Genomic DNA, 57,671 nt, shown 5'->3' on the forward strand with positions numbered 1-57,671 from the left:
GCCGTGTGCCGGGAAACTGGCAAGCACGGTTCCGAATGGGAGGGAGAAGGTGGTAACATCTTCTCTCGACCCTACCTCCAAAGTGATCGTCACTCTGTGAAACGTTCCTGAGAAGCGATATTTTATGAAAGCAATCGCCCGATTTATGAGAGTTTTACAGTCTGTGAGATCCCAAAGTTTAGGTGCACCTACTTACTGACAGTACACAACGTGTTAAATTTAAATTTAATCACGGTAGTTAATGTTTAGTTGCATAAAGATAATTTTTCCTGCCTACCTACTTAAGCGCGTGGATCGGCGATCGGCTGTGGAGTCAATTGTTTAATCTTTAATCGACTCACCAAAGTTCAAGCTGCCAAATGGCGGCTGGGGAGTCAACTCTAAAATCTAAAATCTAAAATCTAAAATCTAAAATGGACTGACATTCCTTGCTTGAATCTATCAAAAGAGGGAACTTTTTTAACCGCTCGTCGGTGGATAACCTCTATCTAGAGAACGGTTCGTCCGAGCGCTCCGATCGAGTAAAAATAGAATGTCATATCTTGCTTTGTATTCTATGAAACTGAATTATTTTACGAAACGGCTTTCGACTTTAGGGCGCTTGATGGCTGCAACTGTGCTTTGCGTGTCAGCGATGGCTTTCGTGTGGTGTGGTGCGTTCTTCTCTAACACCGCAGCAATGGCCTCTCCTGCTGCAAACTCGATCGCAGCAGCAGATGCGGGCGATGCGGTTCAAGAAAAAGCCAGTAAAGATGCTGGACGAGCCAAGAACTTCATCCGAGATACAGAAGATAAAGTTAAGGAAACTGCCAAGACAAATGCTGCTAAAGTCGATCGAGCATCGGATGATGGTAGTGTAGTAGAGCGCAAAGCTAAGAAAGACGCCGCCACAATTGAGAAAAGAGCATCGGAAGATTCAGCTCGGACTCAGGAAGCAGTAGATAATACCAAGAATGCTGTAGAGCGCGCTGTTGACAGCATCAAGGATGTTTTTAGCAATTAGAAAATAAATAAGTAGGTAAGTGCAAAGCCCTTGTCTACTTAAGTAAGCGGGCATGAATAAACTGATGTGAGGGGGCGGGTTTTGACCTGAAAAAAGTCTGATAGCAAGAGCTACTTGCACTCACCCGCCCACCATATCTTATGGTTTTGTCGCTCTTGTCTGCTTACTTGAAACTGAAAAATTGATGTATAGCCTTTCTCAGTAACATAAGGTGCTCTCGAATCTAGGGAATAGGGCATACCTCACTTTATTGAGAACTGCTATAGCTTAAGCAAAATCTCTAGAGGGTTTGTAGAACCGACCCCAAACCATGCTTTAAAATTGCCGCAAAAAGCGCAAGTCGCTAGCATAAACCCGGCGAATATCGTCGATTTCATAAAGTACCATTGCGAACCGCTCGACTCCAAAACCGGCCGCAAACCCAGTATATTTTTCTGGGTCTAAACCGACTCCTTTAAGAACATTGGGATCGACCGTTCCGCAGCCCAAAACTTCCAACCATTTGCCGTTCCACTGCAAATCAACTTCAGCAGAAGGTTCGGTAAACGGAAAGTAACTCGTTCGGAAACGAATCGGCAAATCTTGCCCGAACATTTGCCGCAAAAACTCTTTAATTGTGCCTTTCAAGTCAGTAAATGTCAGACCTTCATCAATGGCTAAAAGTTCAATTTGGTGGAAAACTGCTGCGTGAGTAGCATCAACAGTATCGCGGCGGTAAACGCGGCCGGGAGAGACAATCCGAATCGGCGGTTTGTGCTGTTCCATGTAGCGAATTTGCACCGATGATGTCTGAGTCCGCAGCAACTCGCCGCCTGGTAGGTAAAATGTATCTTGCATATCCCGCGCTGGGTGGTCTGGCGGTGTGTTGAGCGCCTCGAAGTTGTAATAATCTGTTTCCATTTCCGGACCGTTGGCGACGGTGTATCCGAGGCCAACAAAGATATCGAGAGCGCGGTCTATGACGGCGTTTAAGGGGTGAACGCGGCCTTGGGGGCGAAAAATCCCCGGCATGGTGACATCGATGGTTTCTGAGGCTAATTTGGCTTGGATTTGGGCGGTTTGGAGGGCGGCGCGCTTGTCTTCTAAATCGGCTTGCAGGGCTTCTTTGACTGTATTGGCGATCGCACCTACTTTGGGCCGCTGGTCTGGCGACAGTTTGCCCATCATGCCTAAAATTTGAGATAGTTGCCCTTTTTTGCCGAGGTAGCCGACGCGCAACTGTTCGAGTTGTTCGAGGGTATTGGCAGTGGCGATCGCACTTTTGGACTCTTGACCGAGAATTTCTAGTTGAGTTTCAATGTCGCTTAGCTGGACAGTCATTTTGATTTTAGATTTTAGATTTTAGATTTTAGATTGATGGCAGTTTTGGGCCAAGTTGAGTTTAGCGCAATTTTGGCTCTACAGTCTTGTTGATTTTAGATTTTAGATTTTAGATTTTAGATTTTCGGCAGTTACGGATAATTTGTAATAGGTAATTCGATGTTAGAGCGATCGCCCTAGTTGAATCTAGTTTAGTATTGTTATAAGGCCTCTAAAAATTTCAATGAAACTTTTAATTAGCAACGACGACGGCATCTTTGCACAAGGCATCCGCAGCCTCGCCAACGCTCTCGCCGCCGCTGGCCACGACGTGAGCGTAGTTTGTCCCGACAGAGAGCGCTCCGCTACCGGCCACGGCCTTACCTTGCACCAACCCATCCGCGCCGAAATTGTCGAATCTATTTTTGAGCCTGCTGTCCAAGCTTGGGCTTGTTCGGGTACTCCCGCCGACTGCGTGAAACTTGCTTTGTGGGCTTTACTTGACAAACAGCCGGATTTTGTTCTTTCCGGTATCAACCACGGGCCCAATTTAGGCACCGATATCATCTGTTCGGGTACGGTTTCGGCAGCAATGGAAGGAATTATGGAAGGAATTCCCAGCATTGCTTTCAGCCTCGCCAGCTTTACTTCGCAGGAATTTGGGCCGGCGGTGGATTTCGCTGTCACCTTGCTGGCACAGTTGGAAAAACAGCCAATGGCGAAACCGATGCTGTTGAATGTCAACATACCAGCAGTCACACAAGCAGAAATTACCGGAGTTGCGATCGCCCGTCAAGGCATTCGCCGCTATTTCGACATATTTCAAAAGCGCACAGATCCGCGCGGCAAAACTTATTATTGGCTAGCTGGGGAATTGTTAGAAGATGTAGAAGAAATCGCTGATTCGGCGGTGCCGCATGATATTCCTACAGACGTACAAGCTATTCGCGACAACAGAATAACCGTAACTCCCTTGCAATATAATCTCACCTGTGCTCCAGACTTGCACTCGTTGGGGGGTTGGCATTTTGAAAGTTTTCCCAAGCAGTGAGTTCCGATCGACCCGATCGGAGCGGTAAACTAGGAATTAAGGAAAAGTGCCTCTCAAGGTCTATACCTTAAGCGTTAACACAGGCTCCCAATTACTTGTTAGTTTTTTTTAATCAAGAAAAACAGTTATGAACGCTCCCACCTATAACACTCATTCTGTCACTTGCCCGATCTGCAACCGTTCTAGCGTCGTAGGCCCCGTCGGGATGGTCAGTGGACTATTCACTTGTCCCCACTGCCATTCTCATATGGTAATTAGCTGGAGCGGTCATTTTGTGCGCGATCCTTTTAGTCTTAAACAACTGACGGTGGGAAAGATGCTCAGGCGCGAGAGCAGACCGTTAGCTCGCCTTCAGCGGGATTTTGGGCTGGGTAAGCCTTTTCCGCTGATTGCAATTTTGGGGAGTGTGGTCTTTTTCGGGTGTGCGCTAGCCGCTACGGAACAATCGCTACCCCGACAGAATTCACTTCAAGGATTTTTAGAGTGGGTGAGCGGAACTGGTAATTCCCAAGATGTCTCACGTTAACATTTCTTAAAAAAGATTGTGACAGATACTGCGTGCAAATATCTATTCCTTTAGGTAGAAATCACACTATTTTAGCAATTGCATCCATCTTGAGCTACGGGTAAGCACTTAGACGCCGTGTCCTTCATCCTATGTCCAAAAATGTCAAAACCCCCAGTGCGGCAGGGGTTTTAACCCCTGCCTCAAAGCTCAAGTCGGGTGGGCTTAAGTATCACTAGGGTGTTTGAGGTTAAGTTGACACAGATTGCATCGCTCAATTTAGAAACTCAGCAATTTTTCTAACTGCTGTTTCCAAAATTGCTGGCGACTCAACTAAGGCAAATCGCACGTAGCCTTCTCCTGATTTCCCGAAACCGGCACCGGGGGAAGCTGCGACTCCTGTACTCTGTACTAACTGAGTGCAAAATTTTACGGAATCTTGGGCCCAAGGTTCCGGTAGTTTCGCCCAGACGTACATGGTGGCGGGGGGTACGGGTACTTGCCAGCCGATGCCCTGTAGCGCGTTTACAAAGGCATCCCGCCGTTTTCTGAAGGTTTCTACGCTGCTTCTGACGGTATCTTGGGGGCCTGTTAATGCGGAGATCGCTCCGTTCAAAATCCCTCGGTATTGGTTGAAGTCCACTGCGGCTTTTACCTGGCGCAGCGCTGCAATTAGTTCGGAATTGCCGATCGCATATCCGACCCGAAAACCTCCCATACTGTAGGATTTGGATAGTGTAAAAAACTCGATCGCCACACTCTTATCTCGATCGGCCTGAAATATTGACGGCGCCATCAATTTTCGATATTCTTCCTCATTACCAGACTCTGCCTGTATGAGAGAATTGCGATCGTCAAACACCAAATCCACATAAGGGAAATCGTGAACTAAAACAAGTTGATGTTCCCGACAAAAAGCCACAGCTTTCTCAAAAAAAGCTACCGGGGCGATCGCAGTTGTAGGATTGTGAGGATAGCTCAAAACCATCATCTTCGACTGAGCCAGCACTGCTGTCGGAATATCTTCAAATATCGGCAAAAACGAATTTTCTGCTAATATCGGCATCGGATAAATTTGACCGCCGGCCAAATGCACACCGCCCGCGTGGGAAGGATATCCCGGATCGAGCAACAAAGCAAAATCTCCAGGGTTGAGTACAGCTAAAGGCATATGCGCCGTGCCTTCTTGGGAACCAATTAACGGCAGCACTTCTGTTTCTGGATTGACTGCAATCCCAAATTTTTGTTCGTACCAAATAGCTGCTGCTTCCCGAAAATCTCTTGTGCCGTTAAATAGCAAATAGCCGTGAGTGCTGGTGTCGGAAAGAGAATGTGCGATCGCATCTGTAATGTGAGCAGCCGTCGGCAAATCCGAAGAACCCAGAGACAAGTCAATCACATTTTGCCCCGCTGCTCTAGCTTGAGCTTTTGCCCGATCCATATCGGCAAATACATTAAATTGCAGTGGCTCTAAACGTTTAGCAAATTGCATATTTTCTCTAATTTTGGGAGATTTTAATGAATCTTTGTATATTGGGTAAATAATTATTTATTTTTATCTTGCATTTTTATTGGCTTTGTAAAAGTTTTTTTACTAACCGCAGAGAGCGCAGAGAGCGCAGAGTCAGAAAGGAACATTGAGGAGCAAAGAGAGATGTTAAAAAAAATATTTGCGATTGCTATAATTGTAAGTTGGGAGTTTGAAACTCCCGGATCGTATCCAAACTTTATAAGTGAGCGTCGAGCAAACCGACCAAAGTTTGTTTAGTAATAGCTCCCTCGTGAGAAAGCACTACTTCGGCATTTTTAAACAGCCTGAGAGCTGGGACTCCTTCTACTTTATACTGCTTGACAGTATTAGGATTGGGGTCAATTTCCATTTTAACGACTTTCAGGCGATCGCTGTAGTTGGCCGCCACCCAGTCTACCGAAGGCGCGATCAGTTTACAAGGCCCGCACCAACTAGCCCAAAAATAGGCAAGCACTGGTTGCTCAGCTTTCAGGACTTCTGTTTCAAATTTTTCGTCGTTAATGACAATTACACTGTTGCTCATGGTTCTGCGATTATTTTTTCTATTTATTTCTAAAGCACCGACGGGCGTGAAACTTGCATCAACTGAGAAGACAGGCCCAAAAAACTGTTACTAATTTTAAAACATTCTGCGAATTATTGAGTGCAAACTCAGGACTGGGGACTGATGGCTAATTCTGTATGGCGTTTAATTCCACTGTTGTCGGCGTCTGGTAGCGTGCAGATGGCGATCGACGAATGGCTGCTGGAACAGCATCTAGCGGGCAAAAATCCGCCAACTCTGCGATTTTACACTTGGCAACCGCCGGTGATTTCCTTGGGCTACCACCAGCGCAGGTGGCCGGAGTTTTGGCAGCAGTTGTCTTGGCAGGGAATGCCTGTAGAGTTGGTGAGGAGGCCCAGCGGCGGGCGCGCCGTGCTGCACCAAGGGGATTTAACTTATGCAGTTGTGGCGTCGGGATTTGGAAGCAGCCGTATGAAAGCTTATCAGACTATTTGCGAGTTTTTGATTGAGGGTTGGAGGGCGATGGGTTTGGATTTGCAGTACGGGGAAGCAGGAAGGGGTTATATTCACAATCCGAATTGTTTTGGTACTGCGACGGGTGCAGATTTAGTTACACTTGATGGCTGCAAGTTAATTGGTAGCGCGCAATTGCGACGGGGTGATGGTATTTTGCAGCACGGTTCGATGCGTTTGCAGCCGGATGTTAAATTATTTTCTCAAGTTTTTGGGGAGGAATTAATTCGTGTGCAATTACCTCTATCTGAAGGGGGAGATAATTTGATTGCCACTGTAATTGATGTTTTGAGTGCGGCGGCTTGTCGGTGTTTTTCAATTGATTTGAAAGTTCAGGCACTTTCGGATCGGGAATGGCAGGATATAGCAGATGTTGAAGCAAAAAGGAAGAAGGAAAATATATTAGATACTAGATACCTAACTTCTTGAAAAAGTCGGGTATCTCGCTAAAATCGCCAATCTAAAATCGGAAAACTCATCTATGGCTGCTGCTCAATTTCAACGATCGGCTCTTTGGCAATGTGGCCCAATTTCACTGAATCCAGCAAGCTTTCCCAATCAGCCGTTAATTCTGCATCATTAGGATTAGCGCGACGAGCGGCTGCTAGATTGCTGAGGGCATCTAGCCAAATTCCATTCTTAGCATAAATAACGGTTTTCTGCCGCGGATCGGCCTTCTCTAATTGACTGCGGATATCTGGACTGAGTTCAACTCGACGCACAATACCTGTTTCCAACAAATCTACGGATGGGTCTAGACTGTCGCAAATCAATGCAACAGACCAACGGTAATTTTTGCCTACTTGCAAGGGCGACACATTTTTATTTGCGGGGATAGTAACACTGATTACCCCTGATAAATTGGTAATTGTGACATCCTGTTCATAAATAATCTCGCCGCTGCTTTCATCTTCTATGATAAATTCGGCTAACTTCGCATCTGTTTGAGGCAAGTAGAAAAAGAAGGTTGGATAGTCCGAAACAGTTCGTCCCATCTTATTTGTAGGCACTAAGACTGTGAAACTTAGCTGACTACTGCTCCCACAGCCATTCCCCACTAATCCTCTGTGTGTACCTCCCTGTCTAGTAGACGGCGCGATATCTTCGGGCTCAACGAAGCGCGGCCCTGCCGGTTGAGCGTTGGGTGGACTGCTCGGTGGGTTTATTTGCGGGGGTTGATCACCGAAGCGCGGCCCTGCCGGTTGAGTATCCTCTGGCTTGTCAGGTGTGTTTATTTGTGGCCGTCCCAAAACGGCAAGTTGGGAAATGTTGAGTGTGGCGATCCATACTACCGCTGCCATTGATGTCAGGTGGATGATAAACTTAGTAGTTTTTTTTATTGGCTTCATGAATGTTTAGGGATAGATGCTGTTTATTTACCTTTTTTTCATTCCCAAAATGCCGTAAACATTAACTTTTTGTTACCTGCCTTTTAAAAGTAAAGCTCCCCCAGATTCTACTTCAACTTTCCCTGCCAGATGCAGTAAAGTTTCTTCTGCAATTAATATCTGGCAAGTTTCCTCTTGTCGCTCCTGTTGGCAACTTTCCAGGCGAGAGGCAATATTTACGCTGTCGCCCCTCGCTTTATATTCTAAGTTTTGAAATTGATTTGAAAGTGTAGCCTCTTTCAGAAGAGGAAAGGCTGGCCATACAGGACTTGCGAACTCCGACCCCTAGAAACCGGGTTTTTGAGCGAATCTGCGGGCGACAAGGAAATTTTTTCGTCCATCAAAGCTGGTGTCTGGCCACCCCCTGCTATGCAATAAACTATGGCTGCGAGGGGGGATCAATTTGAACGATCGGCTCTTTGGAAATTTGGCCCAATTTCACTGAATCCAGCAAGCTTTCCCAATCAGCCGTTAATTCTGCATCATTAGGATTAGCGCCACGAGCGGCAGCTAGATTGCTGAGAGCCTCTTGCCAAATCCCATTCTTAGCATAAATAAAGGTTTTCTGGCGCGCATCCGCCTTCTCTAATTGACTGCGGATATCTGCACTGAGTTCAACTCGGCGCACAATACTTTCTTCCAACATATCTGCGGATCTGTCTTGAGCGTCACAAATCAATGCAACAGACCAACGGTAATTTTTGCCTACTTGCAAGGGGGACACATTTTTATCGGCGGGGAGACTAAAACCGATTACCCCTGATGAATTGTTAGTTTTTAGGGTTGTTTGATAAATCTGCTTCCCGTTTTCATCTTTCAGAACAAATTCGGCTAATTCTGCCTCTGTTTGAGGCAAGTAGAAAAAGAATACAGGATATTCCGAAACAGTCCGTCCGATTTTATTTTCTGGTATCAAGGCTGTAAACTCTATCTCACCCTTCACGCATTTACTTGCTGTGCGCGTCACTCCCCCTAGATCGCCCGGTAACATATCTTCAATAGGCTGAACCAAGCGCGGCCCTCCCGATTGAGTATTGTCTGGCTTGTCAGGTGTGTTTATTTGTGGCCGTCCCAAAACGGCAAGTTGGGAAATGTTAAGTATGGCGATCGATACTACTGCTGCAATTGATGTCAGGTGGATGATAAACTTAATATTTTTTTTCATTTTTTTCAGGACTTTTCAGGAAGAGATTCTGTCTTTTTATTACTTTTTAATTCCCAAAATGCGGTAGACATTAACTTTTTGTTCCCTGCCTTTTAACGGTAAAGCTCCCCAAGATTCTACTTCAAATTTCCCTGCCAGATGCAGCAAGGTTTCTTCTGCAATCAATATGCGGCAAGTGTCCTCTTGCCGATCCTTTTCGCAGCTTTCGAGCCGAGAGGCAATATTTACGCTGTCGCCGATCACTCCATATTCTAAACGGGTTGCGCCTCCCAGACTACCCACCATCACAGGCCCTGTAAAGATTCCTACTCGCATTTTTGCGGACGGCAAACCGCGTGTGAGCCAATTTTGATTCATTTCTGGCAAGCGGGAACTGATGGCTAGAGCGCAAGATACAGCGAGGCGAGCATCTTCGGCAATTTCTTCTGGAGTGGTGCGGGGAATAGGTACGCCAAATACTGCCAGCATTCCATCGCCGGTAAATTTATTAATCACGCCTTGATGTGCTTGAACTTCTTGGGCCATTGCTGATAAATACTCATTTAACCAACTCATTACTACTTCTGGCGGTAGTTTTTCGGAGATTGTACTAAAACCTTGCAAGTCGGTCAGTATGATGGTAGCAGTAAGTTTTTGCCCTGGCAATAAGCCAGATTCGAGCAGATGGACGCGCTCTTTCCACAGGGCATTTGCGATCGCGGGTGAAGTTTGTTGTCCTAATAATTTCATCACAATCCCTTGCTGTTGCCTCGACTGCTCGTATTTATAGGTGATTGTGACTCCTGCGGTGATTAAAAGTGCCAGGGTTGGGGCAATTAAAGGTATCCATCCCTGTTGAGTGAATAGGAAAAAGGTGAATCCGAATAATGAGCCGAAACCTGCGATCGTACTTGCCATCAAACTCAGCGATTTTTCTAGCCGCCAAGCTAAACAGCCGCCCACTGCACTCCAAACAGCTATCCACAGTATTTCTTGCCATTCGTCCCAATACCAAAAGATCCCTTTGCCGTCTAAAATTGCGCTGAGAAATTGGCTCGTAGCCGTTGCATGAATTAATACCCCAGGGGTCAGGATATTACCGTTTTTACTAGCGCTGTAAGGCGTAGAAAAAATATCTTTTACAGTTGGGGCTGTAACCCCGATTAAGACTATTTTACCTGTGACCAATTTGGGGTCAACTTTGCCCTCCAAAACTTCAGTTAGTGTCACGATCTCTGCTATATTTTCCCCTGAGCGGTAATCGAGCAATATTTGATAACCTTTGGCATCAATGTTCTGATAACCTCCTGAGTGAGAGCGCAGTTTTGAAAATACTGTTTTATCTACCACGAAAACATCGTTTTCTATGGTTTTATATGGAACTTTTTTGCTGTCAAAATATGCAAAAGCTAGCGTACTGGACAATGAAAAAAACGTTTGTTTACCATCGCCAACAGAAATCAAATTGCGCCGCACTATACCGTCGGGATCGACTACTAAGTCGTTAAATGCTATCCGCTCATCTGGTATGTTAGGAGGAGGTGCGACTCGATCGTACTTTGACTTGCCGATGAAGGTAATAGGAAATACTTTGGGGTTTTTCAATTGAGCTACTAATTCTGCATTCCCCGGTTCGTAGGGAATGTCGCGAATTATATCTATGCCAATAGCTGTGGGTTCAAGACGCGCTATTTCGGCGATAGCTTTTGCTAAAACGCCATCGGAAATTGGCCATTTCTTAAAAGCATTAATGTCCTGTTCTGTGATTTTCACTATCAGCAACCTGGGGTCAGGACCCGGATCTGGTCGCAACTGCACCATCACGTCGAAAGCATTTAATTCCAGTGGCTGCAACCAGCCTAAATGCCGCACTCCTAGTAGAGTTCCTGTCACGGCAATGCAGATAATAGCAAGAGGTTGCAAGTCATGGAAGGGGAAGGAAGGAGTTAAGTTTTTCCAACTCCAGCCTCTATCATTCAACTTAGGATGAAATTGATGCAAAAATTTGGGCATATTGATAATTATTTTTTCAACTCTCCTTGAAAAAATGCACCCCATCTTAAGTTGCCAAATTTTTAATTTTCCTGTGCGGTTTTGGCGATCGCACTTAACTGCAATCCCTGCGGATAGCTGTTTTCTTCTTTGCTGCGCTTGATGTCGGCGATTGAAATCTGGGGCTTGAGGTATTTTGCCAAAACTTTAACCACGTCACCCCGATCGATCGTCCCCGCTACTGAACCAATCGGCGAGAGGACCATGATTCGGGAAAGTTGACGGGCTTCCATCTTGTTAATTACTTCTGCAATGGATGCTTTTTCGGAGACTGTGGGGGTTTTTCCCAGCGGTTTCAAAATGTTGTGCAAAGTCTGAACTTGCCATTGACTGCGTTCTGTGAAGCGGATATCGTCGATCGACACTAACCCCAAATCCCGGCCGTTGGTCGCAGCAATGTAAAAGGGAAACGGATTGACTTCTAACAAATAGCGATCGGCAAATTCTCGCAGAGTCAAATCTGCATCTACAACTCGAAACTCGCGACTCATCGCATCGCTGGCTTTAATTTTGAGCAGGGCTTCTTGCAGAGAAGTAACTTGGCTATAAGCAGTGGCATTGCGAATGCCAAACCAGCCGATCAGCGCAATCCACAAGCCGCCGTACTCGCGAGCTAACAAGCATAAACTCAGACCCAAAGCAACAGCCAGCCAACCTAAAACTTGTCCTGTTTTTGCCGCCCAGCGAACGCCGGTAAATCGAGAGCCGGTGATTTTCCAAATTGCTGCTTTTAAAACTTGTCCTCCATCCAAAGGCAGACCGGGAATTAAGTTAAATAATCCCAAAACGAGGTTGATTAGTGCTACCCTTTCAGTGACAATTGCTAGCAAACTTTTTGGGGGAAGAACTTGAGAACCCAAACCGAGGATTAAAAACAGCGCAAAGCTGACTAGAGGGCCGGCAATGGCTACTTGAAAAGCTTGACCGGGAGTTTTTGATTCCGAATCGATTGAAGCTACCCCGCCAAATAAGAATAAGGTAATAGAATTAACTTTAATGCCTTGCGATATCGCCGCCAAGCTGTGTCCGAGTTCGTGCAAGAGTACGGAAGCAAACAGCAGTAGAGCTATTGCCAACCCCGCACTCCAGGAGAGCGCAGGCCCCCACAGGCGGTAACTGCTGGCGTATTCGCGGGTTGCTAAGGCTAAAATTATAAACCACGAATAATCTATAAGTAGGGGGATGCCAAATAAAGAGCCGATTCGCCAACCTGTCTGCATGAAGTTTCCTGGGAAAGGAGAGCAAGAAAGAGTTTCTATTATATCTTTTCTACCCCTTGCCTTTGCCTTTCCCCTGATTTTTACAGAACTCCGGCGTTACCCAAGCCCAAGATTACTCCGGCTCCGAGCAAGTGGCCGAAGCTGGCTGTTGCCAGCAATTCTGGTACGCCGAAGCCTTTAAACATTCCAGGGAGTGCAACGGGTAAAGCTGGGCCCTTGCCTCGGTTTTGCTTGGAGATGCCGTAGTAGCCGATCGTGATCGCCAGCAAATTACATAAAATCATTGTCAGTCCTACCAGTGGCGACCACTCGGGTGTTGAGGGAGCGGTAGATTGTACGGCTAACAGCAAAGATGAGTTGATCACGTTCTTATCTCCTGATTTCACAGATAAATTGATTTCCAAGATTATAAAAAGCGGTTTGCATTAAACTAAGATTTGTTTTAATAGTTAACAATTCGTTGATATTTTGATACAACTGCGGAACCTAGGAGGAAGAGTGCGGGTTAAAATTTGCGGAATCACTAAATTAGACCAAGGAATTGCGATCGCCCGCTTGGGAGCCCAAGCTTTGGGGTTTATCTGTGTGCCGGCTTCCCCGCGCTATGTCAGCCCAGAAACAATTCGCCTGATTGTCGAGCAGTTGCCGGAAAATGTCGATCGCATCGGCGTTTTTGCCAACACCACAATAGAAAATATCTGTCAAGTAGCGGCAGAGTCAAATTTAAGCGGGGTGCAGTTACACGGAGATGAAACAGCGGAATATTGCGATCGACTGCGGGAGTTTTTGCCGGGAATTGAAATTATCAAAGCCCTGAGAGTTAAGACTCCTGAAACTTTAGAGACGGCGGCTATTTACGCTATTCGTGTCGATACTTTACTGCTGGATGCTTACCATCCACAGCAATTGGGCGGTACTGGTAAAACGATCGACTGGATGATGTTATCAGAGTTTAGACCGCAGTGTCCTTGGCTGCTGGCGGGCGGTTTAACACCCGATAATATTTTAAATGCAATTGATAGGGCGATCGGCAATAACTTCAGCGGTGTTGACCTTTCTAGCGGCGTAGAAATAGCGCCGGGAGATAAAGATTTGACCAAAGTTTCTCAGTTGTTTGCTAATTTAAGTCAACTGGCTCATCATTGATAAATTGGCAATACCAAATTCGCGCTTTTTATCGGATTTATTCTTTAGTCTGCTTGGGCGAAGCCTGCCGTAGACTAGGCAGACTTCGTTTGTATAGTAGCGGTTTCAACCCCAGTTTATGCCGTTTATTGTTTTATCGGCGGATCTCAAAAGTGCGCTCGCCCTCCGGGTCTTCGTATTCCAAAACCAACTCACTAACCGTAGCACCGGTGGGGCCGCGGCGGCACCAACTAATCATTTCTTCTACAGCTTTTTTAGATCCTTCAAAGACAGCCTCGACGCGCCCATCGGGGAGATTTCTTACCCAGCCACCCAGGCCAAAATACTTTGCTTGATTCCTCGTTGAATATCGGTATCCTACTCCTTGAACTAATCCGGAAACAAAAACGCGGACTCTGACAGGCGGCAATGATTGGTTTTGCATAATAAACGGCTCAACTTACTGCTAACATCTGTTTGAAAATTTTAAGGATCAGTTTGATTATGTTAAATTTTAGTGCGATGGCGCTGCCGGGATTCCTGATACGCCGCATCACCCTAGCTTTTTCAACTATTCCCGATTTCACTGATTGGCTGGTTGCAGCTATGCTGGCGCTTGTTTACACTTCGATCGCTCTTTCCGTCGGTTTTTGGTCGGGATTTCTAAAAGTAGACGTGCAAACCTCTCGGCGTACAATTGTGGGAGTGCTCATTGGCTGTTTGTTAAGTCCGGGCATCACCGAGGAATTATTGTTCCGCGTGTTAATGCTGCCGCACCCGTTCGAGAAGGCTTCTGGGTTAATGCTGTGGTTTTGGGGATGCGCGAGTTTGGCGACTTTTGTAGTTTACCACCCGCTGAACGCGCTTACTTTTTACCCGGTTGGTCGATCGACCTTTATGAATCCAGTGTTTTTGCTGCTGGCGGCTATTTTGGGAGTTGCGTGCTCTATCGCATACCTGCAAAGCGGTTCTATCTGGCCTGCGGTGGCAGTTCACTGGCTGGCAGTGACAGCCTGGCTGTTGCTACTGGGCGGTTACAGGAGGCTCTATGGTTAAATGTAAAAAGTCCAGCATCACTATTTTGTCGGGAGGATCTCAGTTGTGGGTATCATAGGAGCGATCGTAGGTTTTTTGGCAGGGGTAGCAGTTGCTTACTGGTTAGTGGAAAAGCGCTTAAAGAAGCAAAAGCAAGAATACTTGCAGCAAACTCGCAGAATTAGTGAGGAAATAGAATTAGCTCAGATGTCTCGGGTGCAACAAGCTGTCGAATCTCAGCAAGGAGAACGGGGAAATCAGCTTAGAAAAGCTACTATCGAACACGAAAATTTACTCAGACAAGTTACTACCCAATACGAAAATCAGCTCCAACAAGTTGCGGCTCAATACGAAAATCAGCTCCAACAAGTTCGGGCAGAACGCGACAGTCAGCTCCAACAAGTTTTGGCAGAACGCGACAGTCAGCTCCAACCACTTACCAGCATAGACGAGCATGAGCTGCGGCGACAAATCAGCGAGGAATTAGAAGCCGCTAACAATGCTAGGATGCAGCAAAATATCCAATCTTTGCAAGCAGAACACGAACATCATTTACTCAGAGTTGCTGACGAATTGCATCTAAATTATCAAGCGCAGATGGAGCAACATTTGCAAAACTTGCAAAATGAACACGAAATTCGCTTGAGGCAAATTGCCGAGGAATATGAGAACCGCGAGGTTGAGATGCAGTTAAATATGGAGGCTTTGCAAGAGCAATACGAGAGTCAGTTGCAAGCGGCTCACGAGCAGTTGAGAGAGCACGAAGCTCAGATGCAAGCTACTATCAGGTCTTTGCAAGAGCAGTACGAAAGTAATGTACAACAACAAGAAGTCCCGGAGCAGCAGTTCAGTCAGTTAAATTCAACAGAATTTGCCGAAGGTTTATCACAAGAAGAAGTTTGGCAGGAACTGTCAAGTGAGTTAAATCAAACAGAAGTTGAAGAAGAGTTAAATTACACAGATTTTTCGGAACCACAACCAATTGATTTACATCAACCAGAAGTCGAACAACAGCTTCCAATTAGCAGACAAGCACCAAGCTATTCCCTACCGCAGTTGATGGGATGTGTTCAAAGTCAGGACAAAGAAACCCGCAAGTTTGCAGCGTCTGCTTTAGGTAAAATGGCTGCTGCTAATGCTCTGAGAGCCGAAGGTCAGCGAGCAATAGAAACCTTGGGAAAGTTAGCTCAAGATCTTCACCCGGAGGTGCGTGAAGCTGCTGTGGAAGCACTAGCAATGATTAAGTCTGAAAAAGTGATTCCGCTGCTACAAAAAGCTTTGCGAGATATAGATAGCGGTGTGGCTAAATCGGCAAGTGCTGCGCTCAATAAGTTTAAGTTTTATCCGCGCACTCCAGCGGCTAAGCCGAAAACTGTTGATGTGAAGAAACCAAAGCGTTAAGCATTTACGAGCCTAAATAAATATAGCAATTGCCTACAACACAGTAGGGATACAACATTGTTGTGTCCTTACCGATGTGCTGTATTTCACTCAATTTCGATCGACCACTCGCCCAATCCTTAGCAGCAATTACCGACACCCCGCCAGCCGAGGCCGGTAGGTTTGATGATACCCTGCCAACGGCTTTGGCGACAATTGAGTCGCGCAAAATCTGTTTAAGATTGTGGTTTAACCGATCTGTTGTACTACTTTTAAAATCGTTGTTTTGTACCGAGTATAAATTTGAGGTCGCCAGAGTCGCTAACACCCACATCTAAGCGAATTAATCCAAAGCGCGATCGCACCCTCACACCCAACCCAACACCCGCCCCCGTCCCCGGTTTGTCCCTGACTACCGCCGGTTTCCCGAGTACGCTATCTCCCGTTCCCAAATCCGACGCAAAATCAACAAATATTACGCCGCCCACATCCTGACCCACAGGAAACCGATATTCACCGGAAGCCAAAAAATAACTCCGGCCGCTGCCAATATCCCCGCCGTCGTAACCCCGCACAGAATTGCGGCCGCCGAGGCGAAAAGCTTCCGTTGGTGGCAAATCCCCGATTACCGTACCCGCTTGCAAGTTAAAAGCCAGCATTTCGGGCAAGGCTTCGGACTCGCTGATGCCCAACAAAGTTACTGGCACATACTGTATATAATTCGCTAACAGCCTGTTACTCACAATGTTTCCTCGCCCCAGAGGTATTGACTGCTCGGTGCTGAGGCTGAGAATCGATCCTCTGGTGGGGTTAAAGGGATTGTCCCGCCGATCGAGTACCGCACCAAAAGAAACAGTGTATAACTCGTCAACGCCGCTGCCGCTGAATGTGAGAGGATTTCCGAGTTCGTCGCGGCGGGCGATATTTAAGTTGCGATCGCGCGTACTGATATTTGTATAATTGAGCCCCAAAGTCGATTGCCAATCGCCCAAAGGTCTGGTAAACCGGAGATTTCCCCCCACCCGAATTTCCCGAACTCGGTTCCCGTTGGGCAAATCAATATCTTTGTTGAAAATTTCCGATATTCTGCGATCGCCAAAAGCTCTCACACTGTATCCCAAACGGTCTTCGGCGGCAACGTAAGGGCTGACAAACTCGACATCGTACTGGATACCTCGGAGGCTGGGTTCAAGTTCCACCGCCAGCCGCTGCGGGTTGGTGCCGAAAGTTCGATCGGTATAGGAAAGAGGAACCGCAACGCCAACATCATCACTAAGACTGGCACTTACGCTAAAAGATCGAGCCGAGCGCTCTTGAACGTTGTAGATTACATTAACATCCGTGCCAACTTCTTCAATCGAAACCGTAACCTTGTCAAACAATCCCAATTGCTGCAACTGCTGCAAATCCGATCGTACAACTTCCCGGCTGTAGTTATCCCCCGCCTTGAGTTTGAGCTCACCTCGGATAAAATCTTCCGAAATTCTGCCCTCAACCGGATTCCCTTTTTTATCAACAGCTTCGCCTCTGGAATTGACAAAGCGAATTTTTACCTCTGCAACGTAAACGCCTTCAGCATTGCCCGCTTGACTGATTTGTAGAGTACCGCCTAGCTGTCGGGCGTTGCTGTTTACTGCTTCGGGGATTTCGGCGTTGGCCGCGATCGTCGCCGGAGTTTTTAACAGAGATGTAAAATCTTTATTGTGGCTGGACTTGAGAGAGAGAGATTCCCTAGGGGATAGCTGCGCCGCGCGTACTTCTGGAGAAGCTGCGAGCTCATCCGATGCCGGCAAATCCCGCACAGTTGGGTTCACCTCATCCGACGATTGATGAGAACTTAAGACTGAAACCGATAATAAATGTCGCTTGTAGTCGAGTCTAGATCCCTCTAAATCCCCCTTAAGAAGGGGGACTTTGAGACTATTTCTTCTCTCCCCCTTATTAAGGGGGGTTAGGGGGGATCTAGACTTCGCTACCAACAACAGAGACGGTGGGTTTGACGTTAAGTTGTCAGCAATGACCTCATCCTCCTCCCTCTGCGCCCTCTGCGCCTCTGCGGTTCCCTCTCTAAACTCCGCCTCAGTCGGTGCGGCACTCGGATCGATCGCCCGCGCCCCCAATTCGCCGCCAGCCAGCGCAGCCAAAGTCAAAAATGCAATAATCGGAATTCGCATAGACATTAAATTTAAAGCACACCCAACGCATATTACCCAAAACCGGGCCCCCTGCATAATTAGCCGAAAAGAAACCCGGTATTTTTGAGGCTACCGGGTTTCTGGGATGCTGAAATGTGGGAAAGTTCGATCGACCGCGGGCGATCGTAAAATTTGTTTAAAGAGTTTGTCGAGAAACTCGTTTCTCAAAATGAGCCTGAGTCTGCTGCAACAGTTGTTCGCGACTGTCCTTAGCGGTGGTAATGGTAGGGAGCAAGTTGCGAGCTTGTAACGTCATGTGAAGCTGTAGGTGTGCTACGTACTCACTGACATCTTCGCGAAGAGAGCAAGCCGGGTACTGTTTTAAAGTAGAGTTCAAAGTGTTCTCCTGCTTTGAGTTTGCAGTATTTTCTAATAATCATAGAGAGTATCACGGTCTATTTCTAATTGTGTACTCCGTAATGAAGTTTAACCTTTGGACTGCTGTTTTGTTACAATGGTTTACAAATATTTCTTACATCTCAGGAGTCGATCCCCATGCAGTCTCAAGCAGTTCTAAGACAAAATCACATTTAAGTACATTTGTCAATAGCACCACCCAAACAGCAGCCTACCTCGACATCGGGTGCAGCCGACCCTTATTGATGCTGCACGGTTTCTTTGGAGAAAAGACTTGCTGGCTGCCATTAATTGAGTTATTGCAATCTCAGTTTCGGTGCATCAGTTTAGATATGTTAAGTTTTGCAGAATCCAGCAAACCAGAAATCGGCTATGACGTAGCTGTAGAAGTTGATTTTGTCCGGCAAGTTGTAGAACAACTACATATCGAACCATGCTGCATCATCGGACATTCTTTTGGCGGTTGGGTAGCATCTGCATATTCCCTCAAATATCCTAATTCTGTTAGCAGTTTAGTGTTAGCAGCGCCAGCGGGAATTCGGGACGATAGTTTTTGCGGTCAATACGATGCTTTGGGGCCGCTGTTGTGGGAAACCCCAGCCGTGGATTGGGTCTTGCAGTTGGCAAAACCTTTTGCTAGTTTAGCGGGAAAAAGTGAGAAATTGCAGCCAATTTCAGGGTGGCGCAAGGAGTTAATGTTTCAACCTGTAGCAAGGTCATTTTAAATGAGCTGGATGCCGTCGGAAGATGCAGTTGATACAGTAGAAAAAGAAATTTAAAAATTGCAAATTCGTACCTTAGTAATCGCAGCATATAGCGACGAAACAATTCCTCTATGGCACTGTGAAACCTACGCTAACGAGATACCGGGGGCAGAGTTAGCAATTGTTCCCAATGCTGCTCACGGGTTGCCGCAAACTCAAGCTCAAATTATGGCGAAGTTGACTTGTAAGTTTTTGAATAGTTAAGAAAAACTGTGCAATAAGCCGAATCATAAAAATTGTGATATGCCACCAATTGAAAATAATTGTGTTTTAGTATACTACTTTATTAGGAAATACAGAATATATTGATTAGTGTCTTGTACACTTTTTTCTTATGGCTCTTAAATCTTGTGTCAGCACGAGCTACAGACATTTAGTTGAGTCGGGGATATTACCAATGGCGGCAATGAGGAACTATTTTAATCTGGAAGAAATTACGACAGCCAGAAAAATTAGTGCTGCGGTAATTAATATCAGCGGCCGTCAGCGAATGCTTTCCCAACGAACGGCTTTTTTTTGCATGAGGTTAGTTTGTTCTCAGAATGACCTAGAAAAAGCCCAACTGCGGGGAAATTTGTTAGAGGCGATCGAGCTTATGGAAAAATCGCACCGCGACTTAATTAATATTGGCAGCAGCGTCAACTTAGTGAGTCCCCCTTCACCCGCCCTCAAGGCAATGTATTTTGAGCCGCCACTGTATTTAGACAAACAAGTGCGCGCATATATCGATCGAATAAAAGCACTGGTGCAAGTTCCCGATGCCGAACTCATGCTGGAAAACCCCCACCTGCTGTACATTGTCGAAGCAGCGGGCGGCGACTTGCTAGAAGCTTTTGATGCCGTGGTGAGTCAATACCAGCAAGAAAGCGAAATCGAACAATTTGAAATCGACCTTAAACAGGTTGAACTTTATCAAGAAAGTTGTGCTGCTACCTCGAAAGCGGAAGCTCAAGCAGCCCAGCTCGATCGCGCACTATGCGAACTAAAACAAACTCAAGCTCAACTCCTCCACAGCGAAAAAATGTCTTCGCTGGGGGCGCTAATGGCTAGTATCGTCCACGAAATTAATAACCCAGTTAGTTTTATTTACGGCAACTTGAGCCATGCCGCCATTTATACTCAAGATTTGTTGAACCTGCTGTGTCTCTATCAAGAATGCTATCCCAATCCCTGTCCCGAAATCACAGCTAAAATCGAAGAGATAGATCTTGGTTTTCTAGTTGAAGACTTGCCTAAAGTTATCTCTTCCATGCAAATGGGTTCCAATCGCATTCGCGAAATTGTCAAATCTATGGGCAACTTTTCGCGAACCGATAACAGTAACATGACGATGTGCGATTTGCACGACAGCATTGACAGCACCGTGTTAATTTTGCGAAACCGTCTCAATTCTCAAATAGACCGTCGCGACATTCAAGTAGTTAAAAATTATGGAAAATTGCCTCTTGTAGAGTGTTATTCAGGACAGCTAAATCAAGTATTTATGAATCTAATTACCAACGCGATCGATGCTTTGGACGAGGCATCACAAAATCAGCCCTATGCTGCGCTAAAAATTTTGATCGCCACAGAATTAGCTGGGCCCGATCGCGTGAGAGTGCGGATTGCTGACACAGGAACCGGAATGGCACCACATATAAAAGAGCGAATGTTCGAGCAGTTTTTCACCACGAAGGAAATTGGTAAAGGTACCGGTTTAGGATTGTCTATTGTCTACAAAATCTTAGTAGAAAATCACCGAGGATCGATCCGGTGCGAGTCGGAACCTTCCAAGGGAACCGAGTTTATCATTGAACTCCCGATCCAGCAAACTTAAGCAATTTACTAAATCCAAATTTATTTATGTTAACTGTGTGTGGCACGGGCGTCCAGCCTGTGTTAACTGTGTGTGGCACGGGCGTCCCGCCTGTGTTAACTGTAATTAAAATTTACACATATCCTACTCTAATTCGAGCTTCAAAGTTGGCAACAGCTTTTCTAAATTTCTGAGAGATTTCTGTTGCCAAGGAATATCATTTGAACCCAATACCACAAGTTCAATCGTTTTCTTTTTCCTGACGCTAATCACAAATTTAGACAGCATACTGATACCAGAACTGTTAACAAATTCCAATTGTTTTAGGCCCAAGGTAATAGTAGGCGGTTCGCCATTAGCGACCTCATCTAACAATTCGGCTATTGGTGCATACTCTGCTGGGCCGCTCAGGCTGAGTTCGCCTTGGAAAGTGACAGTGACTGATTCTGGATCGTACTGAATGGTGTAATCTTCACCTTTAATTTCATGAATGCCCATTGTGATTTTGTTTCCTGACTAAAATATTGCGAGCGCACAAGAGAGTAAATATTGAAATGCTAGGAACTAGACCCTAATTTGAACCACAGTCGTAACAATGATGGTATCACTATCTGGCCGGGGCTCGAATTTCCAACCGATCTTAGCTGAATAGTCATTAATCATCGTCAGCAAGCCCAATCCCGAAGTATCGCTTTCGGACTCCGCATTTTTTTCAAGCTGCTGCAAATAAAGTTCATTTGGATCGGAATCCATAATTTCTTCAATAAACTCCTTCAACTTATTCGCCCCTTCTGGATTGACACTATTACTGGCAAAAATTACCGCCGTTACCTCTGTTTCCCCAATAAAGTGTATGCCAAATTTAACTTTGTAATTGATATCATCCTTATTAAATTTTATCGCATTTTCTAGGAGTTCGTTGGCGACGTAGCTGACAGCTCCCTTGCTTTGTTTGATCCGTTTCTCGCTGCTAGCATCCTCCTCATCCACCGGTAGAAAGCTAGACAAATAATCGGCTACAAAATGAGCGGAAAGCCTGTTGTTGCGCCAGCGCTGTTTGATGGGGCGAGAACTGGGGGTAAATGTAAGTTCTAGGGAGTCGTGTTCAGGAGGAAATTCTTCAATGAATTCTCCAAAAATTTGTGTGATTGTTTTTAAGCTTCCAGATGTCATAATTTTTCTGCCTCCAATTGATGTATTAATGTCACTTCTGGGTGAACTTCCACACGCCATTCCAGTTAGCAGGAATACTATTTTTTAACAGCGATTGGATGCGTTTGAGGTAAAGTTGACTGGGCTTATCTTCTGGATTTATGGCTACTATTTGTTCAAAACAAACTAGGGCATTAGCAAAATTTCCCTGACAATATTCTTGGAGTCCCTCCTCAAATATAGGCAAAGTTTGAATTTTGAGCGATCGCACTGGTTCTACTTCAACATCTAACACCTCACAAACAGAAATGGCTTCTTGTCTACCTTTGACAATAGCCCGATCCAAAAAACGGATATGATACTTTTCGGGTTGACTCAAACGTTGTACCACATCTCCAGAAATTAATAAAGATACACCATAATACTTAGTCAAACCTTCCAGACGAGCGGTGAGATTGACATGATCTGATATCGCATCTGCTTGCATCCGATTTGCGTCACCAATAATCCCAACCATCGTATCACCCACATGGATACCAATGCCAATCTTCAGCGGTATATCCCCATTTATTTTACGGCTTTGATTGTATTTGTGCAACTGCTCCAGTTTCACAATTCCTGCCTGAATAGCATCATCCACGCCATCAGGAAAAACTGCCATGACTCCATCTCCAATATACTTGACAATAAAACCGTTGTGCTTGCGAATTTCGGGACTAATTTGCTGTAAATAGTTATTGATGAAGTCAAAGTTTTCTTGAGGAGTCATTTGCTCCGCCATCGTGGTGAACGAACGCATATCTGAAAACATAATTGCCATCTCTTTGCTCACGTGATCTCCAAGCTGGAAATCAACCATGCTCTGCTTTCCGAGAAATTGGAGAAATTCATCGGGTACAAAACGTCCGTAAGCCTGCAAAAGTTTCTCTAATTCTTGTTCCCGCGCTTTCACCGTTTGCACCATATGCGAGAATACCTGTGCCAGTTCTCCCAGTGCATCACTGCGCGCTGCCACATCTGACAATATCTCGGGTTGAAAACTATTGTTTTTTACAGCAATAGCTGCATCTATAACCTTTTTTACCTGCTCGATGTAAGTCTGCATCTCTCGGTTTTTATGGCGGATCTGGTTTTCCAGATCCGTGGAGTGTTGCGTAATAATTTCTACTAAGGTTTCATAGCTGTTTTTTTCATCCTCTACTTCCTCCAGTTTTTCGCTCAACTCCTGGAGCTGGTTATGGAGTTCTTCTGGAGATTTAGATGGTGCTAAATTTATTTGTGGTTTCATAATTTATACTTCTGAATCTGGAAGCGCAAAGTTGTTTGACTTCCTCGCTGTAAATTATTATAACTTACAGGCGCGGAACTCGAAATCTTGTTTCTGCTTCGATGCTTGACCACTAAATCCAAGACCCCTGGTAGAAACCGGGTTGACGACCGTCAATCATAAATTATGCACAATATTTCCCTGTTGCTTCAATACTAGCAAAGTAATGTCATCAAATACCTTTTGTTCTCCAATAAATTTTCGTAAATCAGCGATGGTGGCTTCCTTGATTTGTTCGGCGCTCAAATGCCAGTTTTGAGAAACCACTTCACATAGTCTTTCGATACCGTAGAATTTTTTGTGTATGTTTCTAGCTTCGGGGATGCCGTCAGTATAAAGCACCACGCCGTCCCCCGGCTCTAAGTCTACTAAAACATGGCTAATCCAATCGGAAATATCCTCATCTAAGGCGAGCGGAAATCCTAAATTTATGGTGTCTATCCGCTGGATTTGACCACCTTTCCTGACCACAAGAGTTTCCTCATGTTGACCGCTGATACTAATTGTGCTATCGGCGTAGTTGAGCAAAGCTAGGGTCATATTTTTGTCGGAGTTCATGCGCTGGACATTTTTATAAATAGTGCGGTTGAGGGTATCTAAAAAACGCACCGGATCGGATTCTTGCATTTCCTGAAGAGTGCGGACAGCAGCTTGAGTCATCACCATCAAAATGCCGCTTTCTAATCCGTGTCCGGTGACATCACCAATGCAAATCGTCACCACCCCGTTAGTACAAAGTACGTCGTAGTAATCACCACCTACTTCCGAGGCTGGCTCCATAAATCCGGCAATATCTAAATCTTCAATCGCTGCGAGTTCAGCAGGTTTTGGTAGAATCAACTGCTGCATTTGTTTGAGCATATCGAGTTCGGAGCTCATGCGGAGGTTTTCCGCTTTCAGGCGCTGGTTGAGAGTGGCAATTTGTTTAGTGGCTGTGGCGAGTTCAGAGGTACGTTCTTTGACTTTATCTTCTAGGGTTTCAAAGGATTCTTGCTGTTGTCTCGCCATGCTGTTAAAGGAATTTCTTAAGGTTTCAATTTCCCAAATTCGACTGGAATCAACGTTCTGGTTAAGAGCGCCACCTGCTAGATATTCTGAAGCTTGAGCAATTTGATTCAGGGGGCGAGTAATCCAGCTAGCGGTGAAAATACCCACTCCAACAGAGACAATTAAAGCCACCATACACAGCAAAATGGTCTGGCGAGTGTTAGCATAAATTTGCGCCATAAAGTCGGATTCAGGAACTACTACTACAATCAGCCAATTGAGACCGTACTTGTCAGTTAGGGGAGAAACTTGGATAAATTGCCGTTCACCGTTTAGCTTAAAGTCAAGTTGAACAGTTTGATGGATGTCTTCCAAACGCTTGAAGCGATCGAGCAGATAAACCACACTTTTACGCATCAATGGGTTGCTGCTTTCCTGTGCTTTTATCCGCTTTGTATCTTTGCCTTTTCCCACCGAAAGAGGCTGTTCTTTAAGCGAGGTGGCTATTAATTCACCCTGGGGTTCAATGATAAATACTTGACCAGAATTACCCACCCTTAAGGTTTGCAGGAAGTGACGAATTTGATCGAGTCCCATCTGGCAAGTCAGCACGCCAATTAGTTTCCCTTCGCCATTATAATAGGGTAGACTCGCATTAATTTGCAGCGTACCATAACCAAAATTAATATAAACTTCACTCCAAGCTGCCTGTTTCTTCTCAACAACAACTTTGTAAAAAGGGCGCGTGCGAACGTCATAATTGGGCGTGGTTTTGTCAATTTTTGTGGGGTTTCCATCAGCATCAAGGTTGTAATATATCAAGTCGCCACCCCCGGAAACCAGTTGCTGGGCAAGCTGAGGTTGTTCAAGTCCAACCAGCCGATTTACCCAACCCACACGCAGGTACTGACCTTTTTCGTTGGCAATTCCCGCGTGACCGATCGAATTAAATTGCAGAACTTGTTTCCAAAAATAGGGTCGTGCTTGCTCCAAATCGTCAAAGTTCAACACACCCAAAGGTACAGCATCCTGATTAATCTGATTCACCAATGGCGGAGCTTCCAGATAGGTTTGAACACGTTCGTAAACTCTCGCACTCACTTCGTGCCGCAACTGACTAACAATATCGTTGACTATCTGCTCTCCATTTCTGTAAGAGAGATAGCCAACGCAGCCAACAGCAGCCAAAATTTGGATAACAAAGGGAACTACCAAGACATTGCGGAGACGGAATTTGCCCGCTCTGGAGACGATCGCACTTTTTTGAGAAACCATTGTTAAAAACACTCCCAGCGGGCCGTTTTTTGTTACAAGACTTGATAATGGATATATTAAGAGCGACGGACAATGTTATCATATCAAAAACTCAACCAACATCAAAAAATCTGCGTTCATCAGCGCTCATCTGCTTGCATCAGCGGTTAAAATAAAAAAATAAATCCTAACAAAAATGCAAATTACTCAATCCCTCCACAGCGCCATCCTCATCTCCCACCTGGAAAAATCCCAACACTTTTACAGCACCGTACTAAAACTGCAAAAAATCGATCGAGACTTAAAATTTCCCGGAATCTGGTATCAAATCGGCGACTTCCAGCTCCACCTAATTTTAGCTGCAACAATTATCCCAGATGCCGTAGACAATGCCAAATGGGGACGCAACCGACATCTAGCATTTTCTGTTGCTAACTTAGAGGCAGCCAAACAGCAATTAATCGCTCACAATTGCCCGTTTCAAATGAGTGCGTCAGGTCGATCGGCATTATTTACCCAAGATCCCGACGGCAACATCATCGAACTCAGCGAGTAACAGATGAAAATCATCGCTTATTCTTACACCGAACCGCTACTCGAAGCAGCACCCGCACCGGAAATTTGGGGTCAAGAAGTCGATCGCACCTATCAAGACTTAGGAGGGCGACAACAACTGCAACAACTCCTAAAAGACTGCGAAACAGAACCAGTCAAATACCTGTTAATTCAGCGTTTTGAAGAACTCGGCGACACCGTACAGCAAGTGTGTTCACACCTCGCCCAACTCGAAAACCTCGGCGTCGAAATCATCGTACAAGCAGAAACAGAACCGCGAAACCGCAAAAACTTGCTGCAAATCCTTGCAGAAATCCAGCGCAGCCAACACAGCCGGAGTATTCGAAAAGGACACGCGCGCAACCGCATCAAATCGCGGATTCCACCGGGTAAGGCTCCCTACGGCTACCGGCGCGGCAAAGATTGTTATACGATCGATAAAACCACCGCCCCCACCGTCAAAGACTTTTTTGAACACTTTTTAATTTACGGTTCCTTGCGAGGTTCCGTGCGGTATTTAGCCAAGAAATACAACAAGAAAATCTCTGTAAGCACCGGCCGCCGCTGGCTGACAAATCCCGCCTACCGAGGCGATTTGGAATATCAAAGCAGCCAAGTAATTTCTAACACCCACGTCCCGATTATTTCCAGAGAAGAAGCCGCCCAAATAGACAGGTTACTGCGCCGCAACCGCTGCCTTTCTCCTCGCAGCGCTAGCGCCCCACGTTCCCTCGCAGGTTTAGCCATTTGTGCGGAATGCAAATCGCCCATGACAGTTGCAAAAGTCACCTCCTACCGCCAAGAAAAAGAATACCTTTATTTGCGACCGATTAACTGTCTCAAACAGCCTAAATGTAGCGGCCTTTCCTACGATGAAGTATTGCAATTAACCATCGCCGGTATTTGTCGGGATTTACCCGATGCTGTTGCTGGATTGCAAATGCCGAATATGAATGGAATTAAAGCAGGAATTGTCAGGGCGATTGCATCAAAACAAGAAATCATAGATCAACTTCCAGCCCTGATTGACAGCGGCATTTTAGACACGGAAACGGCAGAGTTGAGAGCCTACAAAATCCGCACCGAAATTGCAGAACTGCAAAGCAAGTTAGCGCAACTACCCCCAGTAAATTTGCGAGAAACTGCCCAAACAGTTTCCCTTCCCCAATTTTGGCTCGATTTATCAGAATCAGAACGCAGGTTTTACTTTCGAGAATTTATCGACCGCATTGAAATCGTCCGGGAAAATACAAATTGGAAACTGCAAATTATTTTCATTTTTTAAGAATTAGCTCGACGTTTATCCATAGCTCCTAGGTTAGATGCCCAACTTCTTAAATAAGTGGGGTATTTGGGTACTCTATTAGTTCGCTAGGAATGGACTTCGTTTGACAAGCATCGGTTTCTACCGCTGGATTATCTTTTTTACCTTTTAGCCAATAGACGCTCATCTCTCCTTTTCCTTTAATCGTAATCGCACCTCTTTCCTCAAATAAATACCGATCTTTTAACAGTTCGTAAATAGCCGTAGTAACTTGAATATATCCCGGTAGTCCTTGGCATTCCATCCGAGAAGCAACATTAACAGTATCTCCCCACAAGTCATAGATAAATTTTTTAGTGCCAATTACGCCAGCAACTACTGGCCCTGTATGAATGCCAATCCGAATTTGAAATGGTTCGCCTCTGTCATTTTGAAAATCAGCGATCGCTTCCTGCATATCCAAGGCCATATTCGCGATCGCTTCTGCATGATCTGCCCTCGGCACCGGCAGCCCCCCCGCTACCATATAAGCATCTCCAATGGTTTTAATTTTTTCCAAACCGTGTTTTTCAGTTAGTTGGTCAAACCTGGAAAAAATTTGGTTCAATACATTTACCAATTCTAGAGGTAACATTCTAGCAGCAATAGACGTAAAATCGACAATATCGGCAAAAAGAACTGTTGCTGAATCAAACCTCTGGGCAGGAGAACCCTCACCCTTTTTCAAATTTTCAACAATAGCTGCTGGTAAAATATTCAGCAATAAATGATCCGACTTTGTTTGAGCAAGCCGTAAAGCTAGCTCCACCCCCTGCCGCTCTTTAATTTCGTTTTGCAAACGTTCGACAAGTTCTTGGAATTGCTTCGTTTGCTGTTGAAGTAACTGTTGTTGACTTTGAATAGTTAACTGATTTGCCACTCGTGCCAATACTTCTTTACCATGAAAAGGTTTAGTAATATAGTCAACTGCTCCCACATCAAAAGCTTTCACCTTATCTAAAACATCATCTAAGGCGCTTAAGAAAATCACGGGAATGGAACTGGTTTTTGGTGAAGCTTTCAACTTTGCACATACCTCATATCCATTCATGTCTGGCATCATCACGTCCAGCAAAATTAGAGTCGGCGGAAACTCTTGCACTGTAGCGATCGCCCTTTGCCCATTTAGCGCTTTACGAACCTGATACCCTTGTTCGGTCAATATTGTAGATAAAAGCCGCACATTATCGGGCTTATCATCAACTACTAAAATGTTGGCTTGAATTGTATGATATTGATGGCTGTCCATGCGATCGCTCACGGTAGTTTGTCAAGATAAAAGATTTTAACACTTAAGAAGTTTACCTCAAAAAAAAAAGCAACAGTATAAATTCCGATTGGCCTTTGTAAAAAGAGATGGCAAGGAAACGGTATTGGGGCTTAATGTTAGGTCTTTTTTAAAGAAAATAGCCTCCTAAGTTGAGATTATTTATTTGAAAACTGGTATTTTCACCTCGTCGTAACTGCTGACTGCGCTATATCTATAATATCGTCAAATAGGAAATCCTGCACCAAAGTAGTTAAATATTGTGCAGCCAAAGCAAATTCGCTCGGCAATTCCTCAATCAACTTGACAATTTTATCGTCGCAACATTCATGAGCAGCATGAGATATCTTTTCTACCCACTCAATAGGCATTTGACCGAGTTGTGACTCTACAGATTGATTGCTAGTCACTCCGCTAATGTCGCTTTCATTTTCTAGTGGTGTATCAACAGATTCCTCGTAAATGTAACGTACTCCTAAAAGTTCTTCCATTTTCGCAAATAATATCTTTGCCTCGAAGGGTTTACGCATGAAATCATCGCATCCTGCTCCTAAAATAGTTTGTCGTTCCTCTTCAAAAGCGCTAGCAGTAAGAGCAACTATTACAGTTTGTTTTCCGAGAGGATGAGCTTTAATTTTTCTGGTGGCTTCATAGCCATCCATGACAGGCATCTGCATATCCATCCAGATCAGGTGCGGTTGCCAATCCTGCCATACAGCAATAGCTTCTTCACCATCTCTAGCTGCTCGCACGAGGAGGCCTAGTGGTGACAATAATCTCTCTATTACTAGGCAGTTATCGGCGCGATCGTCAACAACCAAAATCCGGTATTCGGGTTGATTCGGTGCTAAACTAATTACTTTTTTCTGCGGTTTAAGGATTTTAATCTCGCTGGGAGGGGCAAGGCTGATTTGAATATCAAATGCAAACTTACTTCCCAACTCAGGTGTACTGCTAACAGTAATATCTCCTCCCATCATTTGTACAAATTTGCGGCTAATTGGTAAACCTAATCCAGTCCCCTGTTGAGATTTTTGACCTGTTTTTGTTTGCTCAAAGGGTTCAAATAACTTATTCATTTCTTCTGCAGCAATGCCAAGGCCAGTATCTTCAATTTCAAACTGAAGGGGTAACAATTCCGGGTGAATGTGATTCGCGTCTACACAATCACAGTCCGCCAAGCTTTCGGACTGATTAAAACCAGTGCACCATCCGGGTTTTATTTGTATAGCTGCGGTTTCAACCGCTAAGCTTTCGGAATGTTCATAACCCGTGCCGACAAGTTTTGTTTCTGTGTCCGAAAACTCTGCCGTTTTAGCCCCCAAACTTTCTGGTACCTGATTTTTTACTCGCAAAGTAACAGTACCCTTCTCTGTAAACTTGATCGCATTTCCTACAAGATTGATCAAAATTTGCCGTAATTTACCTTCATCTCCAGTAACAAAGTGTGGTACGCCGTCACCCACTTCCAAATTTAGCTGCAATTTCTTAGATTTAGCTTTTAAGCGAAACATTTCTTCTAAGGTTTTTAGCAAGCGCATTAAATTAAAACTGTTTTCATTAAGCTGACTTCTTCCAGCTTCAATTTTGGACATTTCCAAAATGTCATTAATTAGAGCAAGCAAGTGTTCACCCGCGCGATTAATAATTTCTAGGTGCTGTTGGTGTTGATTGTTGAGAGATGAATCGCGCACCATCACCTGACTAAATCCGAGAATGGCATTCAGGGGAGTCCTCAGTTCGTGGCTCATAGAAGAAAGGAATTCGCTCTTGGCGCGGTTAGCTGTATCAGCAGCTACAACAGCTTTTTGTAATGCTGTTTCTGCTAATTTGCGTTCCGCAATTTCTGTTTTGGCTTGTTCAAAAAGAGTGGATTGCTGGATGGCAATTGCTAGCTGCACGGAAATTTGCTGGAGAGATTCTATCTCAGAAGAGGTCCAATGCCTGTAACTGCGGCAGTGATGAGCAATGAGTAGACCCCATAGCTTTTCACCTTGCAAAATGGGAACCACGAGGTTAGCTTTAATTTCCAACTCCCTCAGTAAATTAACGTGGCACTCTGAAATACCAGCCGTATAAATATTGTCCATCGCGCGCAGGTGTCCCTGCTCGTAAACAGAGACGTAGCTTTCTCGAAAACAAGGGTCATTAATGTCTATTCCCAAAATCGACATCGTACCGACAGCTACCGACTCGACGGCTATAAATCCACTCCAATCTGGATTAAAGCGGTAAATAACTGTTCTATCAGTTGACAAAAACTGCCGGATTTCTTCAACAGCCATTGTCATTACTTCTTCTAGGTTAAGAGAGGAACGAATTCGCTCTTGAATAGAATTCACGAGCCGCTCCCTTTTTACTTGTTGCTGCAAAGCTGCTTGCGCCTGTTTGCGAGCAGTAATATCTACTCCATAACCCACGCACTCCACAGGTATGCCAGCAGAATTTTTGACTAACTTTATCTCATCGTATATCCAGCGATAAATACCGTCTTTGTGCCGTTCGCGGTATTCGTAGGAAATCGATTCTTTTTCCAATATCTGAGCGAATGCAGTTGCAACATTTTCTCGATCGTCTGGGTGAATGAGGCTATGCCAATCAAGGGAACCATCAAGAAATTCTCTCGCTTCGTAACCAATCATTGAAACAATATTATCGCTGACAAATGTTACGTCATAATTTCCCCCTAATTTGCAGCTAAAAATCACCGCCGGGGTAGTAGCCAACAAATATTGTAAGCGTTCGGTGACAGAACGCAAGTTTAACTCGGCTTGCTTGCGATCGCGAGCTTCCATTGCTAAAGCTGCGATCTGTGCCACATAGCTAGCGAAGCTTTGCTCGTCGAGCGTCCAATTCCTGGTCGTTCCCTGATGTTCTAAACAAATTACACCCGCAATTTGCCCTTTATGGGTAATAGGGACATCTAGCATCGACGAGATGTTTAAAGGCATCAAATAAGATTCGCTAAATTCTAGGGTGCGCGGATCGGTTTTGGCATCAACCGCTGCGATCGCCTGTTCTTTATTCAAAGCTTGGAAATACCTAGGATAGTCAGCAACTTTCAGTTCTGCACTGGTGCTGTGTTGATTGGGAGTCAGTTCGTAAATATCCGCACAACACATTGCGGATCTATCTTCCTGATAAAACCAAATACTTGCCCGCTCAACATTCAGAGTACGGGTTGCCATTTGCGTAATCTCTCTCAACGCCTCGCCGATATTTCCCTCGTAGATACTAGAATTTTTTGCTAATTCAAGCAAACCATTTTGTTGTTCTGTTAACCTATTTTCTCGTTCGCGTAAAGCGGATTCAGCAGCTATTCTTTCTCTTATTTCTGCTTCTAAATAACCGTTTATTTCTCTCAATTCTGCGGTGCGTTCTTGAACTTTAATTTCTAAGTCATCATAAGCGTGGCGCAACGCCAATTCTGCATCTTCACGCACAGCAATCTCACTCTGCAACTTACGATTTATAAGCTCTAATTCTTGGGGGGTTTTTAAAGACAAAAACTGGGGCAATAGTGTTACCATCGAGGCGGCAGTGAAGCAGGAAACCAGTGCAGTAATTCCTTTCTCAATCCCCGACAGCCAATAAGCTGAATGCCACAACGTCCAAATGTCTAGCAAGTGTCCCGTGCCGCAGAGAATAATAAATGCGCCAAATAAAGCAAATATTCCTAAAAAAGGAACATCGCGCCGCTTGAAGATAAAATAAATTAGCATCGCCGGAATGGAATAGTAGGCGATCGCGATTAAAAAGTCCCCAGTTACGTGCAGCCACACTAAAGGCGTTTGCCAAAGATAGCAGTGACCGTGAGGCATATACTGAGTTGGAGAAAAGATATTTTTGAGTGCTTCCCACATAATACTTGTTATTGGCAGATAATATGTATTTGATGATGCCTAAGTTAGGCAAAAAATAAAAAAAAACGAAAATTGTAGCTGGATTCAGCATTATTTATTAACGCCTCAACCCAGCTTGTTCATAACCCCTTGCTTCTGCACTAGGTGGCGCTCGCCAAATTGCGATCGCAAAGGAATTTCAATGATAAACTCAGTACCTCTCCCAACCTCGGAAGTGCAGCGCAAATAACCTTCATGGGCTTGAATAATCTGATAAGAAATCGCCAAACCCAGCCCGGTACCAGCACCGATAGGTTTCGTTGTATAAAATGGATCGTAAATTTTAGCGATCGCATCATAATCTATGCCCGTGCCATTATCAGCAATGTGAATCTGCACCCACTTGCCATCAACTAAAAGGGTGCGGATGCGAATTTTTAGCAGTGGGCAATAGGTGTTTTGTGAGTGGTCAGAGAAATTATTTTCCCAATAGCCGTTGGTCAAATCTCCCTGCTGTACAATCTGCTCTAAAGCGTCAATAGCATTAGAACAAATATTCATAAATACTTGGTTAAGCTGCCCAGCGTAGCATTCCAATTCTGGCAAATCTCCATACTCTTTAATCACTTGAATAGGCGGACGGTTTGGTTGTTCTTTCAAGCGGTGCTGCAAAATCATTAAAGTGCTATCGAGACCTTCATGAATATTTACCTTTTTCATATCGGCTTCGTCTAAACGGGAGAAAGTCCGTAAAGATTTAACAATTTCCCTAATTCGCTCGGCTCCAATTTTGATCGAACCAAAAAGTTTTTGCAGGTCTTTTAAAATAAAATCGAGCTCGATAGTGCGAATCTTGTCTGCAATTTCCGGCGCAGGAGTGGGGTAATAAACTTGATAAGCCTTAATCAATGCCACAATATCTTTAATGTATTCCTGAGCGGGAATCAGATTGCCATAAATGAAGTTGACAGGGTTATTTATTTCGTGGGCAACCCCAGCTACCATTTGCCCCAAAGACGACATTTTTTCAGTTTGCACGAGTTGAGCTTGAGCGCCTTTAAGTTGTTGCAGAGCGTCCTCTAAGTGCTGAGTTTGTTCTAGCAGTTTAGCTTCCGAATGCCGCAATAAATTTTCCGCCAAAGAGCGATCGCGATTTTCCTGTAGCAAAAGTTCATTAGTGGATTCTAAAGCGATCGTCCTCTCCATCACCCGTTTTTCCAATTCTAGCATTAATTCCGAGAGTGCTTCTTGAGCTTGTTTGCGTTCGCCAATCTCATTTTGTAAAGCTAAATTTGCCACCGCCAATTGATCTGGACTGGGAATAGCCAAGATTTTTGGGATTAGTTCCACCAGCACTGCTGCTGTAGATAGCGAAATCAGCGCTGTAATCGCTTTAAGAAAACCAGAGAACCAATAATTAGGATGCCACAGCGTCCATATTTCCATAATATGGGTAATACCGCAGCAGATAATAAAAGAGCTAAACAGCATAAAAACCCAGTCAAAGGGCACATCTTTCCGCTTTGTGACAATATAAATCAGCGTGATCGGTATCAAAAAATAAGCGACGGCTATCAAACCATCGGACAAAATGTGTAGCCCCAATAATCCGGGTTTCCACAAGTAGCAATGACCGTGAGGAATAAAATAATTTGAAAACATTTTATGAACCATTTGCATCTAATTAACTCGGTTATTTGCTAAGGTTTTTCAGACCTAATTATAGGAAAAACCTCAAACCAGCAGGCACAAAAATAATAATTAGACTTTGGGATCTAACACTTGTGATGAGTAAGTAAATGCAGCGATCTGAAACTACTGTTAATTAAATTAACATCAATCGACTAAGCTTTAGCAAAGTCAACTGTCACATTTTTAATTCTGCCTTCAGTACCCACTGTGACACCGACATGACATTTTGGCCAACGATCAAGAAACACTGAGCGCAGATTCCTTTCCAGTAGGAGCGCCAGCGGCCATTGAAATTAGGTTATAGCACTCAGCTATCCGTCAGACAACCGGGAAATTACCAGATTTAACGGGTGTCACGGATTTCACTTAACGAAGAGAACCATTCTCCAAAGCCTGTAGAGGTGGGTTCACTCTTGTACTCTTGAAGAGTGCAGACAGGTTAAATACACCCACCCCCACCCCGCGAGGGAATTCTTTATTGATAGTGATACTCTTTGGGGGAGAATTAACCGATGTGACCAATTACCCCCTGAAAAATGTCGCGACAGGATCGTGTCGCAATCCAATCGGCGATCGCTCTGAGCTTTACACTCAATCATAAGTGATAATATCAACGATACACTTATATGGTTATTGCCAGTTATGACGATAGATGAGGTACTACAGCTAACTCGTGTGCGATTACAAAAAGATTTATATCCCGTACAAGAAATCATACTCCGCCAAGTTTGGGAAGGAAAGACTTATACAAGTATCGCATCTGCCTCTCATTACGGAGAGCATTACCTGAGAAACATCGCCTCATCTTTGTGGCAATCTCTCTCTCAAGTCTTGCAGACATCTATTAGCAAATCCAATTTTCGCTCTTGTGTAGAATCACGTTCCTTGACCACAGAGGAACGAGAATTAATTGAAGCATTCACCCGCAGCAAATGCCTAGCAACACCTTTAGAATTTCCCGGCTCTCCCGTGCCCCTGGATTCGCCATTTTATATCCCTCACCCGCTAATTGAAGAACTCGCCTATCGAGAGATTACTAAACCCGGAAGTGTGCTGCGGATTAAAGCTCCCAGGAAGATGGGAAAAAGTTCCCTTCTGCTACGCATTTTAGAGCGCGCGACTTCTCTTGACTATCGAACTGTAAGTTTAGATTTTCAGCAAGCCGAGGAAGCTGTTTTAGCCAATATCGATAAATTTTTACGCTGGTTTTGTGCCAACATCAGCCGTCACCTAGAATTACCACCTCTATTAGATGATTATTGGGATGAAGACATGGGTAGCAAAGTAAGCTGCACCATCTATTTGCAACAATATTTGCTAGCCGAAATAAGTACCCCTCTTGTGTTAGCTTTAAATGAAGTAAATATAATTTTTGAATATCCCAAAATTGCCCGAGAATTTTTGCCGCTCCTGCGAAGCTGGCATGAAGAAGCAAAGCGGATTGAAACTTTGGGAAAACTGAAGTTAATCGTTCTTCACTCCACAGAAATTTATATTCCTTTAAAGCTTACTGAATCGCCTTTTAATGTCGGTTTACCGCTGCAATTGCCCTATTTTACAGAAGAGCAGATACTTGCTTTAGCCCAGCGTCACGGACTGGATTGGACAGATAGCCCCGATGCCGATCGACTGATGGCAATGGTGGGGGGACATCCTTATCTGGTGCGGCTAGCTCTTTACCACCTGTGTCAAAACAGTGTAACCCTAGATCAGCTACTACAAGAAGCTCCCACAATAGCGGGAATTTATAAAGATTACTTGCGGAGTTTTTGGGCAACATTGCAAGAGTATCCCGAACTTGCGGTTGCACTTAAACAAGTAGTAAAATCGGAACACGGAGTGGAATTAGATCCGATAGTGGCTTCTAAATTATTTAGTATGGGGCTGATTCATATCGATAACAACCGCTGTACGCTAAGCTGCGAGTTGTACCGCCTCTATTTTGGTTCGCACAACTTTATTTAGATCGAGGTTTGAGAGTTTATTTGCGTAAGTTATATTAGTAGAATGAAGCGATCGCACCACATCCTCACCTTTTAATAAACTCGCTAGATACTTACATTTAAATTAACCTATAAACCGCATGACCAAGCTTACATACCAAATTGGTGGCAGTCTCGCCAGTGATGCGCCTACATACGTAGTGCGACAAGCAGATATCGAACTTTATGAAGCCTTAAAACGAGGCGAGTTTTGCTACGTCCTCAACTCCCGGCAAATGGGCAAATCTTCCCTTCTCGTTCGTACCCTCCACCGACTGCAAGCAGAAGGATTTCAATGCAGCACGATTGACATGACCCGCATCGGCAGCGAAAACATTACTCCTTTACAGTGGTACAAAGGAATCGTTGGGGATGTGTGGCGCAGCTTTAATTTATTAGGGCAAGTTAATTTAAAAACTTGGTGGAAAGAACAAGAAGAAGTTTCTCTCCTGCAAAAATTGAGTCTGTTTATTGAAGAAATTTTATTGACCCGATTTGCGGAGAATCGAATTATTATATTTGTCGATGAGATTGATAGTATTTTAAGTTTAGATTTTCCCGTAGGTGACTTTTTTGCCTTGATTCGTTATTGTTACAACCAACGAGCCATTAATCCCGCCTACAATCGGATTACATTCGCGATTTTTGGAGTAGCTACACCCAGCGATTTAATCGCTGATAAAAATCGGACACCTTTTAATATTGGGCAATCGATCGATTTGTCAGGATTTAGCTTAGAAGAAGCGCAACCATTAGCGAAAGGGTTAGAAAATGTCATAGCTAATCCGCAAGCAGTTCTCAAAGAAATCTTAGCTTGGACGGAAGGGCAACCATTTTTAACTCAAAAAATATGTGAATTAGTGGTAAAAATAGCCGGAGCCTCCCACAGCGGTGATTTAAAAATACCACCGGGAACCGAGGAATTTTTTGTGGAATCTGTGGTGACAGAAAACATCATCAATAACTGGGAATCGCAAGATGAACCCGAGCATTTACAGACAATCCGCGATCGCATTTTGAGAAGTGAGCAACGTGCTGCTAGATTACTCGGTATCTATCAACAAATCTTACAACGGGGGGAAGTGGCAACTGATGACTCACGAGAACAAATGGAATTGCTGCTGTCGGGTTTGGTGGAGAAACAGCAGGGTTTCCTGAAGGTGAAAAACCCAATTTATCAGAAAGTATTCGATTGTTCATGGGTAGAAGAACAATTAGCGTCTGTGCGCCCTTACTCTCAAACTTTTGATGCTTGGGTCGCTTCCCTACAACAAGATACTTCGCGTCTTCTGAGGGGACAAGCCTTGAAAGATGCCCAAAGTTGGGCACAGGGCAAAAGTTTAAGCGATTTAGACTATCAGTTTTTAGCGGCTAGCCAAGACGTAGACAGACAAGAATTGCAATTATTTTTAGAAGCAGAACGTCTTAAAGAAGTAGAAGCTAGGCTGGCACTCAAGAAAAAAAATGCCAAACGCCAAAAATATTGGATTGCGGCACTTTCGTTCGCTTTGGCGATCGCGATCGCAGCGGGAATATTCGCTTTCTCCCAGTACCAAAAAGCCCTCGTTAGCCAACGCAATGAGGAAATAGAAAAAATTCAAGGCAGGGCTAGATATTCGCAAGCCCTCTTTGCCTTAGATAAAAGGTTAGATGCTTTAATTGAAGCACTCAAGGCCAGAAGAGAACTCAAACACTTGACACCAAGCGACCCGCAGACAGAAACAATGGTGGAGTTAGCCTTGCGACGGTCAATTTATGGAGCTGTTGAATCTAACCGCTTTTCGGGTGATGCCTCTGTCAATATCGCCTTAGATGTCAGTTCTGATGGCGAGATGATTGCTGTGGCAACAATCGGAAATGGTGTCCAAATTTGGCAGAGCGATGGTAGATTGCTCGATACCTTTAAAGGATATCTTGGTCCAGTTGTAGCCGTGGACATCAGCCCCAACGATCAGCTCATTGCTTCATCAAACGGAGACACAACCGTCAAACTCTGGCGACGTGACGGTACTCTCGTGAAAACTTTGACAGGGTTTAAAGCTGTAATTGGTCAAGCCAAGTTTAGTCCTGACGGAAAACTGATTGTTGCCTCCAGTGGGGACGGTACGATAAAAATTTGGCGCAGCGATGGCAGATTGCTCAAGACCTTGAAGCATGGCGCGATCGTTGCCACACCGGTAGCTTTTAGCCCCGATGGAGAGCTGATAGCCTCGGCTGCTGACAGCGGCACTTTAAAACTCTGGCGGCCCGATGGCACGTTATTGAAAACACTTTCAGATATGCCATCTCCTGTTTTCTCAATTGCCTTTAGTCCTGACGGCAAAACCCTGGCAACCGGCGAAGGAGACGGCAAGCTGCATCTGTGGCAGCGTGACGGCAGTTTGTTAAAGACTTTCACCGCACACGATGCGGCAATTAACGCCCTAGCGTTCAGCCCTAATGGGCAGATCGTCGTCTCTGCCTCTGACGACAAGATGCTCAAGTTTTGGAGCAAGGACGGTACTTTGTTGAATGCCATTAAAGGCCATGACAGTAGCATTCAAGATCTGGCATTTAGTCCCAGTGGCGACACGCTATATTCTGCATCTTTGGATGGCACTGTAAAACTCTGGAAATTACGCAATCGGTGGCTGACCATTCTGCGAGGACATACTGCTGGAATTTGGGGAATCGCTTTTAGTGCCGACGGACAGTTAATCGCTTCATCGAGTCCAAATGAGACAATTCTCTGGCGCAAGGACGGGATTAACTATCGACGTTTAAAAGGGCCAAGCTCTCGGTTTGGCTCAGTTGCAATTAGTCCAAATGGTCAAACGATTGCTACTGTTGGTGCAGACCAATCGATTAAGCTTTGGAGTCCGAACGGTAAATTGCTTCATAGTCTCAAAGGGCATCTGGGGGGTCTGAGGCAACTCGCTTTTAGCCCTGACGGTCAGATGCTTGCTTCTTCGAGTAGCGATCGCACGGTCAAACTTTGGCGGTTAGATGGCACCGAAATCGCTACTTTTAGAGGACACGCGGCGGGGACTTGGGGGGTTGCTTTTAGTCCCGATGGTTCGACACTTGCATCGAGCAGTGGTGACAAGACAGTCAAGCTTTGGCGTTTGGCTGAGGTTTTGAACAAGAAGCGCGAGCTAAATTCTCAATCGGAGGTCAAAACTGAAGATAGCCTATTCAAGACTCTTCAAGGTCATACGAATACAGTCCATGACGTAGCTTTCAGCCCTAATGGTGAATTGATTGCTTCGGTGAGTGGAGACAGGACGGCTAAACTTTGGAGTCGCGACGGCAAGTTACTGCATACTCTTGAGGGACATAAATCTGGGATTGCGAGTGTAGCGTTTAGCCCTGACAGCAAGACTTTCGCTACAGGGAGTAATGATGGGATCATTAAACTCTGGAAGAGTAATGGCGCATTGCTAACCAATCTGATCGGGCATAGTGGTGGGGTGAAAGAATTAGCGTTCGCTCCTGATGGCAAAACTCTGGCTTCGGCTTCTGAGGACAAAACGGTTATTTTGTGGAATTTAGAGCAGTCTGTAGCACTAGATAAGGTAGTAGCAGCGGGTTGCGATTGGGTGCGAGATTATCTGCTCACTAATGCAGAATTGAAGGAAGAGGATAGACATTTGTGCGATGCCGTGGGCGATCGCTAAATTATCCGAAACCATGAACTATCAATTATGAAAGATTACTCTTACCAAATTGGTGGCAGTCTCACAACTGATGCGCCTACCTATGTCCAACGACAAGCAGATCTCGAACTTTATTAAGCCTTAAAACGAGGCGAGTTTTGCTACCTCCTCAACTCCCGGCAAAATCGAATCGTGTCACGACTAATACCGAATAGAACACTGGCTTCACTAATCTTTAAGCCATCAAGCTTGATGGCTTGGATCACTTTTTGCCGGAGATCGTAACTGTAGGGTTTGGGCATAGGTTTCTATAAGAGCATAGCCGGAGTCAGATTAAGGTCTACTTCCAGTCTATGGCTTAACCGCCTTGGCGGTTGCTATAAAAAAGCCGCAGGTAAATGCAGATGAAAAGTTCATAATCTGCGTTAAACTGCGGTTTCACAACAAAAAGGAGCTTAGTAGAAAAATTTAGGAGGTTTTGCTCCGCTTGCGCTTAGCCGCAAACAAACCACTCGCGCCAAGAGCAAGTCCTAACATCGTGGTGGGTTCTGGTACTGGTTCGACTGTGAGTTCGTAGTTGCCGTTGTGAGAAATTCCGTCGTCTGAGGCTGTCAGTCCCGACCCAGTGGCGCTAAAGCTGTACTTGTATTGAGTCACGCCGCCGTAGGTCACTTTGATGACTTCGCTCGCTTGTAGCCGTTTGGTGCCCAATATCCCCATGACACTAGACGGTAGAGATTTTAGTAATAGTGTTTTTGCATCGAAGTGACCGGCTAAGCCAATCTTAATATTACTGGTAGCGTTGTCCTGATTCACATAAGAAACGTTGGAGTCACTGAATCTTTGGAAGAGGCCTGCATTTAAACCGGTATTGTAGATGGTTGAACCGAATATATTAATCACGCTGCTGAACCCGTTAGCAGCAAAGACATCCTTAAACCATCTGTTAGCGAGGTTATCTGCCCCATAACTGGTGTCATAGGTACCTGTTTTGGTTGTAAACCAGTCTGCCCCATTCAGGCTGCTGAGGATAAGATTCATGCCGAAGAGGGAGCCGGTCAAGCTCGTAATGGGAGCTGTCTTGAAATTGGTAAGACCGACAGGAGAAAAGGGAGTCGTGTACAAGCTCGTTTCGCTATTGGCAAACAGTTCGACGTTCCCACCAGGACTCGCCGCGGAACCTTCTAATACAGTGGGTAAAGAGGCTGAGTCGTCGCGAACCGTTTGATTACCAACTTGTTTGTAGAGCAAGTAGTCAGTGCCGGCGGTTCCAGAAACAGTAGGGTTTGTTAAAGAGGCAGCAAAAGATGAGGCCGCTGTGATTGCGCTCATGCTAGCCACTAATGAAGTGCTCATTAAAAATTTCCACGCTGCCTTTGCCATAATAATACCTCCGAGGGATGACTGTTTGTCTATTGCTATATTTCTAACTCTCTTTTGGGTGTAATTATGTAAAAGTTGGGCTAATTTTTGGTGGGGAAAATGTAAAGATTAGGTAAATCTAGGACTTACGGATTGACAAAAAACATTATCTATGGGTTCTTGAGCGTGCCATCACTGCTAAGGTTCGCCAAAATATACTCACGGACAACTAAAATCACTAGATTCCTTTGGACTTCATAGCAATTGCTAATTATCTTTTTATAGCGAATAACCCCTAATTTGATAAAGGCGTGAAGTGAGCAAAATATGTGAGTCTCGATCGCGAAGGTGTCTCTCACCATGAACCGACAATTTCCACATACTTGTTTGAGGGCTATATGAAAGTTTCAATGCCCCAATGAACATCGTGAATTGCGATCAAATCACTTCGACTTCTCTCTTTAAGCTGGGACGGCTCTGGCAGATATAAAATATAATTTCTATAGTCTTCTTTTTTAAGGTCTTTTCTAAACAACCTTATAAATTCAAATAAATTATTGCAAGCGAGTCATTAATCATTCATCTGCAATCTCTAAAGTGCTTATATGGCAATATTTTTCCGGCTCATTTGACACGATAACAATTAAATATCAATTATGAAAGATTACTCTTACCAAATTGGTGGCAGTCTCACAACTGATGCGCCTACATACGTCCAACGACAAGCAGATCTCGAACTTTATCAAGCCTTAAAACGAGGCGAGTTTTGCTACGTTCTCAATTCCCGGCAAATGGGCAAATCTTCCCTTCTCGTTCGCACCCTGCACCGACTGCAATCAGAAGGATTTCAATGCAGCACGATCGACATGACTCGCATCGGTAGCGAAAACATTACTCCCTTACAGTGGTACAAAGGAATCGTTGGGGATTTATGGCGTGGCTTCCATCTTTTAGGGCAATTTAACTTAAAAACCTGGTGGAAAGAACAAGAAGAAGTTTCTCTCCTGCAAAGATTGAGTCAATTTATTGAAGAGATATTATTAGCGAGATTTCCGGATAATCGAATTATTATATTTGTCGATGAGATTGATAGTGTTTTAAGCTTAGATTTTCCGGTAGATGACTTTTTCGCCTTGATTCGTTATTGTTACAACCAACGAGCGCTTAATCCAGAATACAACCGGATTACCTTCGCGATTTTCGGAGTAGCTACACCCAGCGATTTAATCGCCGATAAAAATCGGACACCTTTTAATATCGGACAAGCAGTAGATTTGCCCGGTTTTTCCTGGGAAGAAGCCTCTCCTTTAACTCAAGGGCTAGAGAGTGTAGTTAGTAATCCCGATGCAATTATCAAAGCAATATTAGCTTGGACTTCGGGGCAACCATTTCTGAGCCAAAAATTGTGTCAATTCATAGCAAGAGCGACGCGAGAATCTCACAGTGACCTGCTGATAATTCCACCGGGAACTGAAGGATTTTTTGTGGAATCTGTCGTGCGATCGCACATCATCCAGAATTGGGAATCTCAAGACGAACCAGAGCATTTAAAGACGATCCGCGATCGCATCCTGAGAAATGAGCAACGTGCTGGAAGACTACTAGGCATCTATCAAAAAATCTTACAAGGAGTGGAAGTACCCACCGATGACTCGCGAGAACAGGTAGAACTATTGCTGTCTGGTTTGGTAGTAAAATACCAGGGTTTTTTACAGGTAAGAAACCAGATTTATCAAGAAGTATTTAACACAAAATGGGTAGAAAAAAATCTCGCTTCCTTGCGTCCATACTCTCAAGCCTTTGATGCTTGGATAACTTCCAAGCAGACCGATAAATCCCGACTGTTGCGCGGAGAGGCATTGAAAAATGCTCAAGCTTGGGCCCAGGGTAAAAGTTTGAGTGACCTAGATTATCAGTTTTTAGGCGCTTCTGAAGAATTAGACCGAAGACAAATGCAGATAGGATTGGAAGCCGAACGGGCTAAAGAAATTCAAGCCAGACTAACAGAAGAACAAAAAAGGTTAGCGGTAGAGAAAAAAAGTTCAAGGCTGCAAAGATTTTTGCTTTTTGTAGTAACAATAGCATTAATTATCGCTTCTGCCTTGGGGCTAGCGGTGTATTTTCAGTATCGGCAAACTGCTGTCAGCGAAATCAAAGCGATCGCCAAATCTTCCGAAGCATTATTCGCCTCAAATCAAAAATTAGACGCATTCATAGAGGCAATCAGAGGAAAGCGACAACTGCAAAAGTTAGGTGCTGTAGACCCAGAGATCGAACGTTCCGTTAAAGAAGCTCTCCATCAAGCTGTTTATGGAGCAGTAGACTATAACCACTTATCGGGGCATAACAATGTGGTTAATGATGTAACTTTCAGCCCTGATGGGGAACTCATAGCCTCAGCTTCTGCCGATAAAACTATCGATCTTTGGGAAAAAGATGGTACAAAACTAGGAATACTTCAAGGGCACAACAATGCAGTTTGGGGAGTCGTATTTAACCCCACAGGGGATCTAATTGCTTCTGGTTCTGGGGATAACACTGTTAAACTTTGGCGCAAAAATACTACAAATTCACCAAACGGAAAGCCGAGTTATAGCTTGTGGCAGACCTTAAAAGGACATACCAATAATATTTCACAAGTCGCGATCGCTCCTAACAACCAGATTATTGCTTCCGCTTCTAAAGATAAAACAGTTAAACTCTGGAATACAGGTGGCAAACTGCTGAGAACTCTCACCGGACATACAGATGAAGTTAACAGCGTCGCCTTTAGCCCGGACAGTCAAACTATTGCATCTGCTTCTAAAGATCAAACCATCAAACTCTGGAATGCAGACGGTAAACTGATCCGAACCCTCACCGGACATACGGATAGAGTTATGAATGTTGCCTATGCGCCCAGCGCAGGCTACGCCAACAGCCCTTCAGAATATCTCATTGCCTCGGCGAGTGCCGATAAAACGGTCAAACTTTGGCACGTTGATGGAACTTTAATTCAAACCCTAACTGGACACAGCGATGCCGTGACCAAAATCGCTTTTAACCCTCAAGGTGGTTTGCTTGCCTCGGCAAGTCTAGACAGAACAGTCAAACTGTGGCAGATTGACGGGACTCTGCTAAAAACCCTGCTAGTCGCCAAGGATGTCGTCTCTGGATTGGCTTGGAGTCCTGACGGGCAAATCTTTGCCTCATCCAGTTGGGATGGCCCGATCGCACTTTGGAAGCTTGATGATAGTTTGCTTAAGACTCTTAACGGACATCAAGCATCAATTTACACCATAAAATTTAGTCCTGATGGTAAGACAATTGCCACGGCCAGTCGTGACAATACCGTTAAACTTTGGCGGCTTGATGGTAGCTTAATTCGCACTTTTCCCAAACAAGCTGATAAAGTTTTCGGAGTAGATTTCAGCCCAAACGGAGACACGATTGCTACAGGCGGTTATGACAGCACTGTTCGATTGTGGCGACTAGATGGAACCTTAATCAAGACTTTTACTGGACATCAAGGTAGAGTCTTCGCCGTTGATTTCCATCCAGATGGACAGTCACTCGCCTCGGCGGGTGAGGATAAAACGGTCAAAGTCTGGAGGATTGACGGCACCCACTTGGCAACTCTCACAGGGCATACCGATCACATTAATGGAGTTGCCTTTAGTCCAGATGGAAAGCTCATTGCCTCTGGTAGTGTGGACGGCACTGTCAAACTTTGGCAGTGGGATAATGCGATCGCATTTGGAAAGCCCAGCTACAAGCTTCTACACACTTTAACAAGCCATCGCCGTCAGGTGGCGGGAGTGGCATTTAGCCCTGATGGCAAAACTCTCGCTTCAGCAGGTATGGATAGCATGGTGAGACTTTGGCGGTTGGATGGTACAGAAATTAGAGCTTTAAAGGGACACAAAAATGGGGTATTCGGAGTGGCATTTAGCCCCGATGGAAAGGCGATCGCCTCAGCAAGTTTTGACGGTACTGTCAAACTTTGGAGGTACGATGGTCAACAGCTTGAAACCTTAAAAGGACATAGCGATGGGGTATTCGGAGTGACATTTAGCCCTGATGGGAAGTTAGTCGCTTCAGCCAGTCAAGATACCACAGCAATTGTGTGGAATCTAGAGCGAATTTTCCAGCTCGATTTCCTCCAGTATGGATGCAATTGGGTCGGAAATTATTTGCGAACAAATGCTGATGTGAAGGAGGAAGATAGACATTTGTGCGATGGTGCGGGCGAGCGCTAAATTATCCGAAACCATGAACTATCAATTATGAAAGATTACTCTTACCAAATTGGCGGCAGTCTCACAACTGATGCGCCTACCTATGTCCAACGACAAGCAGATATCGAACTTTATGAAGCCTTAAAACGAGGCGACTTTTGCTACGTTCTCAATTCCCGGCAAATGGGCAAATCTTCCCTTCTCGTTCGCACCCTGCACCGACTGCAAGCCGAAGGGTTTCAGTGCAGTACCATTGACATGACCCGCATCGGTAGCGAAAACATTACTCCTTTACAGTGGTACAAAGGAATCGTTGGCGATTTGTGGCGCAGTTTCCATCTTGTAGGAAAAGTCAATTTAAAAACCTGGTGGCAAGAACAAGAAGAAGTTTCTCTCCTGCAAAGATTGAGTCAATTTATTGAAGAGATATTATTGGTAAAATTTCCAGATGAGCGAATTATTATATTTGTGGATGAGATTGATAGTATTTTAAGTTTAGATTTTCCGGTAGATGATTTTTTCGCCTTAATTCGTTTCTGCTACAATCAACGAGCTATCAATCCCGAATACAATCGAATTACCTTCGCCCTTTTCGGAGTAGCTACACCCAGCGATTTAATCGCCGATAAAAATCGGACACCTTTTAATATCGGACAAGCGATCGATTTGTCAGGATTTAGCTTAGAAGAAGCGCAACCATTAGCGAAAGGGTTAGAAAAGGTTATAGCCAATTCGCAAGCAGTTCTCAAAGAAATTTTATATTGGACGGGAGGACAGCCATTTTTAACGCAAAAAATATGTGAATTAGTAGTAACAAGGGCGGGGTCAGCCCACAGGGGTGATTTAAAAATACCACCGGGAACCGAGGGGTTTTTTGTGGAATCGTTGGTGAGAGAAAACATCATCAATAAATGGGAATCGCAAGATGAGCCTGAGCATTTAAAGACAATTCGCGATCGCCTTCTCCGCAACGAACAACTCACTGCACGTAGCTTAGGTATCTATCAACACCTCTTACAATCTGGTGAAATTGAAGTGGATGATAGTCGAGAGCAGATCGAACTGCTGCTATCAGGTTTGGTAGTAAAGCAACAAGGTTTTTTAAAGGTCAGCAACCCGATTTATCAAGCAGTGTTTCACCTACAATGGGTAGAAAAACAGTTAGAGCAACTGCGTCCTTACTCCCAAGCTTTCAACGCTTGGATCGCTTCAAAACAAACCGATGAATCGCGATTGTTGCGGGGAAAATCGTTAAAAGACGCTTCCTACTGGGCCCAGGGAAAAAGTTTGAGCGATTTGGATTATCACTTTTTAGCCGCTTCTGGTGAATTAGACAGGCTGGAAGTGCAGCAAGCACTCGAAGCAGCGAGGCTCAGAGAAGTTGAAGCCAGACTCACAGAAGAACACAAGCGGTTAGTTTTAGAGCGAGAGACAGCGAAGCGGCAGCGAAGATTTCTTGGGGCGCTCAGCGGAGCGCTAATAGTGGCGATCGCCTTTGGCATTCTCGCCCTTTGGCAATATCATTACGCCATCACCAGCGAGCAGCAAGCCCGCATCAGCGAAATTCAAGCTCTATCCTCCTCATCTGCAGGGCAATTCGCCTCCCAACAGCGATTAGATGCCCTCGTGAGCGCCATCAAAGCCAGACGCAGGATCGATAGCCTAGCTAATTCAAGCCCCCAGTTGCCCTCTCAAGTTCAACAAGTCCTGCAACAAGCTATCTATGGAACGGCAGAATTCAATCGCCTGTTGGGGCATTCCAGCCCGGTTCTGGCAGTTGATGTCAGCCCAGACGGTCAACTCATCGCCACCGGAGGCGGCGACCAAACAGCCAAGGTCTGGCGACGGGATGGCACCTTGCTGCATACTCTCCAACACACGATCAGCAGCGTCTACGCCCTTCGTTTTAGTCCCGACAGTCAGCGCCTGGTAACATCCAGCGTGGACGGCAACATTTATCTGTGGAGTCGGGAAGGCAAACTGCTCAAAACCTTTCAGGGACACAAGGCTGCGATCTGGGCGATCGCCGTGAGTCCAGACGGTCAGCGCATCGCCTCCGCCAGTGAAGACAGCACCATTCGCCTGTGGAGTGCTGATGGCAAACCACTCAAAACCCTTAGCGGACATCAAGGTGCAGTTTGGGGTATTGCCTTTAGCCCGGATGGAAACCTACTCGCCTCTAGCAGCACAGATCGTACGGTCAAGGTCTGGACTCTAGACGGCCAACTGGTGAGCACTCTGGAAGGCCACAGCGCCACCGTTTGGGACGTTGAGTTCGCTTTACTTGCCGATAATAGCGGCACCAAACGTCCCGCCATCATCTCTGCCAGCGCTGACAACACTGTCAAACTCTGGCAACCCGACGGAACTCTGCTACGAACTCTTAGCGGTCACAGTTCGGAAGTGTTTGAAGTCGCCATCAGTACAGCAGGCGATGTGATTGCTTCCACCAGCGCCGATCAAACCATCAATCTCTGGAAGCCGGACGGGACGCTGTTGAAAGTCCTCAAAGGGCATCAATCGGGAATTAGAGGCGTGACCTTTATTCCCAACAGTCAAATGGTTGTCTCTGCTAGCGACGACAATACCGCTCGACTCTGGAATCCGACAAACCCCTTCTCGAAAGTCCTGTACGGACATGGCGGCACGATTTGGGATGTGGATTTCAGCCCGGACGGTCAAATGCTAGCCTCAGCCGGTTCGGATGGCAGCTTCAAACTGTGGGCGCGAGACGGCACGTTGCTGAAGTCTTTTGCCGGAAACGAGACTGCCGTTCACTCCGTTGCTTTCCTCTCTGGTGCTAGCTTTCTCAAACCTGCGATCGCACCTTTCCTTGCTACCGCTAGTGAAGATAAAACAATTAAATTCTGGCAGTTCGACGGGACGCTACTGAAAACCATAACAGGTCATGAAGCTGGACTTTGGGATATCTCCCCAAGTCCAGATGGTCGGCTACTGGCTTCTGCTAGCAACGATAAAACCGTCAAACTGTGGAACAAAGACGGCACTTTACTGAAAACTTTCACAGGGCATCGGGCTAGGGTTTACGATGTGGACTTTACCCCTGACGGACAGAGGCTGCTTTCAGCTAGTAGCGACAGCACTGCTCGGTTGTGGAGTCTTGACGGTAGGTTTTCCAAGACTCTAGAGGGTCATCGCAGCCCTGTTTGGGAAGTTGCCATCAGTCCAGACGGTCGCACTTTGGCAACTGCCAGCAGGGATGACACGATTAAACTCTGGACGATCGATGGTACGTTGCTCAAAACCATCAAGGGAAATACTAGAGGCATGATGGCGGTTGATTTCAGTCCTGATGGTCTAATGCTGGTGGGCGGAGGCTCAACTGGCGCACTCAAACTCTGGAAAACCGACGGGACAGAAATAACGACGCTAACCGGACATGAAGGGAACGTTTGGGGGGTGGCGTTTAGTCCCGATGGTAAACAAATTGCCTCCGCCGGGGACGATCGCACTGTGATTTTATGGGATCTAGAACGTATTCTCAAACTCGATGAACTGGGTTATGCGTGCGATCGCGTGCGAGATTACCTGCGAACCAACGCCGATGTGAAGGAGGAAGATAGACATTTGTGCGATGCCGTGGGCGATCGCTAAATTATCCGAAACAATTAAATATCAATTATGAAAGATTACTCTTACCAAATTGGTGGCAGTCTCACAACTGATGCGCCTACCTATGTCCAACGACAAGCAGATATCGAACTTTATCAAGCCTTAAAACGAGGCGAGTTTTGCTACGTTCTCAATTCCCGGCAAATGGGCAAATCTTCCCTTCTCGTTCGCACCCTGCACCGACTGCAAGCCGAAGGGTTTCAGTGCAGTACGATCGACATGACCCGCATCGGCAGCGAAAACATTACTCCTTTACAATGGTACAAAGGAATCATTGGCGATTTGTGGCGCAGCTTTAATTTATTAGGAGAAGTGAATTTAAAAACTTGGTGGCAAGAACAAGAAGAAGTTTCTCTCCTGCAAAGATTGAGTCAGTTTATTGAAGATATTTTATTAACCGGATTTGCGGACAATCGAATTATTATATTTGTGGATGAGATTGATAGTATTTTAAGTTTAGATTTTCCGGTAGATGATTTTTTCGCCTTGATTCGTTTCTGCTACAATCAACGAGCTATCAATTCTGAATATACCCGCATTACTTTCGCAATTTTCGGAGTAGCTACACCCAGCGATTTAATCGCCGATAAAAATCGGACACCTTTTAATATCGGACAAGCTATCGATTTAACGGGATTTAGTTTAGCAGAAGCACAGCCCCTAGCCCCAGGATTAGAAAAAGTAGTCAATAATCCGCAAGCAATTCTCAAAGAAATCTTAACTCGGACAGAAGGGCAACCATTCTTAACTCAAAAAATATGCGATTTGCTAGTAAAAACGGTAGGAGAATCTCGTAGCAGCAATTTAAAAATACCACCTGGAACAGAGGGATTTTTTGTGGAATCGATAGTGCGATCGCACATCATCGACAACTGGGAATCCCAAGACGAACCGGAGCATATGAAAACCATCCGCGATCGCATTCTTCGCAACGAACGACGCGCCGGAAGATTGCTCGGAATTTACCAGCAAATATTACAAGGTGTAGAAGTACCTACAGACGACAGTCGAGAGCAAATTGAACTATTGCTATCGGGATTAGTTATCAAGCAGCAAAGTTGTTTACAGGTAAAAAACTGCATTTATCGAGAAGTATTTAATCTCGACTGGGTAGAAAAGCAATTAGGGAAACTGCGCCCCTACTCCCAAGTATTTGATGCTTGGTTGGCATCACAACAAACAGATTCTTCGCGACTGTTGCGAGGACAAGCTTTAAAAGATGCCCAAACTTGGGCGCAGGGAAAAAGCTTGAGCGACTTGGATTATCAGTATATCGCAGCCAGTCAAGAACTAGATAGCCAAGAATTCCAACTGATTCTAGAGGCAGAACGAACTAAAGAAGTAGAAGCGCGATTAAAAGAAGAACAAAGACGATTAATTCAAGAAAAAGAAGCTGCGAAACGCCAAAAAATCTTGCTGTTTGCAGTCAGCGCAGCATTTATTATTGCCTGCGGATTAGGAGTAATAATTTATTTTCAGTATCGCCGTGTAACAGAAAGCGAACGTCAAGCCAGAATTAGTGAAATTCGAGCGCTAGTATCCTCTTCTGAGGGATTGTTTGCCTCAAACCAAAGATTAGACGCCCTGATAGAAGCCATCAAAGCTCAACGAAAATTACAAAGATTAGGATTGGCAGATGCCAGCATCGATCGCACACTTGGAAATGCACTCAGGCAAGCTGTTTATCAAGCAGATGAATACAACCATTTTTCCGGGCATCAAGCGGCTGTGATGACAGTCGATATCAGTCCTGACAGCAAGCTAATTGCCTCGGCAAGCGTAGATAAAACCGTCAAACTTTGGCGGCGAGATGGAACAGAAATTGCCACTCTCAAAGGTCATCAAGCACTCATTCGCAGAGTCAAATTTAGCCCCAACGGTCAGCTAATTGCTTCTGGAGGTGACGATAATAGCGTCAAAATCTGGAAGTTAGACGGCACTTTGCTGAAAACTCTTCCGGGCCACAGTCTTGCCGTGTGGGGAGTTGCTTTTAGTCCTGACGGTCAAATAATTGCCTCTGCAAGTCAGGATAACACTGTGAAACTCTGGAAGTTAGACGGTACTTTATTAAAAACTTTCCCAGCTCGTACTGGTGGTACCCCAACTTCAGTGGCATTTAGTCCCGATGGCAAAATAATTGCATCAACAAGTGGAGACAAAACCATAAAACTTTGGAAGCTTGACGGTACTTTGCTGAGGACGCTTGTAGGTCATACTGCTGTCGTATCTTCAGCGGCGTTTAGTCCCGATGGCAAAATAATTGCATCCACAAGTGGAGACAAAACCATAAAACTTTGGAAGCTTGACGGTACTTTGCTGAGGACGCTTGTAGGTCATACTGCGATCGTATCTTCAGTGGCGTTTAGTCCCGACGGCCAAAAAATCGTATCGGGAAGTCGGGATAAAACTGTCAAAATTTGGAATATCGACGGCACAGAACTGACTACCTTCAGCGGTCACAGCGCGTCGATTTGGGATGTAGCTTGGAGTCCCGACGGCAGCTATATTGCTTCGGCGGGTGCAGAAAACACCGTCAGATTGTGGGAAAGTCAAAATCCCTTACAGACAACTGTTACTGCCCATAAAGGTGCAATTTGGGGAATCGATATCAGTGCTGATAGTTCTACGATCGCTACTTGTAGCGAGGACGGTACAGTTAAACTTTGGAGTCGGGAAGGCAAATTATTGGCCACTTTCACTGGAAAGAACTTGGTACTCTATGGTGTTGGTGTTGCTAGCAGTGCGGATGGCAAGTTATTTGCTGCGACCAGAAACGATAATAAGGTGAATATTTGGGAGCGAAATGGGGAAGCGATCGCAACTTTAACAGGTCATCAAGCTACGGTCTTTACAGTCGCTTTCAGTCCAGACGCTCAAATTATTGCTACGGGAAGTCTAGATAAGACAATTAAGCTTTGGCGGCGCGACGGTACATTATTGCATACCATGACCGGACATAACGCTCCTGTTTGGCAGGTAGCATTTAGTCCCGACGGTCAGTTAGTTGCCTCCGCCGGGGGAGACGGTACAGTAAAGTTGTGGAAGCTTGACGGTAGTTTGGTGAGAACTTTCCGAGGTCACACTGCGGCAGTTTGGAGACTTGCTTTTAACCGTCAAGGTAATATCATCGCTTCTAGCAGTGGAGACAAAACCGTTAAGCTTTGGACAATTGACGGTAAATTACTCAGAACGCTTTCAGGTCACACAGCAGCAGTGTGGGGAGTGAAGTTTAGTCCCGACAGTCAAATTATCGCTTCTGGCGGCGTAGACAACACGGTAAAATTGTGGAAACTCGACGGTACGGAACTAACAACCCTCAGAGGTCACACTGCGGCAATTAGGGGAGTCGCGTACAGTTTTGATGGAAAGTTTGTCGCTTCCGTCGGTGACGATAACACCCTGATTCTGTGGAATGTACCGCGAATTCTCAACCTGGATTTATTAGGTTATGGTTGCGATCGCGTGCGAGATTACCTGCGAACAAATCCGGAAGTGAAGGAGGAGGACAGACATTTGTGCGATCGTATTAAAACGGAATAATATCAAGTCCGCTTTATTAGGAATAATAGATTAATAGGTGTGGGCTAGAGCATTATAAGATTAGAGGATATTTATCATGCTTGGCTACTTTTTATTGAAATATGCTATCATACTAAATCCGGCTTAACTACTCCCTTTATCTCTCAGTCTGCGGAGGCGGACTTCGTTTGTTTAGTAGCGGTTTCCACCGCCGAAGGATACGCAGCACGATCGAGGGTATAGACAAACCGGATTTAGTACAATAACTACAGAGTAATGAAATCGCTAGCGGTGAGAATACCGGGTGTAATACCGTTAAGTTTCGCCAGCACTTGATTGCTAGCCGTCACGCTAATCAAAGTTTGATTGTTGCTAGAAGTAATACTGAGTTGATTGAAACTCAAATCAGTATTCAACCCAATTAAATCCTCTCCCCTGCGGAAATCGGTAATGATATCGCTACCCACACTTTGAGTTAGGAAAAACACATCATTTCCCGAACCGCCTGTCAAAGTATCGTCCCCAAGCTCCCCGGAAAGGAAATCGGAACCGCTGCCACCGCTGAGAATCTCATTACCTTTGCCGCCGTACAGGGTATCGTTACCAATGTCGCCACAAAGCACATCGTTTTCATTGCCGCCGAAGAGCAAGTCGTTGCCCTCACCGCCATCGAGACTGCCGTTTTCTTGGCCCCCGTAAAGCGTGTCATTTCCCAAATCGCCAAAAATCAGGTCTCCTCCTTCATTGCCAAACGCAATATCGTTGCCGTTTCCAGCATTAATTGTGTCATTTCCTAAGTTGCCTAAAATGTAGTCGTCCCCATCTTCACCTAGCAAGATATCGTCATCTTTACCGCCAAAAATGGTGTCGTTGCCAAGACCGCCGGCAACAGTATCATTGGCGATATCTCCCCTCAAAAAGTCCTCGCCATCTCCGCCAACAACAGTGTCATTATCTTTGCCAGCGTAGATGGTATCGTTACCACCGTCGCCTTGGATGAAATCGCTGCCTTCATTGCCGAAGAGCGAGTCGTTATCTGCACCGCCGTCAATGTTGTCATTGCCGCCCATACCGTAGAGAGTATCGTTGCCGGCTTGTCCGTTAATCGACTCGTTGATGCCGCTGCTCATGATGAAATCGGGCTCGTTACCGCCGTTGAGAGTGTGTTGAACGGGGTTGGGAGTAATTGTGGCAGAGTCGAGATCCGGGGCGTTGAGGTCATCCAGCAGGCAATCATCTTTGTCCGGTGTGGGCGTTGGAGTCGGTGCGGGTGTCGGAGTGGGAGTCGGCGCGGGTGTCGGAGTGGGAGTCGGCGCGGGTGTCGGAGTGGGAGTCGGCGCGGGTGTCGGCGTCGGAGTCGGCGCGGGTGTCGGAGTGGGAGTCGGCGCGGGTGTCGGAGTGGGAGTCGGAGTCGGCGTGACTGTAGTGGTGAATTCAAAAGCGCCAATATCCACAATCGCACTTCCGTTATTATCACCATCTTGAGGGCGACTCACACCGCGCTGATCTGCTGCCGGCGCGCCCGCACCAGTACCGGTATCAATTGCCGGACTTCCTGTTAGTAGCGGCAACACAAAAGCGCCGTTAATATTTTCCAAAGGGCCGAGTAAGGGGTCTGCGATCCTCACATTTGCCGTAACATTACTATCATTAGGATCTCCGGTCGTCAGTTTAGCGGGAAATTGAAGATTGTTTCCCCCATCGATGAGCTCCCGTCCAGTGTGCTGCCTAGTTTTAAAAGAATTACTTGCCGTATTCCTATCAAAAATCGAATTCTTGACAGTAATTGGCGATTTCACCGGATCGTTAAAAGTAGCAATACCTCCCGAAAATTCAGCGGTATTCTTAGCAAAAGTCGAATTGACGATGTTAGTCGAAAAGGAATCTCTGTTAGCGACAAGCATTGCTCCGCCCTGCTTAGCAGCGCTGTTGCCGGAAAATGTACTGTTGACAATGCTGATGTTTCCATTCCCTCCCGACCACAAACCGCCCCCATTATCTTCAGCTTGGTTATTAGCAAAAGTGGAGTTTGTTACAGTAAGATCCACATTTCCGTGACGGATTGCGCCTCCCGAACCTCCAACTCCTGCTAGATCCTTAACAGCTTTATTGTTAACAAAAGTGCTATTTTCCAAAACTATCTTATCTTGAAGATAGCCAAATAAAAAGCCTGCTCCTCCTTCTCTCGCTCCGATATTGCCATCAAAAACGCTGTTGCGAATAGCAATAGTTCCGGCAACTGGGCCGGGGGTTGCATTCGGTCCCGAAGCATTAGCCCCATCGACGTAAACTGCCCCGCCAACGCCTTTCTCTGTGCGGTTGCCGGTGAATTTAGAGTTTTCGATCGTCATGCTGCCCAACAGGTTATTAACAGCTCCGCCGTAGCTGCCTTTGTTGTTGGTAAATTCGCTATCTCTGATAGTCAAAACACCGCCGCTTTTAGTGGCGATCGCACCGCCACCGCGTTCGGTATTATCTGCTAGCGAACCGTCATTGCCGCTAAACTTGCTGTTAATTACAGTCGTCGTACTGCGAAAACCCGTGTAAATGCCGCCACCCAAACCGGCAGTATTATTATTGACTTGGCAGTTTTCTAAAGTTAAAGTGCTGCTACCTCCTGTTTGAATGCCACCACCGGCGCTAGTTGCCTCATTATTCGGATCGGTTCCAGAAACTTTGCCGTTGGCAACAATCAGGTTTTTTAGAGTAACATTTGTTGCACCTTCTGTGCGGATTACCCGCGAAGTATTGTTGCCGCTGATGGTTAAATTGGCTGCACCAACAGCATCAATTGTCAAGTTTTTGTTGATAACAAGTTGACCGGAAGTGAGAGTAATTGTTTTGCTGGCAAGACTCGATTCAAATTGAATGGTATCGTCGGCTGCTGCGGACGCGATCGCATTTCTCAAGGAACCGGGCCCGCTATCATTATTGTTGGTAACGGTAATAGTCTTTAAAGTCCCTTGATAATCAGCCATTGCTTCTGGAGTCAAGGCTAGCGGCGCTTCAATATCACCCTTGGCAAACTCCAAATTCCAGTTACCACCGCGACCAGTGCGATCGCTAGATGCCGCAATATCAGCCCCGGTTAACTCGCCCAGGCGATCGACAAAATCGCTTCCCGAACCCGCCGCAACATCGCAACCATAAAGCACAATATCTGCTTTGTCGCTTAGCGCATTTCGCCAATCTTGCAACTGGCTTTCATATTGCGGTAAATTATCCGAATTCAGCGTTGCAGAACCTAGCTGCAAGCTGCCAGAATTGCCGTGAGAAAAAATGTGAACTTGGTCTACAGTTTCCCGAGCAGCAGAAATTGTTTGCAGTTTCGCAGTAATTTGCTCTACTCCGTTACCATTTTTATCTAAAATGATGAGTTCTGCACCGGGAAGCACGCCATCCGCGAGAGTTTGATAGTCATCTAAGTCGGAATAAATGAATACAATAGATTTAGAACCAGCATTGTGGAGAACAGATTGTGAATCCATGTTAGTGGCAAAAGTTGAACTCATTTCGCATACCCATGAGAATGTTTACTATTTGCTGGTAGATTCACCTTGAAAGCAGAAGGCTAGAGATGCAGAAGACAGTAGGCAGAATTAAAACTTCGGTGATCCATGGGATAAATTCAAATTTATTTAGGTAAGAAGTTTTTATCCCTAAGTTTAATCCCCGAAGTGTCTCCATAATCAGCTTTAGCTGTGTGAGAATTGCGAGCTTTTTAGCAATTAAGGGCAGAGGATGTAATGTAAATAGTCCGGGACTGGGAACCTACCTCTATGTTTAGGTTGGCAATGCCCACCATTAGCGATAGAAATAGTGCATCAAACCCTTTGGCTGCCTTGGTAATATCAAATTCATAAAATAATTTTGGCAGGGCCAAAATTATGACAATTACTCTAGCTAGTACCTGATACATTCACCTTAGCTAAAACCAGGAAAATTGCCTAAAACTTTGATTAATTTAACTTTTTTTGTGTTTCAAAAAAAGTTTCCAAAAATCATAAATTTAGTGCCTTAAAAACCTGGCTTTATTCGGGCGCTGCTGATGGCTAGCCAGATCGGGAGTGCAATAAACGGATGTGCCTCATTCTAGGTGGGGGCGATCGGCAATAAACAAGATTTATTACCGATCGCTGTTGAAAAGAATCAGATCGAGCGATCCTCTTCGTTGGCGTAGCCCCCGTAGGAGCGGGCTGCGCTAACGTCATCCACCAAATTTCAGGAGTTTGAGAGCTTTCTTCACTACTTCTAAGCGGGCTGGCTGCTTATAGCACACCCTATCCCAGGCAGTTAGAGTGTTACCTGAGTGAAATCGCTAGCGGTAAGAATACCGGGGGTAATACCGTTAAGCTTCGCCAACAATTGATTGGTGTCCGTCACAGTAATCAAAGTTTGATTGTTGCTGGAAGTAATACTGAGTTGATTAAAACTCAAACCAGAATTTAACCCAATTAAATCCTCTCCCTTGCGGAAATCATTAATGATGTCGCTACCCAAACTTTGAGTTAGGAAAAACACATCATTTCCCGAACCGCCAGTCAAAGTATCGTCCCCAACATCCCCGGAAAGGAAATCGGCACCGCTGCCACCGCTGAGAATATCATTACCTTTGCCGCCGTAGATGGTATCGTTACCGATGTCGCCACAGAGCACATCGTTTTCATTACCACCGAAGAGCAAGTCGTTGCCCTCACCGCCATCGAGACTGTCGTTTTCTTTGCCTCCGTACAACGTGTCATGTCCCTCCTCACCAAAAATCAGGTCTGCACCTTCATTGCCAAAGGCAATATCGTTGCCGTTTCCGGCATTAATTGTGTCATTTCCTAAGTTGCCTAAAATGTAGTCGTCCCCATCTTCACCCAGCAAGATATCGTCATCTTTACCGCCGAAAATGCTGTCGTTGCCAACGCCGCCGGCCACTGTATCATTGCCGAGATCTCCCCTCAACAAGTCGTCGCCCTCACCACCAACAACAGTGTCATTATCTTTGCCAGCGTAGATGGTATCGTTGCCAGCGCCGCCAGAGATGAAATCGCTGCCTCCATTGCCGAAGATTGAGTCGTTATCTGCTGCGCCGTC

General features: G+C 45.3%; 38 protein-coding genes and 1 pseudogene (1 of these 39 running past the window's edge). 17 read left to right on the forward strand and 22 right to left on the reverse strand.

All coding sequences use genetic code 11. The features are described from left to right. Window positions 1–556 precede the first annotated feature (556 nt). Entirely contained in the window at window positions 557–1,003 is a 447-nt protein-coding gene (locus QUA27_RS21885; RefSeq protein ID WP_333070457.1) for a hypothetical protein, read from the forward strand. Window positions 1,004–1,318: 315 nt separating this feature from the next. Here the strand turns inward: QUA27_RS21885 and pheS are convergent, their stop codons facing one another. Continuing rightward, entirely contained in the window at window positions 1,319–2,323 is a 1,005-nt protein-coding gene (pheS, locus tag QUA27_RS21890) for a phenylalanine--tRNA ligase subunit alpha (protein ID WP_333070459.1), read from the reverse strand. Between the two features lie 223 nt (window positions 2,324–2,546). Between pheS and surE the strand changes: the two genes are divergently transcribed. Together surE and QUA27_RS21900 are read left to right on the forward strand one after the other, a co-directional pair. Then, a complete protein-coding gene (gene surE / locus QUA27_RS21895; RefSeq protein ID WP_333070460.1) occupies window positions 2,547–3,353 on the forward strand; it encodes a 5'/3'-nucleotidase SurE in 807 nt (268 codons plus the stop codon). Window positions 3,354–3,480: 127 nt separating this feature from the next. Beyond that, on the forward strand, window positions 3,481–3,879 hold the full coding sequence (locus QUA27_RS21900; protein ID WP_333070462.1) for a hypothetical protein: 399 nt from the start codon (window positions 3,481–3,483) through the stop codon (window positions 3,877–3,879). Window positions 3,880–4,132: 253 nt separating this feature from the next. On the opposite strand, the gene QUA27_RS21905 is transcribed toward QUA27_RS21900, so the two are convergent. Then, entirely contained in the window at window positions 4,133–5,350 is a 1,218-nt protein-coding gene (locus QUA27_RS21905) for an LL-diaminopimelate aminotransferase (protein WP_333070464.1), read from the reverse strand. A 235-nt stretch (window positions 5,351–5,585) separates the two neighbouring features. After that, window positions 5,586–5,912 carry a thioredoxin family protein gene (locus tag QUA27_RS21910; RefSeq protein WP_015177073.1) on the reverse strand — a complete coding sequence of 109 codons (327 nt, stop codon included), beginning with the start codon at window positions 5,910–5,912 and terminating at the stop codon, window positions 5,586–5,588. Between the two features lie 144 nt (window positions 5,913–6,056). Here QUA27_RS21910 and QUA27_RS21915 point away from each other — a divergent pair, with 144 nt between their 5' ends. After that, entirely contained in the window at window positions 6,057–6,836 is a 780-nt protein-coding gene (locus tag QUA27_RS21915; protein ID WP_333070465.1) for a lipoate--protein ligase family protein, read from the forward strand. A 50-nt stretch (window positions 6,837–6,886) separates the two neighbouring features. Here QUA27_RS21915 and QUA27_RS21920 read toward each other — a convergent pair whose 3' ends face one another. The 5 genes from QUA27_RS21920 to psaK all read right to left on the reverse strand — a co-directional run bounded on the left by QUA27_RS21920 (window position 6,887) and on the right by psaK (window position 12,576). Continuing rightward, window positions 6,887–7,756, reverse strand: a complete 870-nt coding sequence (locus QUA27_RS21920) for a DUF928 domain-containing protein (protein WP_333070468.1) — start codon at window positions 7,754–7,756, stop codon at window positions 6,887–6,889. Window positions 7,757–8,174: 418 nt separating this feature from the next. Further along, window positions 8,175–8,960, reverse strand: coding sequence for a DUF928 domain-containing protein (locus QUA27_RS21925; RefSeq protein ID WP_333070469.1), 786 nt, complete (start codon window positions 8,958–8,960; stop codon window positions 8,175–8,177). 39 nt (window positions 8,961–8,999) lie between these two features. After that, window positions 9,000–10,952 carry a CHASE2 domain-containing protein gene (locus tag QUA27_RS21930; protein WP_333070472.1) on the reverse strand — a complete coding sequence of 651 codons (1,953 nt, stop codon included), beginning with the start codon at window positions 10,950–10,952 and terminating at the stop codon, window positions 9,000–9,002. 62 nt (window positions 10,953–11,014) lie between these two features. Then, window positions 11,015–12,211 (reverse strand): site-2 protease family protein, encoded by a 1,197-nt coding sequence (locus tag QUA27_RS21935; RefSeq protein ID WP_333070474.1) that lies wholly within the window; start codon window positions 12,209–12,211, stop codon window positions 11,015–11,017. A gap of 80 nt (window positions 12,212–12,291) precedes the next feature. Then, window positions 12,292–12,576, reverse strand: a complete 285-nt coding sequence (psaK, locus tag QUA27_RS21940) for a photosystem I reaction center subunit PsaK (protein WP_333070476.1) — start codon at window positions 12,574–12,576, stop codon at window positions 12,292–12,294. 133 nt (window positions 12,577–12,709) lie between these two features. Here psaK and QUA27_RS21945 point away from each other — a divergent pair, with 133 nt between their 5' ends. Next, the gene (locus QUA27_RS21945; protein ID WP_333070477.1) at window positions 12,710–13,357 is read left to right on the forward strand and encodes a phosphoribosylanthranilate isomerase; all 648 of its coding nucleotides are present in this window, start codon (window positions 12,710–12,712) and stop codon (window positions 13,355–13,357) included. A gap of 133 nt (window positions 13,358–13,490) precedes the next feature. On the opposite strand, the gene QUA27_RS21950 is transcribed toward QUA27_RS21945, so the two are convergent. Next, on the reverse strand, window positions 13,491–13,781 hold the full coding sequence (locus QUA27_RS21950; RefSeq protein ID WP_333070478.1) for an acylphosphatase: 291 nt from the start codon (window positions 13,779–13,781) through the stop codon (window positions 13,491–13,493). Window positions 13,782–13,840: 59 nt separating this feature from the next. Between QUA27_RS21950 and QUA27_RS21955 the strand changes: the two genes are divergently transcribed. Continuing rightward, on the forward strand, window positions 13,841–14,392 hold the full coding sequence (locus QUA27_RS21955) for a CPBP family glutamic-type intramembrane protease (protein WP_333070481.1): 552 nt from the start codon (window positions 13,841–13,843) through the stop codon (window positions 14,390–14,392). Window positions 14,393–14,437: 45 nt separating this feature from the next. After that, window positions 14,438–15,772: a HEAT repeat domain-containing protein gene (locus QUA27_RS21960; RefSeq protein WP_333070482.1), complete on the forward strand. Its 1,335-nt coding sequence runs from the start codon at window positions 14,438–14,440 to the stop codon at window positions 15,770–15,772. A gap of 251 nt (window positions 15,773–16,023) precedes the next feature. Here the strand turns inward: QUA27_RS21960 and QUA27_RS21965 are convergent, their stop codons facing one another. After that, on the reverse strand, window positions 16,024–17,931 hold the full coding sequence (locus tag QUA27_RS21965; RefSeq protein WP_333070484.1) for a BamA/TamA family outer membrane protein: 1,908 nt from the start codon (window positions 17,929–17,931) through the stop codon (window positions 16,024–16,026). Window positions 17,932–18,082: 151 nt separating this feature from the next. Then, window positions 18,083–18,283 carry a hypothetical protein gene (locus QUA27_RS21970; protein ID WP_242720238.1) on the reverse strand — a complete coding sequence of 67 codons (201 nt, stop codon included), beginning with the start codon at window positions 18,281–18,283 and terminating at the stop codon, window positions 18,083–18,085. A gap of 82 nt (window positions 18,284–18,365) precedes the next feature. Here QUA27_RS21970 and QUA27_RS21975 point away from each other — a divergent pair, with 82 nt between their 5' ends. The 3 genes from QUA27_RS21975 (at window position 18,366) to QUA27_RS21985 (ending at window position 20,883) form a co-directional block, all read left to right on the forward strand. Further along, window positions 18,366–19,028: an alpha/beta fold hydrolase gene (locus tag QUA27_RS21975; protein WP_333070485.1), complete on the forward strand. Its 663-nt coding sequence runs from the start codon at window positions 18,366–18,368 to the stop codon at window positions 19,026–19,028. Between the two features lie 57 nt (window positions 19,029–19,085). Then, window positions 19,086–19,271: an alpha/beta fold hydrolase gene (locus QUA27_RS21980; protein WP_333070488.1), complete on the forward strand. Its 186-nt coding sequence runs from the start codon at window positions 19,086–19,088 to the stop codon at window positions 19,269–19,271. Between the two features lie 130 nt (window positions 19,272–19,401). Then, entirely contained in the window at window positions 19,402–20,883 is a 1,482-nt protein-coding gene (locus QUA27_RS21985; protein WP_333070490.1) for an ATP-binding protein, read from the forward strand. A 123-nt stretch (window positions 20,884–21,006) separates the two neighbouring features. On the opposite strand, the gene QUA27_RS21990 is transcribed toward QUA27_RS21985, so the two are convergent. The 4 genes from QUA27_RS21990 to QUA27_RS22005 all read right to left on the reverse strand — a co-directional run bounded on the left by QUA27_RS21990 (window position 21,007) and on the right by QUA27_RS22005 (window position 25,603). Then, window positions 21,007–21,360 carry a slr1659 superfamily regulator gene (locus QUA27_RS21990; RefSeq protein WP_333070491.1) on the reverse strand — a complete coding sequence of 118 codons (354 nt, stop codon included), beginning with the start codon at window positions 21,358–21,360 and terminating at the stop codon, window positions 21,007–21,009. A 66-nt stretch (window positions 21,361–21,426) separates the two neighbouring features. Further along, complete coding sequence (locus QUA27_RS21995; RefSeq protein ID WP_333070493.1) at window positions 21,427–22,035, reverse strand: slr1658 family protein; 609 nt, start codon at window positions 22,033–22,035, stop codon at window positions 21,427–21,429. A gap of 31 nt (window positions 22,036–22,066) precedes the next feature. After that, entirely contained in the window at window positions 22,067–23,302 is a 1,236-nt protein-coding gene (locus QUA27_RS22000) for an adenylate/guanylate cyclase domain-containing protein (RefSeq protein ID WP_333070495.1), read from the reverse strand. Between the two features lie 156 nt (window positions 23,303–23,458). After that, window positions 23,459–25,603, reverse strand: a complete 2,145-nt coding sequence (locus QUA27_RS22005) for a SpoIIE family protein phosphatase (RefSeq protein WP_333070496.1) — start codon at window positions 25,601–25,603, stop codon at window positions 23,459–23,461. Between the two features lie 175 nt (window positions 25,604–25,778). Here QUA27_RS22005 and QUA27_RS22010 point away from each other — a divergent pair, with 175 nt between their 5' ends. Both QUA27_RS22010 and QUA27_RS22015 read left to right on the forward strand, forming a co-directional pair. Further along, a complete protein-coding gene (locus QUA27_RS22010) occupies window positions 25,779–26,138 on the forward strand; it encodes a VOC family protein (protein ID WP_333070497.1) in 360 nt (119 codons plus the stop codon). Between the two features lie 3 nt (window positions 26,139–26,141). After that, the gene (locus tag QUA27_RS22015) at window positions 26,142–27,422 is read left to right on the forward strand and encodes a recombinase family protein (protein ID WP_333070499.1); all 1,281 of its coding nucleotides are present in this window, start codon (window positions 26,142–26,144) and stop codon (window positions 27,420–27,422) included. A gap of 49 nt (window positions 27,423–27,471) precedes the next feature. On the opposite strand, the gene QUA27_RS22020 is transcribed toward QUA27_RS22015, so the two are convergent. The 3 genes from QUA27_RS22020 to QUA27_RS22030 all read right to left on the reverse strand — a co-directional run bounded on the left by QUA27_RS22020 (window position 27,472) and on the right by QUA27_RS22030 (window position 34,229). After that, a complete protein-coding gene (locus QUA27_RS22020) occupies window positions 27,472–28,689 on the reverse strand; it encodes an adenylate/guanylate cyclase domain-containing protein (RefSeq protein ID WP_333070518.1) in 1,218 nt (405 codons plus the stop codon). A 200-nt stretch (window positions 28,690–28,889) separates the two neighbouring features. Next, window positions 28,890–32,570, reverse strand: coding sequence for a GAF domain-containing protein (locus QUA27_RS22025; RefSeq protein WP_333070501.1), 3,681 nt, complete (start codon window positions 32,568–32,570; stop codon window positions 28,890–28,892). Between the two features lie 105 nt (window positions 32,571–32,675). Then, on the reverse strand, window positions 32,676–34,229 hold the full coding sequence (locus tag QUA27_RS22030; protein WP_333070502.1) for a sensor histidine kinase: 1,554 nt from the start codon (window positions 34,227–34,229) through the stop codon (window positions 32,676–32,678). 654 nt (window positions 34,230–34,883) lie between these two features. Here QUA27_RS22030 and QUA27_RS22035 point away from each other — a divergent pair. Together QUA27_RS22035 and QUA27_RS22040 are read left to right on the forward strand one after the other, a co-directional pair. Beyond that, on the forward strand, window positions 34,884–36,206 hold the full coding sequence (locus QUA27_RS22035; RefSeq protein WP_333070503.1) for an AAA-like domain-containing protein: 1,323 nt from the start codon (window positions 34,884–34,886) through the stop codon (window positions 36,204–36,206). A 118-nt stretch (window positions 36,207–36,324) separates the two neighbouring features. Further along, a complete protein-coding gene (locus tag QUA27_RS22040; RefSeq protein WP_333070504.1) occupies window positions 36,325–39,879 on the forward strand; it encodes a WD40 domain-containing protein in 3,555 nt (1,184 codons plus the stop codon). 167 nt (window positions 39,880–40,046) lie between these two features. Here the strand turns inward: QUA27_RS22040 and QUA27_RS22045 are convergent. Beyond that, a pseudogene (locus tag QUA27_RS22045) lies at window positions 40,047–40,160 on the reverse strand (IS630 family transposase); the annotation flags it as partial. Window positions 40,161–40,326: 166 nt separating this feature from the next. Next, window positions 40,327–41,241 (reverse strand): NF038130 family PEP-CTERM protein, encoded by a 915-nt coding sequence (locus QUA27_RS22050; RefSeq protein WP_333070506.1) that lies wholly within the window; start codon window positions 41,239–41,241, stop codon window positions 40,327–40,329. A 635-nt stretch (window positions 41,242–41,876) separates the two neighbouring features. Here QUA27_RS22050 and QUA27_RS22055 point away from each other — a divergent pair. Genes QUA27_RS22055 through QUA27_RS22065 form a run of 3 tightly spaced genes read left to right on the forward strand, consistent with a single transcriptional unit; the run spans window position 41,877 to window position 52,610 of the window. Beyond that, the gene (locus QUA27_RS22055) at window positions 41,877–45,458 is read left to right on the forward strand and encodes a WD40 domain-containing protein (RefSeq protein WP_333070508.1); all 3,582 of its coding nucleotides are present in this window, start codon (window positions 41,877–41,879) and stop codon (window positions 45,456–45,458) included. Between the two features lie 27 nt (window positions 45,459–45,485). Then, complete coding sequence (locus QUA27_RS22060; RefSeq protein ID WP_333070511.1) at window positions 45,486–49,052, forward strand: AAA-like domain-containing protein; 3,567 nt, start codon at window positions 45,486–45,488, stop codon at window positions 49,050–49,052. A 27-nt stretch (window positions 49,053–49,079) separates the two neighbouring features. Next, complete coding sequence (locus QUA27_RS22065) at window positions 49,080–52,610, forward strand: WD40 domain-containing protein (RefSeq protein ID WP_333070513.1); 3,531 nt, start codon at window positions 49,080–49,082, stop codon at window positions 52,608–52,610. A 245-nt stretch (window positions 52,611–52,855) separates the two neighbouring features. Here the strand turns inward: QUA27_RS22065 and QUA27_RS22070 are convergent, their stop codons facing one another. Both QUA27_RS22070 and QUA27_RS22075 read right to left on the reverse strand, forming a co-directional pair. Beyond that, window positions 52,856–56,101 carry a DUF4347 domain-containing protein gene (locus QUA27_RS22070; RefSeq protein WP_333070514.1) on the reverse strand — a complete coding sequence of 1,082 codons (3,246 nt, stop codon included), beginning with the start codon at window positions 56,099–56,101 and terminating at the stop codon, window positions 52,856–52,858. Window positions 56,102–56,882: 781 nt separating this feature from the next. Then, window positions 56,883–57,671, reverse strand: part of the annotated coding region (locus tag QUA27_RS22075) for a choice-of-anchor Q domain-containing protein (protein WP_333070516.1) (this coding region is incomplete at its 5' end). Its footprint extends 1,077 nt past the window's final position; 789 of its 1,866 annotated nt are in view.

The organism is Microcoleus harperi Pol14_C6, assembly GCF_036701295.1.
In the GTDB taxonomy this organism is placed as follows: Bacteria; Cyanobacteriota; Cyanobacteriia; order Cyanobacteriales; family Microcoleaceae; genus Microcoleus.

Coding starts and splice junctions, on each gene's coding strand:
- QUA27_RS21885 (WP_333070457.1), top strand. CDS start 557: ATGAAACTGAATTATTTTACGAAACGGCTTTCGACTTTAGGGCGCTTG.
- pheS (WP_333070459.1), bottom strand. CDS start 2,323: ATGACTGTCCAGCTAAGCGACATTGAAACTCAACTAGAAATTCTCGGT.
- surE (WP_333070460.1), top strand. CDS start 2,547: ATGAAACTTTTAATTAGCAACGACGACGGCATCTTTGCACAAGGCATC.
- QUA27_RS21900 (WP_333070462.1), top strand. CDS start 3,481: ATGAACGCTCCCACCTATAACACTCATTCTGTCACTTGCCCGATCTGC.
- QUA27_RS21905 (WP_333070464.1), bottom strand. CDS start 5,350: ATGCAATTTGCTAAACGTTTAGAGCCACTGCAATTTAATGTATTTGCC.
- QUA27_RS21910 (WP_015177073.1), bottom strand. CDS start 5,912: ATGAGCAACAGTGTAATTGTCATTAACGACGAAAAATTTGAAACAGAA.
- QUA27_RS21915 (WP_333070465.1), top strand. CDS start 6,057: ATGGCTAATTCTGTATGGCGTTTAATTCCACTGTTGTCGGCGTCTGGT.
- QUA27_RS21920 (WP_333070468.1), bottom strand. CDS start 7,756: ATGAAGCCAATAAAAAAAACTACTAAGTTTATCATCCACCTGACATCA.
- QUA27_RS21925 (WP_333070469.1), bottom strand. CDS start 8,960: ATGAAAAAAAATATTAAGTTTATCATCCACCTGACATCAATTGCAGCA.
- QUA27_RS21930 (WP_333070472.1), bottom strand. CDS start 10,952: ATGCCCAAATTTTTGCATCAATTTCATCCTAAGTTGAATGATAGAGGC.
- QUA27_RS21935 (WP_333070474.1), bottom strand. CDS start 12,211: ATGCAGACAGGTTGGCGAATCGGCTCTTTATTTGGCATCCCCCTACTT.
- QUA27_RS21950 (WP_333070478.1), bottom strand. CDS start 13,781: ATGCAAAACCAATCATTGCCGCCTGTCAGAGTCCGCGTTTTTGTTTCC.
- QUA27_RS21955 (WP_333070481.1), top strand. CDS start 13,841: ATGTTAAATTTTAGTGCGATGGCGCTGCCGGGATTCCTGATACGCCGC.
- QUA27_RS21965 (WP_333070484.1), bottom strand. CDS start 17,931: ATGTCTATGCGAATTCCGATTATTGCATTTTTGACTTTGGCTGCGCTG.
- QUA27_RS21975 (WP_333070485.1), top strand. CDS start 18,366: ATGAAGTTTAACCTTTGGACTGCTGTTTTGTTACAATGGTTTACAAAT.
- QUA27_RS21985 (WP_333070490.1), top strand. CDS start 19,402: ATGGCTCTTAAATCTTGTGTCAGCACGAGCTACAGACATTTAGTTGAG.
- QUA27_RS21990 (WP_333070491.1), bottom strand. CDS start 21,360: ATGGGCATTCATGAAATTAAAGGTGAAGATTACACCATTCAGTACGAT.
- QUA27_RS21995 (WP_333070493.1), bottom strand. CDS start 22,035: ATGACATCTGGAAGCTTAAAAACAATCACACAAATTTTTGGAGAATTC.
- QUA27_RS22000 (WP_333070495.1), bottom strand. CDS start 23,302: ATGAAACCACAAATAAATTTAGCACCATCTAAATCTCCAGAAGAACTC.
- QUA27_RS22005 (WP_333070496.1), bottom strand. CDS start 25,603: ATGGTTTCTCAAAAAAGTGCGATCGTCTCCAGAGCGGGCAAATTCCGT.
- QUA27_RS22010 (WP_333070497.1), top strand. CDS start 25,779: ATGCAAATTACTCAATCCCTCCACAGCGCCATCCTCATCTCCCACCTG.
- QUA27_RS22015 (WP_333070499.1), top strand. CDS start 26,142: ATGAAAATCATCGCTTATTCTTACACCGAACCGCTACTCGAAGCAGCA.
- QUA27_RS22020 (WP_333070518.1), bottom strand. CDS start 28,689: ATGGACAGCCATCAATATCATACAATTCAAGCCAACATTTTAGTAGTT.
- QUA27_RS22025 (WP_333070501.1), bottom strand. CDS start 32,570: ATGTGGGAAGCACTCAAAAATATCTTTTCTCCAACTCAGTATATGCCT.
- QUA27_RS22030 (WP_333070502.1), bottom strand. CDS start 34,229: ATGCAAATGGTTCATAAAATGTTTTCAAATTATTTTATTCCTCACGGT.
- QUA27_RS22035 (WP_333070503.1), top strand. CDS start 34,884: ATGACGATAGATGAGGTACTACAGCTAACTCGTGTGCGATTACAAAAA.
- QUA27_RS22040 (WP_333070504.1), top strand. CDS start 36,325: ATGACCAAGCTTACATACCAAATTGGTGGCAGTCTCGCCAGTGATGCG.
- QUA27_RS22050 (WP_333070506.1), bottom strand. CDS start 41,241: ATGGCAAAGGCAGCGTGGAAATTTTTAATGAGCACTTCATTAGTGGCT.
- QUA27_RS22055 (WP_333070508.1), top strand. CDS start 41,877: ATGAAAGATTACTCTTACCAAATTGGTGGCAGTCTCACAACTGATGCG.
- QUA27_RS22060 (WP_333070511.1), top strand. CDS start 45,486: ATGAAAGATTACTCTTACCAAATTGGCGGCAGTCTCACAACTGATGCG.
- QUA27_RS22065 (WP_333070513.1), top strand. CDS start 49,080: ATGAAAGATTACTCTTACCAAATTGGTGGCAGTCTCACAACTGATGCG.
- QUA27_RS22070 (WP_333070514.1), bottom strand. CDS start 56,101: ATGAGTTCAACTTTTGCCACTAACATGGATTCACAATCTGTTCTCCAC.